Origin of the sequence: Blastomonas sp. CCH1-A6, from assembly GCF_001556365.1 — a bacterium.
GTDB lineage: Bacteria > Pseudomonadota > Alphaproteobacteria > Sphingomonadales > Sphingomonadaceae > Blastomonas > Blastomonas ursincola.
In genome coordinates this window covers 1-54,076 of sequence record NZ_LSIS01000175.1, presented here as the reverse complement: position 1 = coordinate 54,076, position 54,076 = coordinate 1, and the positions used below count along the sequence as shown (strand labels likewise).

Below are 54,076 nucleotides of genomic sequence, written 5' to 3'. Positions count from 1 at the left end.
CCACATGCTCGAAATCGAGATCGACCGGCGTGGCGCGGCCGAAGATCGAGACCGAGACCTTGACGCGGGCCTTGTCGAAATCGAGTTCCTCGACAATGCCGTTGAAGCTGGCGAACGGACCTTCGAGCACCTTGACCGAATCGCCGATTTCGTAATCGACATCGATACGGGCGCGCGGCGCGTTGGCGGCTTCTTCCTTGGTGTTCAGGATGCGCGCAGCCTCGGCATCGCTGATCGCCTGGGGCTTGCCATTGGGGCCGAGAAAACCGGTGACCTTGGGCGTGTTCTTGACGACGTGATAGACATCGTCGGTCATCTTGAGCTTGGCCAGCACATAGCCGGGGAAGAACTTGCGCTCGGTCTGCACCTTCTTGCCGCGGCGCACCTCGGTCACGGTTTCGGTCGGAACCTCGACCTGCTCGACCAGCGCCGACAGGCCCATGCGCTCGGCATCGGCGAGAATCGCGTCGCGGACCTTGTTCTCGAAGCCCGAATAAGCGTGAATGATGTACCAGCGCGACATTCAGTTCTCTTTCAAAAGACGTTTTGGCGCTCTTACGCGAGCGTGAGCAGCCACTTGACGATGGCACCGAAGATCGAATCGACGGTCAGGAAGAAGATCGCCAGGATGGTCATCAGGATGAACACCATGATCGAGGTGGTCACCGTTTCCTGGCGGCTCGGCCAGACGACCTTCGAGGCTTCAGTGCGCACCTGTCGCACGAACTCGCCGGGGCTGGTCTTCTTTCCTTCGCTGGCCATGGCCTTCACTTTCCTTGTTCCGATGGGCGGGCATATTCGCATTGGCAGACACATCGCCGCCAGCCTTGCCCGGCTGAAACGCGATATATGCACCCTGTCGGAGAAAGACAGCCCCATAGCCGCGCAAATCCGCAGAAGCAAGGGGATTCAATGGAAGGGGATGCCCCGCTTGGGGGAGACACTGATCGCCGCTGGCAGGAGTGGAGGGACTCGAACCCCCGGCATTCGGTTTTGGAGACCGACGCTCTACCAGCTGAGCTACACTCCTTCGCGGGCAGGCGACGCCCTTAGCGGGTGCAACCGCGCTGTGCAAGCGCTGCTGCACCGATCGGGCGGCCTGAAATGAAAATCGGGGCGATCGCTGGCCCGATGGAGACGCCCGAAGGCCCAATCCAAGGGGGGCGATCACCCCGTTTTTCATTCCGGCATCGCACGGAGTCCGAAGACCCCGGCGACGAGACGCATCAGCGCTTCGAGAACTGGAAGCTCTTGCGCGCCTTGGCCTTGCCGTACTTCTTGCGCTCGACGGTGCGGCTGTCGCGGGTCAGGAAGCCTGCCTGCTTAACCGTGCTGCGCAGAGCGGGTTCGTACTTGGTCAGCGCCTGGCTGATGCCGTGCTTGACCGCGCCGGCCTGGCCCGAGAGACCGCCGCCCTTGACGGTGCAGATCACGTCATACTGATCCTTGCGGTCGGTGATGTCGAACACCTGGTTGATCACCAGACGCAGAGTCGGGCGTGCGAAATACACGGCCTGGTCGCGCTTGTTGACGATGATCTTGCCAGTGCCGGGCTTCAGCCACACGCGGGCCACGGCGTCCTTGCGGCGACCGGTGGCATAGGCGCGGCCCTGCTTGTCGAGCTCCTGCTCGCGCAGCGGGGCGTTCGAAACCTTGGCGACGGGCGCGTCGGTGGTTTCGATGTCGGCAGCGATGTCCTTGATGTCGGACAGGGATTGCACGGTATCAGACATTATGCACCCACCTTGTTCTTGCGGTTGAGCGAGGCCACGTCGAGCACTTCGGGCTGCTGGCCGGCATGCGGATGTTCGGTTCCGGTGAAGAGGTGCAGGTTGCGCATCTGCTGGCGACCCAGCGGACCACGGGGAACCATGCGCTCCACCGCCTTTTCAAGCACGCGCTCGGGGAAGCGGCCGTCCAGCACCTTGGCGGCGGTCACTTCCTTGATGCCACCGATATAACCGGTGTGCTTGTAATAGACCTTGTCGCTGCGCTTGTTGCCGGTCAGCTGCACCTTGCCTGCGTTGATGACGATGACATGGTCACCGCAATCGACATGCGGGGTGTAGCTCGGCTTGTGCTTGCCGCGCAGGATGTTGGCGATGATCACCGCGACGCGGCCGACCACCAGTCCATCGGCATCGATAATATGCCATTTCTTTTCCACCTCAGCCGGCTTGATCGACTTGGTGGTCTTGAGCAAAGCCTTCATGGCCTTCAACCTTCCAAAACGTCCTCCGCTGCGGTTCCGGATCGGGTGGATCGGGAAGTGCGATCGGCTGACAGATTTCCGTGACACGACAGGCCGCTGGTCAGCAGGCCTGAACGAAGCGCGGCTAATGACGATCAGGTCCCGATTCGTCAAGCATTTTGGGGCTTTTGGCGTAGGGTATCATGATACCATCGGGTTTCCGGCCCTAGAGGAGGCTGGGAAAAGCCTCGATTCGCACCATCCGCAGGAACTGTCGCCCGGCGCGGCTCAGTCGATCGCCAGAGTCTGGCCGAGCACCCAGGCGCGAAAGCTGGGCGGGCAATATTCCACCGGCAGCACCAGCACTGCCGGCTCGTCATAGCTGTGCAGATGCACAATTCGGGCGACCAGCGCCTTGGACTGGGGCAGGGCGGTCTTGAACAGCACCGGCACCTCGGCCTGTTCGGTCAGCTCACCGTTCCAGTGATAGATCGACTGGACCGTCCCCAGCACATTGGCGCAGGCGGCGAGCTGTTCGCGCACCACGGTGCGTGCGATCGTCTGTGCCTCTTCCTTGTCGGCAAAGGGGCAATAGACCAGCCGGATCTCGCTGGTGTCGGTAAGCGAATCGCCGATCATGCCGGGTGCGTCGCACCCTGACGGCCCAGGCTGTGCGCACCCCAGGCGACGGTGCCGACCAGAATCGCGCCCACGGCCTGGTGCAGCACGGCGAGGTGCAGATCGACGCTGCTCATCACCGTGGCGATGCCGAGCAGCACCTGCACGCCGAACGCGCTGTGGATCGCGACCGAGGCAGGCCGGTCGGCCTTGCGCACCGCACGCGCCATCACGACCAGTGCGGCGACCGCGACAAAGGCCCACCAGCGATGCAGGAAATGCAGCAGGAACGGGTCGTGCGTCAGCGTGTGCACCACGCCATGCGACCAGTCGATATCTTGCGGAACGAAGCTGCCATTCATCAGCGGCCAGCTCTTGGCGGCATAGCCCGCGTTGAGCCCCGCGACCCAGGCGCCGAGCAGCAGCTGCACGAAGAGGATGAGGATCGTCGCCAGCGCCAGCCCGGTCATGCGCGCCGGCCGCGCTGCGGGATCGCGCGCGAGCACCTGCAGGTCGCGCGCGGTCCAGATCAGCCCTGCCATGATGAACAGCGCGTTGAGCAGGTGCACCGCGAGCCGGAAATGGCTGACATCGGTACGCTCGGTCAGGCCCGACGCGACCATCCACCATCCGATCGCACCCTGCAGCCCGCCCAGCGCGAACAGCGCGAACAGCCGCCAGCCATAGCCCTGCGGAATCGCGCGGCGGATGGCGAACCAGGCGAAGGGCAGGGCGAAGGCGACTCCGACGAGCCGCCCGAGCAGCCGGTGGACATATTCCCAGAAATAGATGGTCTTGAACTCGGCCAGCGACATGCCGGCATTGACCTCGATATATTCGGGGATGCGCTTGTATTTCTCGAACTCCGCCACCCAGGCGGCTTCGGACAGCGGCGGCAGGGTACCGGTGACCACATTCCATTCGGTGATCGACAGGCCCGATTCGGTCAACCGTGTAATCCCGCCCACGACCACCATGCAGAAGACCAGCAGCGCGACGCCGTAGAGCCAGATGGCGATGGCATTGGGCGTGCTGCGGTCGGGCGACAGCGGCGTGGCGATCCGGGGGTGCGACAGGCTGGTCATGATGCACGCATTTCGGACGGCGATGCCCTGCTTGCAAGGGGTTTTTCGGCACCGCTCATCGCGTCCTGGCGAGATTGTTGCTAAAGCCCGATTGCGCAATGATATCATATCACCTATGTGCGAGGCATGTTGTCTCGTATCACCCGGTCCGGCCAGCTCGATTCGGCCGCGATTGCGCTGTCTGCGCTATGCATGGTGCATTGCGCGGCGGGCCTGTGGCTGGTGGCGGGATTCGCCTCGATGGGCGGCATCTTCCTTTCTCCCTGGGTGCATGAGATCGGCTTCGTGCTTGCGGCGATCATGGCCGCACTCGCGCTGGGCCATGGCGTCCGATTGCACGGTGCCTGGACACCGCTCGCCATCGGCTCGATGGGCATTGCCGCGATGCTCGCCGCGATGACCGTGCCGCATGGCGGTTCCTGGGAATATGCGCTGACGCTGACCGGCGTCGCGCTGCTCAGCATCGCGCATCTGCTGAACTATCGCGCCGCGCGCCAGCACTGAACGCAATCCCGATTGCCAATATTGGGGCTTGCCCTTGCCCCTCGATCCGCGCCAAGAGTCGCGCCCTATGACCAGCACCTCCACCGAAACCGCCCAGATCAGCATTCATATCAATGGCGAGCCGCGCCGCGTTGCCGCGGGCCAGAGCATTGCTGCGCTCGTCGGCTCGCTCGGGCTCGACGCCGCCAAGGTGGCGGTCGAGCGCAATCTGGAGATCGTGCCGCGTTCGACGCTCGGCGATGTCACCGTGCACGATGGCGACCGGCTGGAGATCGTGCATTTCGTCGGCGGCGGCGATCATGCTCCGGCGGATGACAGCTGGACCGTCGCGGGTCACACGTTTCGCTCGCGGCTGATCGTCGGCACCGGCAAGTACAAGGATTTCGCGCAGAACGCCGCAGCGGTCGCCGCTTCGGGGGCAGAGATCGTCACCGTCGCGGTGCGCCGGGTCAACGTGTCGGACCCCAATGCGCCGATGCTCACCGACTTTATCGACCCGAAGAAGATCACCTATCTTCCCAACACCGCCGGCTGTTTCACCGGCGAGGAGGCAATCCGCACGCTGCGCCTGGCGCGCGAGGCAGGCGGCTGGGACCTGGTCAAGCTCGAGGTGCTGGGCGAGGCGAAGACGCTCTATCCCGACATGCACGAAACGCTGCGCGCGACCGAGATTCTCGCCAGGGAAGGTTTCAAGCCGATGGTCTATTGCGTCGACGATCCCATCGGCGCGAAACGCCTGGAAGACGCCGGTGCCGTGGCGATCATGCCGCTGGGCGCGCCGATCGGATCGGGGCTGGGCATCCAGAACCGCGTCACCATCCGGCTGATCGTCGAGAACGCCAAGGTGCCGGTGCTGGTCGATGCCGGGGTCGGCACGGCTTCTGATGCGGCGATCGCAATGGAGCTGGGCTGTGACGGCGTGCTGATGAACACTGCGATCGCCGAGGCGAAGGACCCGATCCGCATGGCGCGCGCGATGAAGCTGGCAGTCGAGGCCGGCCGCGAGGCCTATCTCGCCGGTCGCATGGGCACGCGCAAATATGCCGATCCCTCCAGCCCGCTCGCGGGACTGATCTGACAGGGTTCCACGTGGAACCCCGCGCGGCGCTTCTGGCGGAAGCGCTCGCGACATTCCCTATCGGCTGACGGCCCCAGCTTTCCGTAGCGGAAGCATGACCGTTTCTTGCCGATTCGGTGACGCTTTCTTTGCATATGTTACATTGGTCGATGCGGCTGTGTCGTTCGTCGACAGCTGTAGTCGTTGAGCGACATCTGCTGCGTCCTTGTCGAGCGCGGCGCGCGCATCGGCGCGCCTTGCCCTATCCAGATGATGTCGCCGATGCTCCATAGCTCCCCAGGCAGGACATCGGCGGCAAACGACAACAAGGCCGGTCCTGAAGGGACCCTTGCCGACAGGACCGGCCCCACCGTTCAGTTTGCCCCCAAGAAAGGACCCCACCCCATGTTCGCCCGTGCTCTCGCCCCCGTCGCCACCCGTGCCCTGGCCGCCGCTGCCGCCTCGGCCATCATCTTTTCCGCTTCCGTCCAGGCCAATCCCGTCAAGACCAGCGAGGCCGCTGGCGGCCGCGTCGTCCGCAGCGTCGAGGTTCCGTTCGTCGATCTCGATCTCACCACGCCGGCGGGCGCTGCAACGCTGCAGGCCCGGCTGAAAACCGCCTCGCGCCAGGTCTGCGGTACGCCCGAAACGCCCACCCTGCGCGAGCGCATCGATTACCGCAACTGCGTGAGCGAAACGATCGCCAGCGGCCAGCGCGCGATGGTGACGCTGATCGCCCGCGCCGAAGCCGGCGAGCGTTTCAAGCCCGGCGAGCGCATTGCCGTCGGCAGCTGACGCGCCAAGCCTTTACCACACCCTTGGTAGAAACCCGACTGGACCGGTAGCCCCCAAGCTGCCGGTCCTTTCTTCATGCGCTTTCCCTACGCGCAAAAAGGTCGAGGCGGACGCTAGAGGAGCGCCCGCCTCAGTCCTTTGCGACCCAAAGGACTAGCTCTCAAGCTGTCGTGGCTGGCCCTGAGGCCAGGCGATCAGCGATAGAAGACGTGATTGTCGACCGCGGCGAGGCGCTGCATGCGCCAGCCCGGCGAGACATGACGCGCGTGGAAGAACAGCGCGCCTTCGACCGGGCTGTCCCAGCTGTCTTTCATCGCGATCTGCGCGATGGCGACGGCTTCCTTCCAGTCCTGGCTGGCGGTGGGAATGGCGGGCATGCGGCCGCCGCGAACGAACGAGAACTGGCTGGGCTGATAGACCACGCCGCACAGGCTGCTGGCGAAGCGGCCCGAATCGCGGCGCGCGATCACCACCTTGGCGACGGCGAGCTGGCCGTTAAGGGTCTCGCCCTTGGATTCGAAATAGACGGCACCGGCGAGACAACGGGTTTCCTCGTCGATTTCGGCGGGCATGTCGGACATCGACACGAGCTGCGCCAGGCTTTCGGCCTTGAGCGGCGGCTTGGCGGTCTGGGTGTCGATCTGCTGGGGAGCGGTTTCGGCCGAGGCAGCACCGGCTACGACAGCGGCTTCATCAGCGCTGGAGGCGGTGGTTTCGCTCGTCTGGGCGGGAACCGGCTGGATCATGTCGGCAATCAGCGGCGATGCAAGGGCGGCTGACGCGTCGGTGAGAGAGAAGGTGACAATCGAATAAACTGTCATGGCGGCCATGCTGGCGACCTTGAGGATCTTACTCATTACAAGCTTTGACTGTGCGGTGGATCACCACGGCCGGAACTGGGATCGGGCATGAAAGCCCGGCCGGTTCCGGAAGGGAAACCCCCCGTCTGCGTGCTAGCCCTGTTTTTCTCTGGCCTTGAAAAGCCGGGGAACCATATGAGCCGCCTGCGCGTTGATCGGTGCAGCGGCCCCTCTAGCAGCCGGGATAATGAGTCAACTCGTCTGACCCATTATCGCGTTGAACTGTGCGCGGCTGGCGACATCCAGTTCGATAATCCACAAGTCGGCATCGCGAAGACGGCGTCGTTCGACATATTCGGCCATGCTGCCCTTGCGCGCCAGCGAGCCGGAATCGTCGCTCCACACCTCCTGCCACTCCGCCTGGCCATCGAGCCCGCGGAACAGTTCGAACAGCGCATTGTCCTGTCCGCGAACCGTCCGCGCGATAAGGATCGCGCCCGATACCGGGTCCCCTTTGGCGATGATCGTGGCAAAGCCGCCTGATGCAGCGGTGAGCCGCTTGAGCGCCTCGATCCGCACATGCGTCGCCAGCCGAGGCTCGATCACGGGCTGTCCGCGATCGGCGGCTTGTAGCCTTCCAGCCCCGACAGCGCGATGTGCGAGCGCATGAACGTGCCCGTGCCGCGCGCGATCTCCTCGCCATGGCTGTCCACCAGCCGGGATTCGCCCACCCAGACGCGCCGGCGGCCGCTTACCCAATGGCCCTCGGCATAGACCGGCCCCGCGCGCACCGGCGCGGTGAAATGCAGGTTGAACGCGGTGGTGAGCAGGAATCGGTCGGTGACCAGCGCGTTGCACGCATAGAAGGCGGCATCGTCGAGCATCTTGAAATACAAGGTGCCATGCGCCGCACCGGCCGCATGGAAATGTTCAGGTGTCACATCGAAATCGATCCGCGCCTTGCCCGCTGCCGTGATCGTCAGCCGGGAAGGGAACAGCCGATTGATCGCGGCAGCGGCATAAAGGCGTTCGAGCGCGCGGAAATGCGCCTCTTCACCCGGCCCTGTCGCCCGGTCAGGCAGCGTCACGATCCAGCTCGGCGGTGACCAGCGCATAGATCGCATCAGGGTCATCCGCGCCCTTGATCTTGGCGAGCGTCTTTTCGTCGCGCGTCAGCCGCGAGATATGCGCAAGCGCCTGAAGGTGCATCGCACCCGTGGCCACCGGCGAGAGCAGCGCAATCACCAGATCAACCGAAAGATTGTCGATCGAACCGAACTCGATCGGCTTGCCCAGCCGCAGCACCACCGCCACCGAATGGTCCAGCCCGTCCATCTTGCCATGCGGGATGGCGACGCGGCGCCCGAAGCCGGTCGAACCGAGCTGCTCGCGCTCGAGCAGGCAGCCGAGCACCTTGTCCGGATCCAGCCCGTAGCAATGACCGAACTGTTCGGCGGCCAGCTCAAGCGCCTGGTGCTTGTCCGCGACGCGTGCCGAGATCAGCACCGCCTGCTTATGGAGTTCGAACCATGCCATGACAGTCAAAATTCTCGATTCTGTCGCGCCGCCCCCGATCGTTGCCGAGGCGGCGCGCACGAATGTTCAAAGGATCACCGTCGGCCCTGCCGGGAGGGGGTTGCCTCATCCCGCCGACGCATTGCTGCCGCGCCCATGCACCATATCGCCCGAAAAACCAAGCCATGCGATGCACGGGCGCACAACGCGCCGAAAATATTCAGACGCGCGGTTCGACCCAGCCGATCGAACCATCGGGGCGGCGATAGACCATGTTGTGCCGCCCGGTGCCGGTATTCTTGAAGAACAGCGCATTGGTGTTGCGCAGGTCGAGCATCATCACCGCGTCGGATACGGTGGCGGTGGGCACGTCGACGCGGGTTTCGGCGATCACGACCGGGGCATCGCCCACGACCTCCTCTTCCTCATTGCCGCTGTCGAACACGACATAGGCGGCTTCTTCCTCGCGCGCGGCATGCTGGAACTGTTCATGGCGGCCCTTGAGGCGGCCCATATAGCGGCGCAGCTGCTTCTCGATCTTATCCGCAGCGCCGTCGAAGCCGACATGCGCATCCTGCGCCAGGCCATGGCCCTTGAGAATCAGGCCCTGCATCACATGCGTGACGATATCGCACTGGAACTGGTCGTGAGGCCCTCGGCTGAAGGTGACCTGGCTGGATATCGCCTTGGAAAAATACTTTTCGACAATCGCATTGAGTCGGTCCGCGACGTGCACCTTGAGCGCTTCGCCAGTATCGACCTGATGACCAGAAATACGAATGTCCATGATATTCTCCATTTTTTGGGGCCAGCCGCAGGATCACTGCCGCGACGGGCCGGATCGATATATCCTTGGCGTCCAACGCTAAGGATCGGGTGACGATTCGGGTAAAGACCTCCTTTCCGGAATGATTTTCAGTACAAAGGTTAGCGTGTCGACAGCCAGAGCGGCTGCTTGATCTTGCCCAGGAACTCGGCATGCGCGGCCAGCTCTTCCTCGCTGGCGGCAAACGGGCGCGGCAAGCGGTGCGGACGCTGGACACTGGGAATGAGGCGAGGCCGTGCACCGGGGACGATGGCGGTTTCCGCGCTGTCGTCGGCGAGACCGAGCCCGATCTGGCGACCCCCGGTCAGCTCGATATAGACCTGCGCCAGCAGCTCGGCATCGAGCAGCGCGCCGTGCAGCACGCGGTGGCTGCGGTCGACGCCGAAGCGCTTGCACAATGCATCGAGGCTGGCGGGCGATCCGGGAAACTTGGCGCGCGCCATCGCGACGGTGTCGATCACCCGGCTCATCGCAATGGCGGGCTTGCCGACCATGGCCAGTTCCGCATTCAGAAAGCGCATGTCGAACCCGGCATTGTGCGCGACCAGGGTCGCATCGCCGAGAAACTCGAGCAGATCCTCGACGCCTGCGCCGAACAGCGGCTTGTCGGCGAGAAACGCATCGCCCAGGCCATGCACCTTCTCGGCTTCGGGCGGCATCGGGATTTCGGGATTGAAATAGGCGTGAAAGGTGCGGCCCGTCAGGCTGCGGCCGACCATCTCGATACACCCGATTTCCACCATCCTGTGTCCTTCATCAGGGGACAGGCCGGTGGTTTCGGTATCGAAAATGATCTCTCTCATTTCCGATACTATTGGACCGATTTGCTCATCGTGCAAGGGCCGAACGTAAATTCTGAAGCAGCCTGCGCACCGCCTGTCGCGTCGCCAATTTGGTGCCGCCGGTGGGGATCACCCAATCGGCATGCGCGCGCTTGTGGTGATCAGCCATCTGCAGGTGACGGATGTGCCGCAGGCGTGCCGCGGTCATGCCCGGGCGGGCGAGCACGCGCTTGCGCTGCTGCCACAGCGCCGCGGAGACGACCACGATACCATCGACATTCTGGGTGCCGCCCTTCTCGAACAGCAGCGGGATATCGAACACGATGATCCGGCGCGACCGGTGGGCGCGGACGAATGCCGCGCGCGACCGCGCCACCGCCGGATGCACGATATGCTCCAGCCTCTTCAGCGCCGCTGGATTGCCGAACACCGCCGCACCCAGCTTCGCCCGGTCGACGCCTTGCGGCCCGGTGGTGCCGGGAAATGCCGCCTCGATCGCGGGCAGCAGCGCGCCGCCCGGTCCCTGCAGCACATGCACCTCGGCATCGGCATCGAACACCGGCACGCCCTCGGCGCGCAGCATCTTCGCCACCGCCGATTTGCCCATGCCGATCGATCCGGTCAGCCCCAGCACCATCGGACGGTGACGGTGGTGCGGCGGCAGGCGCTTGATCGGCGACATCATGCCAGCAGCAATGCCCGGAGCTCATCGTCGCGGTTCCGCGGAGGAGCGGCACCGAAGAAGATCTCGAAGGCGAGCGCCGCCTGGCCGATCAGCATCTCGAGCCCGTCAACCGTCTCGAGCCCGCGCGCGCGCGCCGCCTTGAGCAGCCCGGTTTCGAGCGGATTGTAGACGATGTCATAGACCAAGGCGCTTTCGGGCAGCGGCGACAGGTCGAGAACGAGCGGGTCGAAGCCCTTCATGCCCAAGGGACTCGTGTTGACCAGCAGATCGACCTCGCCCAGCGGATCGTCCATGCCGCGCACCTGGCCCTTGAGGGCGAAGCTCGCGAGCAATCCCATCGCCTTGAGCGGGTTGCGCGCATGGATGGTGACGCTGGCGACCTCCATCCGCGCAAGCGCGAACAGCACCGCGCGCGCGGCCCCGCCTGCGCCGATCACCGCGACGTCCGCGCCGGTAAAGTCGCTCTGCCCGAGCGGCGCGTAGAACCCGCCCGCATCGGTATTGGTGCCGAACAGCGCGCCCTGTTCATCGCGCGCGATCGTGTTCATCGCGCCGATGCTGCTGCGGACATCGCCCGGATCGGCGACATGCTCGATCACCGCGATCTTGTGCGGAATGGTGACATTGCACCCGCGCCAGAGCGGATCCGCACGGCGATTGGCGATATAATCCGCCAGCGCGTCGGGCGTGACATGACAGGCACGATAGTCCGCGTCCATGCCCAGCGCCTTGAGCCAGAAGCCATGGATCAGCGGCGATTTGCTGTGCGCGATCGGGTCGCCGATCACCTCGGCATAGGGCTTGCCAGATTGTGTCACCGGGTCTGCTCAGCTCGGCATCAATTCGCGCTGGCGCAGGAAGCCTAGCAGCGGCAGCAGCGGCATGCCCTGGACGGTGAACACATCGCCCTCGATATGGCTGAAAAGCTGGGCTCCCGCGCCTTCGATCTCGTAACAGCCCACCGTATATCCGATGGTTTCCCAGTGCTTTTCCACATAATCACGCACAAAGGCGGTGCCCAGCGGACGCACGTGCATCACCGCCTTGTCGACATGTCGCCAGATCGGGCGACCGCCCTCGACGATGACGGCGGCGCTCCACAATTTGTGCGGCTTGCCCGACAGCGATTCGAGCTGACGGATCGCATCGTCGGGCGTTTGCGGCTTGCTCAGCATCTCGCCTTCGCTGGTTTCCAGGATCTGGTCGGAGCCGAGCACCATCGCCTCGGGCCGCCGCGTGCCGACCCGCATCGCCTTCGCCTCGGCGAGCGCATCGGCAATATCGCGCGGGGATGTGCCCTCGGCATGGAGCGACGCGCGGATCGAGGATTCGTCGATATGCGCGGCCACAACCGAGAAGGGCACGTCGGCAGCATCGAGCATGGCCCGGCGTGCGGTGCTCTGCGATGCGAGTATCAGCATTTCCATCGTCCTTATGCCCGGTGCAATTAGGCTTTATCCACTGGCTCGTTCGTCTGCCGCCTGTTCTCGCGCGCGGCTTCGCGCTCGTTGAACAGGTTGATGATCGCCGCCGCCGATTCCTCGATCGACCGGCGCGTCACGTCGATCACCGGCCAACCATTATCCGCAAACATCCGCCTGGCAAAGGCCAGCTCGGCCTTCACCTTCTCGTCATTCACATAATCGGTTTCGGGGGCCTGGTTCAAGGACAACAGCCGGTTGCGGCGCACCGCGATCAGCCGTTCGGGATTGGTCGTCAGCCCCACCACGAGCGGATGCCTGAGCGTGAACAGCGCGGAAGGCGGCGGGGATTCGATCACGATCGGGATGTTCGCGGTCTTGTAGCCGCGATTGGCGAGATAGATCGAGGTCGGCGTCTTGGACGAGCGCGAGACGCCGGCAAGCACGATGTCCGCCGCTTCCCAATTCTCCCAGTTCTGCCCGTCGTCATGCGCGATGGTGAACTGGATTGCTTCCACCCGTGCGAAATAGGCCGCATCGAGCACATGCTGTCGGCCTGGCCGCGCCTTGGCCGCCTGGCCAAGCAGATTGGACAAGGCATCGCTCACCGCATCGAGCGCGGGCACCATCGGCAGCCCGAGCACGCGGCAGCGCCGCTCGAGCTTGGCGCGGATATCGGGATTGACCAAGGTGAACAGCACGAGCCCCGGATTGGCCGCGACCTCGTCCAGAATCCGGTCGAGATGCGTTTCGGAGCGCACCATCGGCCAGAAATGCTTGATGACCTCGACCGCATCGAACTGCGCCAGCGCCGCCTTGGCGATATTCTCCAGGGTCTCGCCCGTGGAATCCGACAGCAGATGCAGGTGAATGCGGCTCATGGCCATGGTCTGTGGGCAGCGCGGGGATAAATCAAGGCATGATATTGTGGGCAAAACCGGGGATGGTTTTGCTCCCCCCTGACCGGAGATTCCTCACAGGGCTTGTCCACAAGGGAAAGCTTTACCCACAGGCTGTTGATAGTGGGCACAAATTTGCCGACTCGTCAGGCAGCTGCGATTTGGCGACTGTCAATCTGTCGATACATAGGGCAAGAAAGCGTCATGCCGGTTTTCCAGCGGCCTTCTTCAACAGAATCCCTATATAAAGGATATAAGAATTAAGATGGGTGGGGACACAACTCTGACGACGGCGCGCAAGGCGCCCTTGCTCGATTGCCTGAACGGACATGTGGCCAAGGTGCCGCCGATGTGGATGATGCGCCAGGCCGGGCGCTACCTTCCGGAATATCGCGCGCTGCGTGCGGAAAAGGGCGGCTTTCTCGAGCTGGTCTATGACAGCCCTGCCGCTGCCGAGATCACGCTGCAGCCGCTGCGCCGGTTCGCGCTCGATGCCGCGATCCTGTTTTCCGACATCCTGATCGTGCCCTATGCGATGGGCCAGGATCTGAAATTCCTGGTGGGCGAGGGGCCGCATCTGTCGCCCCGGTTGCTCGATCATGCGCTGGAGAGCCTGCAGCCGGTCCCTGAGCGCCTTGAGGCGATCTACGAGACCGTGCGTCTGGTGAAGGCCGAGCTTGCGCCTGAAAAGACGTTTCTGGGCTTTGCAGGGTCGGCCTGGACCGTTGCGACCTATATGGTCAACGGCGAGGGCAGCAAGGACCAGCACGCAACACGCGAATATGCCTATCGCGATCCCGCCGGCTTCCAGGCGCTCATCGACGGAATCGTCGATCTCACCATTGAATATCTGATCGGCCAGATCGATGCCGGCGTCGATGCTGTCCAGATTTTCGACAGCTGGTCGGGTTCGCTTGCCCCGGCGCAGTTCGAACGCTGGGTGATCGCCCCCAATGCGCGTATCGCCGCCGCCATCCACGAGGCGCGGCCCGGCGTGCCGGTGATCGGTTTCCCCAAGGGCGCGGGCGAAAAGCTTGCCGCCTATGCACGCGAAACCGGCGTCGATGCGCTGGGGCTCGACGAGACGATCGATCCGGTCTGGGCTGCCGCCAACATCCCCGCGCATTTGCCCGTCCAGGGCAATCTCGATCCGCTGGCGCTGCTGGCGGGCGGCGAGCAGATGGAAAGTGCGGTCCGCCATATCCTGCGCACGTTCGAGGGGCGGCCGCATATTTTCAACCTCGGCCATGGCATATTGCAGCAGACCCCCATTGAACACGTGCATGCACTGCTTACACTGGTGAAGCAGGGCGTATGACCGCCCTGCCGGATCCACGGCAGAACCCATGAACGAGCTTCTTCTGACAACGGATTATGTTCTCTCCATGCTCTATCTCTGGCTGAAAGCGGCGCACCTCATCTTCGTCATCTTCTGGATGGCCGGCCTGTTCATGATGCCGCGCTTTCTGGTCTACCATCAGGAGGCCGAGCATGGCTCGGAAGAGGCGACGCGCTGGATCGACCGTGAGAACAAGCTGCGAAAGATCATCCTCAACCCTTCGCTGATCATCGTCTGGGTGCTGGGCCTCGTGCTGGCGAGCCAGGGCAACTGGTGGACCGCCGGCTGGTTGCACGCCAAGCTGCTCTTCGTGCTGCTCTTGAGCGGCTATCACGGCTGGATGATCGGCTATTCGAAGAAGCTGGCGCGCGGCGAGCGCAAGCTCACCGGTAAGCAGCTACGGCTGATCAACGAGGTTCCCGGCATCGCTGCGGCGGTGATCGTGATCCTGGTGATCGTGAAGCCGTTCTGAGGGCTGTCTGCGGCCAAACCTCGCGGTTGCGCGTGCGACGATAACCTGTCCCGCTCGGTCTGACCCCGTCGAAGGCTACGCGCCGAGAGCTGCCTCAATTCATCGTCATTCCCGCGAAAGCGGGAATCCCGCTATGCGATCTGCACTTTCGCTGCAAGCCGGACCCCCGCCTTAGCGGGGGTGACGAGTTTATGGTTTGGACCACGAGCGCCGGGCCTTCGACAGGCTCAGGCTGAGCGGAGGTGGCAGCAGCGGGATGCGGACTGGCCGTCATCGCCTCATCGCAGGCCGGATTGACTTTTGCGCAGTCCCCGCTTATCTCCGCTCCCGTCCCGTCCGGGACCTTCGACGACCCGCTTCACCAGTGACCGGATTACCGGTTGGGCGTCCCGCATCTCTTTCCAGACTGCCGCGTTTCCATTTTTGGCGGCACCCTTCCCACGGAATCCTGCACCTCATGCACCTTAAAGAACTCAAGCAGAAAACCCCCGCTGAACTCGTCACCATGGCCGAAGAGCTGGGCGTCGAGGGCGCATCGACGCTCCGCCGCCAGGACCTGATGTTCGCGATCCTCAAGGAACTTGCCGAAGACGGCGAGCAGATCATGGGTCTGGGCACCATCGAGGTGCTGTCCGACGGTTTCGGGTTCCTGCGCAGCCCCGAGGCGAACTATCTCGCCGGGCCCGACGACATCTACGTCTCGCCGAACCAGGTGCGCCGCTTCGGCCTGCGCACCGGTGACACGGTGGAAGGCGAAATCCGCGCACCGCGCGACGGCGAGCGCTATTTTGCCCTGACCAAGCTGACCGCGGTCAATTTCGACGATCCCGATGTCGTGCGCCACCGCGTCAATTTCGACAACCTGACCCCGCTCTATCCGAACGAGAAGCTGCGGCTCGACACGCTCGACCCGACGGTCAAGGACAAGTCGGCGCGGGTCATCGACATCGTCTCGCCGCAGGGCAAGGGCCAGCGCGCGCTGATCGTCGCGCCGCCGCGCGTCGGCAAGACCGTGCTGCTGCAGAACATCGCCAAGGCGATCACCGACAACCATCCCGAAGTCTTCCTGATCGTGCTGCTGATCGACGAGCGCCCGGAAGAAGTCACCGACATGCAGCGCAGCGTGAAGGGCGAGGTCATCAGCTCGACCTTCGACGAGCCTGCACAGCGCCACGTCCAGGTCGCCGAAATGGTGATCGAGAAGGCCAAGCGTCTGGTCGAGCACAAGAAGGATGTCGTCATCCTGCTCGACTCGATCACCCGCCTGGGCCGTGCCTACAACACCGTCGTCCCCTCGTCGGGCAAGGTGCTGACCGGCGGTGTCGATGCCAACGCCTTGCAGCGTCCCAAGCGCTTCTTCGGTGCCGCGCGCAACATCGAGGAAGGCGGTTCGCTCTCGATCATCGCCACCGCGCTGATCGATACCGGCAGCCGCATGGATGAGGTCATCTTCGAAGAGTTCAAGGGCACCGGCAACAGCGAAATCGTGCTGGATCGCAAGGTGGCCGACAAGCGTATCTTCCCCGCGCTCGATGTCGGAAAGTCCGGCACGCGCAAGGAGGAACTGCTGGTGGAGAAGGACATCCTTTCCAAGATGTGGGTGCTGCGCCGCATCCTCATGCAGATGGGCACCGTCGACGCGATGGAGTTCCTGCTCGACAAGATGAAGGATTCGAAGACCAACGAAGACTTCTTCGATTCCATGAACCAGTAATCCTTCAGGGCTGCGACACCCATCATGATGGAACTTTGGAACCATATCGTTGCCGATTTCTCGAATATCGGCTCCCCGTCCGCCCTGGCCGCCTTCGGCCAGGTGCTGATGATCGACGTGCTGCTGGCGGGTGACAATGCCATCGTCGTCGGTGCGCTGGCGGCGGGCCTGCCTGCCGATCAGCGCAAGAAGGTGATCCTGATCGGCATCATCGCCGCTCTGGTGCTTCGCATCGGCTTCGCGCTGGTCGTCACCCAGCTCATGCAGATCGTCGGGCTGATCTTCGCCGGCGGACTGTTGCTGCTCTGGGTTTCGTGGAAGATGTACCGCGAGCTGCAACCGGCGGGCGCGAACGGTGGCTCACCCGAGATCGAGGGCGACGAGCATAGCGGCGTCGCACCGGCCAAGAGCTTTGCCGCTGCCGCCTGGGCGGTTGCGGTGGCCGATGTCAGCATGAGCCTCGACAATGTGCTCGCGGTGGCAGGCGCGGCGCGCGAACATCCCGGCATCCTCATCGTCGGCCTGATCCTGTCGGTCGCGCTGATGGGCATCGCGGCCAATTTCATCGCCAAATATATCGAGCGCTATCGCTGGATCGCCTATATCGGCCTGGCCGTGATCCTCTATGTCGCGGGCAAGATGATCTATGACGGGTTCGTCGATCCCGGCGTCGGCGTGGTGACGCTGTTCAGCTGATCATTCGGTAACGCGAAAAATTTCCTCCCCGCCGGTGTTCGATCCCTGATAGGATCGCGCCATCGGTCGGGGAGGATTTTTCCATGAAGCGGGTATGGCTTTCAGGAATGGTGCTGGCCTGTCTCGCGAGCGGTCCGCTGATCGCCAGGGAGAAGGCGCAGATCGCCGCCTCGGCCGAAATCGGGCGAAACATCACTCTGTTCGAGCTTCCCAAGGGGTCGCGCCCGCACGATGTTGCCCCGGCCCCCGATGGCAAGATCTGGTACACCGCACAGAAACAGGGCGCGCTCGGCATTCTCGATCCTGCCACCGGGCAGGTCGTGCAGGTGCCGCTCGGCCAGGACTCGGCCCCCCATGGGGTCATCCAGGGGCCAGACGGCATGGCCTGGATCACCGATGGCGGGCAGAACGCGATCGTCCGCTACAACCCCGCAAGTGGCAAGCTCGATATATGGAAGCTCCCCGAGGACACGGGCTATACCAACCTCAATACCGGTGCCTTCGACCGGCAGGGCACGCACTGGTTCACCGGCCAGAATGGCATTTACGGGCGCGTGAGCGCCGCTGACGGCAAGGTGCAGGTCTGGAAGGACCCCAAGGGCCGCGGCCCCTATGGCATCGCCACCGCGCCCGATGGCAATGTCTGGTATGTCTCGCTCGCGGGCAGCCATCTGGCAAAGATCGACAGCGCCACCGGCGAGATCAGCGTGATCGAGCCGCCGACGAAAGATGCGGGGCTGCGCCGCGTCTGGGCGGACAGCAAGGGCGATCTGTGGATCACCGGGTGGAACAGCGGCGAGCTCTATCGTTACCGGCCTTCGGCCAAGAGCTGGAAGAGCTGGAAGCTGCCGGGAGCCGCCGCCAAGGCCTATGCGGTCTATGTCGACGAGCGCGACATGGTCTGGGTCAGCGATTTCGGCGACAATTCGACCCGGGTGTTCGATCCGCGCAGCCAGAAATTCGTCCAGCGCTATCCCGGCAGTGGCGAGGGGGCGAATGTCCGCCAGATCCTGGGCCGCAAGGGCGAGGTGTTCCTGCCTGAATCGGGCACCGAACGGCTGATGGTCATCCGGACCGAAAAATGAAGCTCTGGACGCTGTTGCTGGCCGTGCTGGCCGTATCGCCAGGTGTTGCACTGGCCCAGGCTGCGAACCAGGATGGTGAACGCGCTTTCCAGCGCTGCTATAGCTGCCATTCGGTCAAGAAGGGTGAGACTGGTCTAAGCGGGCCTAATCTCGATCAGTTGAGCAAACGCCCGATCGCCGGCGACAGGACCTTTGCCTATTCCAAGGCTTTCAAGACCTTTGCCGCCGCGAATCCACGCTGGACACCCGAGCTGCTCGACCGCTTTCTCACCGATCCCGAGGCACTGGTGCCCGGCAACCAGATGGGCTTTTTCGGCTTGCGCAAGGCCGAGGAGCGCGCAGCGATCATCGCCTATCTGATTGGAGAAAAATAACCGATAAGGTTAAGAAAATTCGTCACCCCCGCGAAGGCGGGGGGCTCGCTTGCCTGAAACCGAAGGCCCGAAGCGGAATTCCCGCGTTCGCGGGAATGACGAGCATGGGTGCCTGAATCAGCTCGCCTTGGCCAGCATCTCGCCCATCTTCTCCCAGACCTTGTTCACCGCCTTCAAGGGCCGCACCATGACCTTGAAGTCCTCGATCTTTCCTTCCGCATTCCAGCGGACCATGTCGACTCCGTTGACCTGGATACCATCGAGCACGAGCGCGAATTCGAGCACGGCGGTGTCGCCGTCGACGATCTGGCGGACATAATGGAAGCTGTCATTGCCCAGCACATGCGCGGCGGCGTGGAGATAGGCGAAGACCTTGGCCTTGCCTTCCTGCGGGGTGTGGACGACGGGCGAATGGAACACTGCGTCGTCCGCCAACATGGCTTTTAGCTTTTCGGGGTCCGAGCCGCCATGCATGTAATCGTGCCAGGCGGCGATTCCGGCTTGTGCGATGCTCATGCCAGATGCTCCGCGAAAAAGGCGGCGGTGCGGCCGTCGGCGAGCTGCGCGCCGGCCTCGTCGCGGCGGTTGCCCATCTCGGCGGCAAAGCCGTGATCGAGCCCTTCATAGTCGTGCAACGTCACCTTGGGGTGATCGTCCAGCCCGGCATGGATCGCCGCCTGCGCCTCGGGCCCGACAAGATGGTCGGCGGTAGGGATGTGCAGCATCAGGGGATTGGCGATCGCGTGCGCTTCCCCGAGCATCTGGTCGATCATCACGCCATAATAGCCGACGCTGGCGTCGATATCGGTGCGCGCGGCGACCATATAGGCGAGCTTTCCGCCGAGACAGTATCCGACCGCGCCGACCTTGGCGACGCCGTCCAGCCCGCCGATGCCGGAACGGATCGCGCGGATCGTCGCCTCGATATCCTTGACGCCGTCATTGGGATCATATTGGCCGAAATAGCCGAACGCTTCCTGCAGCTCGGCCTCGATATCGGGGTCGAGCTCGATACCCGGCTTGATCCGCCAGAACAGATCGGGCGCGACCGCGAGATAGCCCTGCGCGGCCCAGCCATCGCACTTCTGGCGAATGCCAGGGTTCACGCCGAAAATCTCCTGGATCACGATGATCGCGGCCTTTGGCGTGCCTTCGGGCGCGGCGACATAGGCGTCGAAGCTGGCGTCGTGGTCGAAAGTGGCGATGCTGTGCGTCGAACCCATTCTACTCTCCATCATCAATTCGATTGATTTGTGACCCGTTTATACCCACTTTGCCCGTGCTGATAAGCGTGAATCCGGGGCTTGGGGGCCTTTGCGCTGACAAGAGGGTAATGCCATGAAAGTGAATATCGAAGTCGATTGTTCCCCGGAAGAGATGCGCCGATTCATGGGGCTGCCCGATGTCTCCGACGTGAACAAGACCTATGTCGACGGTGTCGTGAGTGCGATGAAGGGCACGAGCAATGTCGACCAGCTGCAGACCATCGCCAAGAATATCGCGCCGATGGGCGAGATGGGCCTGCGCTTCTTCCAGCAGATCATGGATGCCGCTGCCGCCGGGGCTAGCGGCAAGAAGTCCTCGGACTGACACCGCCCCATATTGAACCATGACTGCGGGTGCGACGATCTATGCGCTGTCGAGCGGCGCACCACCCGCAGCCCTGGCGATCATCCGGATCAGCGGACCCGATGCGGGCGTAGCGCTGACGGCGCTGGCGGGCAAGTTGCCCGAACCGCGCCGTGCGTCTTTGCGGAACCTGGGCGATCCCGCGTCGACTGATATTCTCGACCGCGCGCTTGTCCTGTGGTTTCCGGGTCCGGACACGGCCACCGGCGAGGATCTCGCCGAACTGCATCTGCACGGGGGCAGGGCGGTGGTCCGTGCGGTCGAGGCGGCGCTTGCACGGATTGAAGGGCTGCGGCTCGCCGAGCCTGGGGAATTCACCCGCCGCGCCTTTCTCAACGGACGCATGGACCTGGCCGAGGCCGAGGGCCTGTCCGACCTGCTCTTCGCCGAAACCGAAGCACAGCGCGTCGCCGCGATCCGCATGGCAAGCGGGCATCTTTCGCGCCAGGTCGAGGCGTGGCGGCGCGAGGTGCTGCGGCTCTCCGCATTAATCGAGGCCGAACTCGACTTTTCCGATGAGGATGATGTGCCCGAGCATGCCGTCGATGCGGTGGGCGAGGGGATCGGCGCGCTCGCGGGCGAGATCGATCTTGCGCTGGCAAGACCGCGCTCGGAACGGTTGCGCGACGGCATCCGCGTGGTGCTCGCCGGGCCGCCCAATGCCGGCAAGTCGACATTGCTCAACGCGCTACTGCAACGCGAGGCGGCCATCGTATCCGACATCGCTGGCACCACGCGTGACGTGATCGAAGCACCGGTGGCCTTGGGCGGGATACCTTTCGTGCTGACCGATACGGCGGGGCTGCGCGACGAGGGGGCCGAGGAGATCGAGAGCATCGGGATCGCCCGGGCACAAGATGCGATAGCGGCGGCAGACATCGTCCTGTGGTTGGGTGCAGAAGGCGACGGGCCCTCTCATCCTGCCCTGTGGGAGATCGAGGCGCAGATTGATCGCACGGGTGTTCCACGTGAAACAAAGCAGGTGGCACGCCATCGGCTTTCGGCGAAGACGGGGCAGGGGCTCGATGTTCTGGTCGCCGATCTGGTCGCGACAGCGCAGACGTTACTGCCAGCGAGCAACGAGGTCGCGCTCAATGCGCGCCAGCACCGGCTGCTCGGCGAATGCGCCTTTGCTCTCCACGGAGCCGAGGCACAGACGGACCTGTTGCTCCGTGCCGAAGGTCTGCGTCTGGCGCGGCATGCGCTCGATCAGCTGCTCGGGCGCACGCATGTCGAGGACATGCTCGACGCGCTGTTTGGCGCGTTTTGTATTGGGAAATAGTATCTCCCCTCCCGCGTGCGGGAGGGGAGGCTGAGCCCCAGGCGAAGACGGGGTGGGGGAGTTCCGTTTTTCCGACGGACGTGCTGCCCCACCCCGGCTTTAAGGCACCCCTCCCCAAGGGGAGGGGAGAGCGGCAGTCACCCCCTCGACCGAATCCTGCATTTGCTGTATGCGGCGCTCCATGCAGCAATTTGATGTTCTGGTGGTCGGCGGCGGTCATGCCGGGTGCGAGGCGGCGGCCGTCGCCGCACGCATGGGCGCGCGTGTCGCACTGGTCAGCTTCACGCGCGAAGCGATCGGCGAGATGTCGTGCAATCCGGCGATCGGCGGGCTCGGCAAGGGCCATCTGGTGCGCGAGGTCGATGCCTTTGACGGACTGATCGCGCGGGCGGCGGACCAGGCCGCGATCCATTATCGCATGCTCAACAGCTCGAAGGGTAGCGCGGTGCAGGGCCCGCGCGTCCAGGCGGATCGCAAGCTGTACAAGGCCGCGATCCAGACCATGCTGGCCGCACAGCGCAACCTGTCGATCGTCGAGGGCGAGGTTGCGGCGCTGCGGCTTGAGCAGGGCCGGGTGGCGGGCGTCGATCTTGCCGATGGTAGCGCGATTGCCGCGCGCGCCGTGGTGCTGGCGACCGGGACCTTTCTGGGAGGCCGGCTGTTCCGCGGCGAAGAGCGGCTCGAGGGCGGCCGAATTGGCGAACCCGGCGCGAGCCTGCTGGCGCAACAGCTGCGCGATGCCGATCTGCCGATGGCGCGTCTCAAGACCGGTACGCCGCCGCGCATCGACGGGCGCACCATCAATTGGGCGCAGCTCGACGAGCAGCCGAGCGATGGCGAGGCTTGGACGATGTCGCCGCTGAGCCAGGGGCGCACGGTGCCGCAGGTGTTCTGCGCGATCACGCGGACGAACCAGCAGACGCACGATATCATCCGCGCGAATCTCGACCGCTCGCCGCTGTTCAGCGGCGCGATCGGGGCTCAGGGACCGCGCTACTGCCCCTCGATCGAGGACAAGATTCACCGCTTCGGCGATCGCGACGGGCACCAGGTGTTTCTCGAGCCCGAGGGGCTGGACACGCATCTGGTCTATCCCAACGGCATCTCGACCTCGCTGCCCACCGATGTGCAGCTCGCCTTTGTGCGCAGCATGGCGGGGCTCGAGCGCGCCGAAATCGTGGTGCCGGGCTATGCGGTCGAATATGACCATATCGATCCGCGCGCGCTCGACCATCGGCTCGAAGTGCGTGCGATCCCCGGCCTGTATTGCGCGGGCCAGATCAACGGCACCACGGGATACGAGGAAGCCGCGGCACAAGGCTTGGTCGCCGGCATGGCGGCTGCGGGCGCGGTGCTCGAACGCGACATCGCGCTGTCCGATCGCGCGAGCAGCTATCTCGCGGTCATGATCGACGACCTGGTGCTGCAGGGCGTCACCGAGCCCTATCGCATGCTCACCGCGCGCGCCGAATATCGGTTGAGGCTGCGCGCCAACAATGCCAGCGATCGGTTGACCGCCATGGCCATTGCGAACGGAGCGGTGGGGCAGGAGCGCCAGCGCTGGTTCGAGCAGCGCCAGTCGGACAAGGCCGCCGCGCTTTCGGCGCTCGAGCGCCAGGCGAGCTGCACCGAGCTCGCGGCGCTCGGTCTGCCGGTAAAAGCCGATGGCAGCCGCCAGAGCCTGTACGACTGGCTGCGTTTTCCCGCGATCGATCTGGCTTCGCTCACCCCGCTGCTGCCCGAATCTATGGCGCAGTTGCCGAAAGACCTCCGTGCCGAAATCGAGGAGGATGCGGTCTACGCGCCCTATCTCGCGCGGCAGGATGCCGAGCTGCGCGATCTTCGCGCGAACGAGAAGGTACTGCTGGGTGCGGATATCGATTATCGCGCGATCACCGGGCTTTCGAACGAGATGGTCGAGCGGCTCGATCTCGCCCGGCCCGAAACGCTGGCGGAGGCGGGGCGCGTTCGCGGTGTCACGCCTGCGGCTCTGGCTGCCATTCTCGTGCACGCCCGCAAGCGCGCCGCATGATCCTGCATAGCGAGGAAGATGCGCGCGCCTGGGTCGCCGCGCTGCCCGGTGTTTCACGTGAAACAATGGACCGACTCGAGGCGCTCGCCGCCTTCGTCGCGGACGAGGCACGGCACCAGAACCTTGTCTCTGCTGCCACGCTCGCTTCGATGTGGCAGCGGCACATCGCCGACAGCGCGCAGCTGCTGCGATTCGCGGAACCGCAGCCGGATGAGCATTGGGTCGATCTCGGGAGTGGGGCGGGATTTCCAGGACTGGTCATTGCACTACTCGCACCATGTCGGGTGACGCTGGTCGAATCGCGGGCCTTGCGTATCGCCTATCTCGACAGGGCCATCGATCGGTTCGGGTTGAGGGGCAGGGTCAAGGTCGCGGGCAGCGCGCTCGCCAAGGTCGATGGCTTCGCCGCTGATTACATTTCCGCGCGTGCGTTTGCACCGCTGCCGCGTCTGCTCGAGGGGGCGGGGCGCTTTTCCACAGAAAAGACGCGTTGGTTGCTGCCAAAGGGACGCAATGCGCGTGCAGAACTGGAAAGCATCGCCGCGCCGTGGCAGAAACTGTTCCACGTGGAACAGAGCCTCACCGATGCCGACGCCGCGATTCTTGTCGGAACCGGACGCGTGGCGCCGATCGAAAGCCAGAAGGCACCGCGTCGTCAGGCCGTCCGCAGACACAGGAGCAAGTCATGATCCGCATTGCGGTCGCGAATCAGAAGGGCGGGGTGGGCAAGACCACGACCGCGATCAACCTGGCGACGGCGCTGGCGGCGACGGGTCTGTCGGTGCTGCTGATCGATCTCGACCCGCAGGGCAATGCCTCGACCGGGCTGGGCATCGCGCGCAATGATCGCGAATATTCGAGCTATGATCTGCTCACCAACGAAAGCTCGCTGGTCCAATGCTGCGTCCCGACGCAGATTCCCGGGCTCGACGTGATTCCGGCAACGGTCGATCTGTCGGGAGCCGAGATCGAGATGGTCGATCTGGAAATGCGCACGCACCGGCTGAAGGCGGCGATGGACAACGCGCCAGAAGATCGCTGGCAGGTATGCCTGATCGATTGTCCGCCCTCGCTCGGTCTGCTGACGCTGAACGCGCTGGTCGCCACCGATCAGGTGCTGGTCCCGCTGCAGTGCGAGTTCTTCGCGCTCGAAGGACTGAGCCAGCTGCTGCAGACGGTCGAGCGGGTGCAGCAGCGGTTCAATCCCGGCCTGTCGATCATCGGCGTGGTGCTGACCATGTACGATCGCCGCAACCGGTTGACCGATCAGGTTTCCGACGACGTGCGCGCGGTGCTCGGGCGGCTGGTCTTCGATACCGTCATCCCGCGCAATGTGCGGCTGTCCGAAGCGCCGAGCCATGGCATGCCGGCGCTGATCTACGACCACCGCTGCGTCGGATCGGAAGCCTATATCGCGCTCGCACGCGAATTCATCACCCGCATGCCGCGCATGGAAGAGGAAGCAGCCTGATGGCCGAAGAGAATAGCGGTCTGCCCGATATCGCCAAGGCGCTGGGACGCAAGCGGCCGAGCGGGCTGGGGCGGGGCCTCAATGCGCTGCTCGGCGAAGTCGGGCGCGAGGAGCCGCTGGTGCGGCGCGACGAGGGCGGCGAGGGACAGCCCGGTTCTGCCACTGGCCTGCGCACGCTGCCGCTGGCCGAGATCCGCCCGCACCCCGGCCAGCCGCGCCGCTATTTCGACGAGGAAGCACTCGATGATCTCGCGCGCTCGATCGCGCAGCGCGGGGTGATCCAGCCGGTCATCGTCCGCCCGCGCAAGGGCGGGGGCTACGAGCTGGTCGCGGGCGAACGCCGCTGGCGCGCGGCGCAGCGCGCCCGGCTGCACGAGATCCCGGCGATCGTCCGCGAGCTCAGCGATCCCGATACCCTGGCACTGGCGCTGATCGAGAACATCCAGCGTGAGGACCTCAACCCGGTCGAGGAGGCCGAGGCCTATCAGCGGCTGGTCGGCGATCAGGGCTATACCCCGGTCGAGGTCGCGCGGATGGTCGACAAGTCGCGCAGCCATATCGCAAACCTGATGCGCCTGCTCGCGTTGCCGCAGCCGGTGCTCAAGATGGTCGCCGACAAGAGCCTGAGCATGGGCCATGCCCGCGCGCTGATCAACGTGCCCGATGCCGAGACCATCGCGGCGGAAGTGGTCGATCGCGGGCTTTCGGTGCGCGAGGTCGAGAAGCTGGTGCGCCGTGCGCGCAGCGATGCGGGCGGCAAGTCGGGCGGCAAGGTGCGTTCTGGCGGAGCGGGCGATCCGGCGAGCAATGCCGATATCGAGGCGGTCGAGCGGCATCTCGAAGACCTGCTCGGCCTCAAGGTCAAGATCAGCAGCGAGGCCAACCAGCGCAGCGGTAGCGTGACCATCCGCTATGGCAATCTCGACCAGCTCGACCTGATCTGTCAGCGGCTTTCTGGCGAGATTATTTAGTCTTTTCAGTTATTTAATATGTCATTCCCGCGAACGCGGGAATCCCGCTTCTTCTGGCGCCGGTAAGGAAAGCGGGACCCCCGCCTGCGCGGGGGTGACGATGAAGGGGGGCAGGGGCAGAACCTTCAGCCCCGCTCGACCACGTTGAGTTCGTTGATCGCCTTGTGCACCCGCGCCTCGATCTCCTCGCGTGAAAGCCCTGCGGGAATCATCTCGCCGAACTTGTAGATGATTACGCCGGGGCGTTTGATGAAGCCGCGCCGGGGATAGAGATGCCCGCTCGCCAGCGCGATCGGCACCACCGGCAGCTTGGCGAGCTTGTACAGCCCGGCAAAGCCCGCCTGGAGCGGCGGCTGCTCGCCTGGCGGGGTGCTGGTGCCTTCGGGATAGATCACGATCGATCGCCCTTCGGCGACGAAACGACGCACCTCTGCCATCATGTTGCGCAGCGCCACCGCGCCGCCCGCCCGATCGATGAAGATCATGCCATAGGTGCGCGCGATATGGCTCCATAGCGGAATGCGCGACAGCTCGATCTTGGCGACGACGGCCGGCCGGTTGAAGATGCGCAGCAGTTCGATCGTCTCGAAAAAGCTCTCGTGCTTGATGGCATAGAGCACCTGGCCCTGCGGTATCGGCCCTTCGATGCGCACGCGGATACCCAGAAACGTCCGGGCGCAGCAATAATGATACATGCCCCAGCCGCGCGCCATGCTCTGCAGCCGGTGGCGTGAGAAGGGCAGGATGATGAAGGCGATGATGACGATGAACACCGATCCGCCGTAAAAGGCGATGGTGAACAGGATCGACCGGAGGATCGCCAGCAGCGTGCGTGCCATGATCAAACCCCGAACAGCCCGGCGATGACGCGCAGCACCAGCTTGTTATATTCGCGCCACAGCGTCATCAGGCTGGGCTTGCTCGCGACCGCATCGGGATAGATGGCGATATCGTCGGGCAGCGCGCGGTGCAGCTCGTATTCGGCGCGGCGCATGTGCCAGTCGGTGGTGACCAGCCGGACCGACTTGACCTTGCGCTGCTTGGCCCAGCGCGCGGTTTCCAGCCCGTTCGAGCGCGTGTCATAGGCGCGAAAGCCGAGATCGACGCAGCAGTCGAATAGCGCCACCGATCCCGGAAAGCGCGCGCTGAGCTCTGCCGGACGAACATCGCGGTCGACGCCCGAAATCAGCATGCGCTCGGCCCATTTGTTGCGCAGCGCCTCCAGCCCGCGATCAATGCGCATCGGGCCGCCGGTGGGCACCACCACGGCGTCGGTCCGCTGGTCGCCCAATGGCTGGGGCAGCAGGATCGCGAACCAGGCAAAGCCCAGGATCCAGGCCAGCAGCACCGATGACAACAGGCGAACGATCACAGCTTCTTCCTGAGCGCGCCGAGCACCGTCACCCGCGCGGTGAACACAGCGAGCGCAATACCCGCTATCGGCACAGTTGCAAGCTGCAGCCAGTCGATCGGGCCGAACGATCCGGCAGAAATCAGCCCCGAATCGAGCCTGGCGGCGGCGCGCCCGAGCATCCAGAGCACCGGCGCGGCAAGCAGGCAGCCGATCAGCGCCCCCATGGCGGCATCGAGCGCGATGCGACGCTGGAACAGCCGCGCGATCTGCTGATGCGTGCTGCCGAGCAGGTGCATGATGTCGATCGTCTCGGAATGCGCGGCAAAGCTGCTGCGGGCCGAGAGCATGACCGAAGCGGTGGTGGCGAGCGCGAGCAGCGCGACCAGCGCGATCGCCAGCCAGCGCAGCGTCCCGATCAGATCGAACACCGGTTTCAGCCACTGGCCATGCGCATCGATCCGCGCATCGGGCGCGACGGACCTCATCGCGCGGCGCAGCCGGGTCAGCGTGGCACCATCGGCCTCGGCGCGAAAATCGACATCGATCAGCGCGGGCAGGGGGATGTCGCGGCTGACCGCGCCGCTGCCCAGCCATGGCGTCAGCAGCGCGCGAACCTCGGCCTCGCTCACCTGGGTGACGCCAGCAATCGCCCGGTCGGAGCGCAGCAGCGCCTCGGCCGCCAGCGCCTGTTTCTGCCGTGCCTCGGCATCGGCATTGACGATCTGCACCGTCGCGCGCCCGGCCAGATCGGCATTGATCTGCCGCGCCGCGCTGCCCAGCGCCAGCGCGGCGGCGGCCGCGAGCAGCGTCAGGAACAGCATCACCGCGATCACCCAGGGCATCGGCCCGGTCAGCCGCGCCTGCGGGATCAGCCGGCGGTCATGGCCGGTGGGGAAGAGCGCGCCGAGCATCAGCGTGTCTCGCCGGGCTTGCCGGGCATGTCGGCCCAGCCGGTCATGTCGGACGGGCGCGGCGGATAGCGCAGTGCGCCGGTGGGGTCGGACAGCCGCCCGCCTTCCAGCCGCATCATCTGCGCGCGCTTGATCCGCGTCATCAGGTGCACGTCGTGCGTCGCGACGATGATCGTGGTGCCCATGCGATTGAGCGCCTCGAACAGCCGCAGCAGCTTGACCGCCATATCGGGATCGACATTGCCCGTGGGTTCGTCGGCGACGAGAATATCGGGCCGGGTGATGACCGCGCGGGCGATCGCGACGCGCTGCTGCTCGCCGCCCGAAAGCGTCGCGGGCAGGGCATCGCCGCGTGCGCTCAATCCCACCCAGTCGAGGATTTCGCGCACGGGCGTCGCGATATCGGCATCGCGCATACCCGCGATGCGCAGCGGCAGTGCGATATTGTCGAACGCGGACAGGTGCGGCACCAGCCGGAAATCCTGGAAGACGACGCCGATGCGGCGGCGAAAGCCCGGCAACCGGTCGCGCGCCAGCGTCATGAGGTCGCTGCCGAACAGCCGGATCATCCCGCGGCTGGGTCGCTGCGCCAGATAGAGCAGCTTGAGCAGCGAGGACTTGCCCGCGCCCGACGGTCCGGTGAGGAAATAGAACTGGCCCGAGAACAGCGTGAACGAGAGGTCGATCAGCGCCTCGGGCCCGGTGCCATAGCGCAGCCCCACATTCTCGAACTGGACGATGCTTTCGACCGAAGGGGCCATCTGCGGGGCGCTCATGCAGCGGCGATAGCGCGGCGCGGCCCAAACAGGCAATGGGAATGCGCACCCTCACGTCACCCGCACTGCCAAATCCCGCTGCCATGGCGTCAAGCCGTTGAAAAACCGCCCTTGCGCGCAATCAGCAGTGGAAAACATGGGGTGACCACCTTTGCAGGCGGTCCAAGCCCCTTGCGGCGATTCGCCCATCATGGTTAGAAACGCCATGATTATTGCGTGCCCTGCGTGCAACACCCGCTATGCGGTTCCCGACAGCGCCATCGGTATCGATGGACGATCGGTGCGTTGCGCCAAGTGCGGGCACAGCTGGTTCCAGCATGGTCCCGACGTTCCCGCGCCGGAGTCGGTCGCCGACCCGGCAGTGCAGCCTGCGCCCACGCCCGCACCTGCGCCGGTCGCGGAACCGGCAGCACCTGCCGCTTCGGCAGTAGCGCCGGTCGAATCCGAGCCGGGACCGGCTGCCCCAGTGCCTGCGCCGCCGCCGGCAGCGAGCCCGGAGCCGCCGATGGTCGCGCCGGTGCCGGTCGAGCCCGAATCCACGCGCGAGCCGGAACCCGAGTTGCCGCCACTGCCCCGGCCGGTTCCTCCGGTCGACCGTCCGATCGTGGCGAGCTATGCCGACGACGCGCTGGCGGATCGGCCGAGCAGCTTCAGCCACGAACCGCCCTTCCGCCCGCGCCGCAACCCGGCCAAGCTGTGGATGATCGGCGCGGTCGCCTTTGCGCTGCTCGCATCGGGCGCGGCCGTCGCGATCCAGACCTTCGGCCTGCCAGGCTTCATCGCCGATTACAGCCTGCCCTTTGCCGAGGTGGAGCCCGATCTGGTGATCGATTTCCCGCCCAAGAAGCAGGAACGGCGCACGCTGCCCAACGGCACCGAATATTTCAGTGCGTCGGGCACGATCCGGAATCTGAGCCAGCGCGCGCAGGACGTGCCGCCGATGCTGGTGGTGCTGCGCGATGCGCAGGACCGGGTGGTGTTCAACTGGATCATCAACCCGCCGGTCGAGAAGCTCGAGCCCGGCCAGTCGGCCGATTTCCGCCAGGCGATGGTCGACGTTCCGCGCTCTGCCACCTCGGCCGAGATCGCCTGGGCCAAGCGCAACTGATCGCACGCGCTGCCTGACAGGCACACGAGATTCCCTTGTTGCTATGGGCGTTACGCTTTGCTAATGGCGCGGCCTGCCACGCGGGCAGGGCCGTCGAAACGGCCGCAATCCCCGCGAATTGCTGGACTGTGCGGTCATGGCGGAATTGGTAGACGCGCAACGTTGAGGTCGTTGTGGGCGAAAGCCCGTGGAAGTTCGAGTCTTCTTGACCGCACCAGTCATCCAGGGGCCCGCCGCCCGGGCGGCCCCTCAGATCCCCGACAACCGCTCCCCGATCGCCTGGCCCATGCGCAAGGGCGCGCCGGGCTGAAGCGCATCGTTCCAGGCGACGCGGCCCGGCTCGAACAGCAGCACCACGGTCGATCCCAGATAGAAGCGGCCCATCTCGTCGCCTGCTGCGAAGCTGTGGGTGCTGCCGGTGAACTCCTCGGCGACCGGTGCGGTTTCATGGTCGGCAAAGCGGTGCGGCCAGACCGTGTCGATCCCTGCGACGATTATCGCGCCGACCATCACGCTGGCGAACATCCCGTCGGGTCCGTCGAACAGGCACGCGAGCCGCTCGTTGCGCGCGAACAGCCGGTCGACCCCGGCAGCGGTACCCGGATTGACCGAGAACAGCTTGCCGGGAAGGTACACGGTCGATTGCAGCGTGCCGGCGGCGGGCATGTGCACGCGGTGGTAGTCGCGCGGGCTGAGATAGATGGTGACGAACTGCCCGCCATCGAACCGGTGCGCGTCGCCGCCCTGGCCGCCGAGCAGCTCCTCGACGCTGTAGTCGCGCCCCTTGGCCTGAATGATGCGCCCGTCGCGGATCGGGCCCGCCTGGCTGACCGCGCCGTCGGCGGGGCTGAGGATGAAACGCTCGGCATCGGCCAGCGGACGCGCTCCGGGCTTGAGCTCGCGGGTGAAGAAGTCGTTGAAGCTGGCAAACTGTCCGAAGCGGCGCGCCGCCTCGCCCATGTCGACATCATAGGCGGCGGCGAAGCGGCGGATCATCCGGTCGCGCAGCCAGGGGCTCTCGCTCGCCGCCAGCCGTCCGGCGAGCCGGGTCAGGGCGTGCTGTGGCACCAGATGCTGTAACGCAATGAAGGCAGAGGACATGGCACGGCTCTATCGCACGCATCGCTGCCCGGCCACCTTTATCGCAACGATCAGGCGGCCACCCAGCTGCCATGGAAGCTGACCGGCAGCGCGACGTCGCTGCGCCAGCTCGTCACCGGGCCATCGGCGATGCGGCGCGCGTCAAACAGGTGCAGTTCGGTGGCTTTTGCATCGAGGTTGAGCGTGGTGCCGATCAGGTGATGCGGTCCGGCGGGCACGAATTCCTCGACCAGATGGCGCGCGCCGAAATCGAAGCTGTCATGCCGCCCGCTGATCCAGTCCCAGCTGCCGACGCTGCGCGCGAACGGCCGCGTGCCGGTATAGCCACCGACATGCACCGTCGCCGATCGGGGCAGTCCGGCGCGCTCGGGCGCGCTCCGCGGGAATTCGGCGGTGATCCCGGCGGGCGTCAGCGTGGCGCGGCCATCGGGGTGCAGCGCGACCAGGTTGAGCTCGGGACGTTCGACATGGACATAGCGGCCCTCGACTAGCCCCGGCGCGCCTTCGACCGCAAAGGTCACGTCCTTGTGGAAGCAGCCGTCGAAGCGGATCGTCCCGTCCGTCTCTTCCCAGGCATCGCCGAGATGGAAGAAGGAGAGCGGCGGCAGATCGTAAACGCGGCGCTTCGACAGGTCGTCCTTGTCGAGCACCAGCACCTTCGATCCCAACTCGGGCTGCCAGGTCAGGCTCTTCGAGAAGGGCAGCTTCATCGCGCCTGCGATCCAGGGCTGGCACAGGATCACCAGATGGCGCGCGGTCGCGGTGAAATCGTGGATATAGCTCGCCATCGGCAGCTTGACCGCCTCGCCCGCCTCGAACATGCCGTCCTTAGACAGCCGCCAGACATAGACCGCCGCCCCGCCCGATCCGATGTTCCAGATGCGGCCATCGGGCTCGATGCGCGGATGCGCGAGGAACGGCATGTGCTTCAGGTCGTCGCGAAAGGTGACCTGGCCCTGCGTCTCGAGGCTGGCCGGATCGAGCGCGGTGGCAGAGCCTGCCTCCCAGAGCGCCAGCAGGCGGTTGCCAGCCTTGATGACATGCGTGTTGGCGGCATTGGTCTCATCCGAGTTGCCGACGATCGCGCCGGGCTGCTCGAGCGTGCCGAAGCCCGGCTGGACGATGCGGCCGAGCTTTTCCTCGAGCCGCCGCTTGGGCGTGTCGACGAAGCGCGCCGCCAGCCGTGCCTCGTTGCTGCGCACCTGCCAGGCGCGGATCAGCCCGTCGCCGTCGAACCAGTGGCCCGAGGCGCTGTCGCCGCGGCGGAAGCGCGCCGGGCCGTTGCGGTAGAGCGTGCCGATGAGATCGGGCGCGCGGCCGTGGATGCGGCGAAGGCTGCGCGGGGCGATGTCTTCCAGGATGTCGGTGACGCCCAAAGTCCAGTCGGGCTTGGCGACGGCAGCGGCGGCGGCGGCGGCGCGGGCGGTGGCGGGGACCAGGGTGCCGAGCGCGGCCAGGCCCCCACCGATCAGCAGATCACGACGGTTCATGAGATCGTGTCCTTACTGGATCGCGATGCGGGTTTCGGAGGCGCCGACGGGCACATCGAAGCTTGCCGCTTCCCAGCGCGCAGGTCCGCCCACGGGCTTGGCGTTGTTCGAAAAGGCAAAGGGTTCAAGCGGCATGCCGAAGGGGTTGGTCTTCATCTTGCCGTCGCCATCGACATCGTGAAACGCCTTGATCGCATAACGGCCGGGGGCCAGGCCCTCGAAAACGACCGAGACGGTCTTGCCTTCGACCCTGGCCATCGCGGCGCGCACCGGCTTGCCGCCCGCATCGTGCGCGGCCTCATTGTCATACAGGCTGAGCAGGATCTGGCCCTCGGGCATCTCGATCTGCTCGAAGGTGACGGTCAGCGAGGCATCGGGTGCGGGGGTGGTCGCGGCGGCGGCGTTCTGCGCCCAGGCAATGCCGTTTCCGGCAGTGGCAAGCGCGAGCGTGGCGGCGAGATACAGGGCTTTCATGGGTCTGGTTCTCCTTGCGGGTTGCGATGGCGACGGGGCCATGCTTGACCCCCTCACCCTGGCGCAGGTAGACCCGGCTGTCCTGTCCGGTTACGCGAGTTGCCCGCCCTGATGCGTGAGTTGCCACCCCCTGCCGTTCACGCTTCGCGAAATGCAGAGGCCATGAAAAGCCAGGCATTGCGGGGACTTGTCATCGGGATGATCGCGGCGGCGGTGCTCGCCTATCTGGGCGCGATGGGCACCCAGGCAGCACCCTTTTTCCAGCGTTTCGCCTATTGGGCGGCGGTGATTTTGCCCGGATCGCTGCTCGGCCTGGGGGTGAATGCGCTGGTGCGCGGCTGGGGCGGCCTCGCGGCGCACCGCTGGGCAGAGGCCGGGCTGGTCGCGCTGCTCGTCTCGCTGCCGCACAGCTTCGTGGTCATCGTGGTCAGCGCGTTGTTCTTCGGCATCGGTCTGATCACACCGATGGTGGTGCTCGAATTCTGGCTGGCGGTGCTGCTCATCTCGGTGGTGCTCACCGCGATCAACTATCTCGCCACCAACGGGCAGGTCGCCGAGGCGGCGGTCGTGCCCATGCCGCAGCCTCTGCCCGAGCCTGCACCCGCACCGACCTCTGCCGAAGCACCCGTGACCGATCGCTCCGCGCTTCCTCCCCTGCTCGCCGAGAAGCTGCCGCACCGGTTGCGCGCCGGGCGGCTGCTCGCGATCGAGGCGGAGGACCATTATCTGCGCGTGCACACCGATCTGGGCAGCGATCTGGTGCTGATGCGCATGGCCGATGCCTGTGCGCTGCTCGACGATTCGGCGGGCGCGCGCGTGCATCGCAGCTGGTGGGTCGCGCGCGATGCGGTGCAGGCGGTCCGCCAGCAATCGGGCCGGATGGAGCTTGCGCTGCCCGGCGATATCAGCGCGCCGGTGTCGAGGGCGATGCAGCCGGTGCTGCGCAGCCAGGGCTGGCTATAGCCGGGCAAACCAGTCCGATATCGCTGCGGCGATCCGGGCTGAGCTCTTGCCGTCGCCGAAAGGATTGTGCGCCTGCGCCATCGCGGCATACGCGGCCGGATCGTCGAGCAGTCGGGTCGCTTCGGAGATGATCGTCGCGCGGTCGGTGCCGACCAGCTTCGCCGTGCCCGCTGCGACGCCTTCGGGCCGCTCGGTGGTGTCGCGCATGACGAGCACGGGCTTGCCGAGCGCTGGCGCCTCTTCCTGCACGCCGCCGCTATCGGTCAGCATCAGCTCGGCAATCTGCAGCAGCCGGGTGAAGTTGAGATAGTCGAGCGGTTCGAGCAGCGCGACATTGTCCAGCCCGCCCAGGATCGGCAACATCGCGGCACGCACCTGCGGATTGAGATGCACCGGGAAGATGATCGCGACATCGTCGCGCGCGGCCAGATCGCGGATAGCGTGCGCGATGTCGTCCATGCCGCTGCCGAAATTCTCGCGCCGGTGCGTCGTGACGCCGATGATCCGCTTGCCCGCGAAGCGCGCCTCTACGGGTGCGAGCAGGCCCGCCTGGCCGGGATCGGCGGCGAGCTTGTGCGTGACCCAGTGCAGCGCATCGATCACCGTGTTGCCGGTGACCAGGATCTTCGCCTCGTCGACGGCCTCGCGGCGCAGCGCATCGGCCGCGGTCCCGGTCGGCGCGAAGTGCAGGTCGGCGAAGGTTCCGATGATCTTGCGGTTCACCTCTTCGGGCCAGGGGTGATAGATATTGCCGCTGCGCAAGCCGGCCTCGACATGCGCGACCGGGATCTTGCGATAATAGGCGGCGAGCGCGCCGCACATCGCGGTCGCGGTATCGCCCTGCACGATCACCATATCGGGCTTTTCGGCATCGAGCACCTGACCGATGCCGGTGAGCAGCCGCGCGCTGATCTCGTCGAGGCTTTGGCCCGGCTGCATCAGCGCGAGGTCATGATCGGGCACCAGCCCTGCGATTTCCAGCACCTGGTCGAGCATCTCGCGATGCTGGCCGGTGACCAGCACCACCGGCTCCAGATCGGGCGCAGCCTGGAGCGCGGCCACTACCGGGAACAGCTTGATCGCCTCGGGCCGCGTGCCGAAGATTACCGCAATCCGCCGTGCCATGCCCTTGTCTCCCCCCGCCTGTCAGCTCAGCGGCCGACGCTCACATAATGGAAGCCCGCCGCCTTCATCTGCTCGGGCTTGTAGATATTGCGCAGGTCGACCAGCGTGTTGCCGCGCATCGTCGCGAGCACGCGCGGCAGCGCGAGCGCGCGGAACACGTCCCATTCGGTGACGATCACCGCGCAATCGGCGTCCTGCAATGCCTGATAGGCGCCTTCGGCCATCGTCACGCCGGGCATCAGCGCGGCGGCTGCCTCCATGCCCTCGGGATCATAGGCGATGACTTCGGCGCCCGCGTCGATCAGCCCCTGGGCGATGACGATCGCGGGGGCATCGCGCATGTCGTCGGTATTGGGCTTGAAGGTCAGGCCCAGCATCGCGATGCGCTTGCCCTCGACATCGCCGCCCATCGCCGCGATCACCTTGCGCGCCATCGCGCGCTTGCGCAGGTCGTTGACGCGCACCACGGCCTCGACGATCTGCAGCGGCGCCTCATGGTCCTGCGCGGTCTTCATCAGCGCGAGCGTGTCCTTGGGGAAGCAGCTGCCGCCATAGCCGGGGCCAGCGTGCAGGAACTTCGATCCGATCCGTCCGTCGAGGCCGATGCCGCGCGAGACGTCCTGCACGTTCGCGCCGACCTTCTCGCACAGATCCGCCATCTCGTTGATGAAGGTGATCTTGGTCGCGAGGAACGCATTGGCGGCGTACTTGATCACCTCGGAGGTGCGGCGCGAGACGAACAGGATCGGCGATTCGTTGAGGAACAGCGGTTGGTAGATCTCGCGCATATATTCGCGCGCCCATTCGACCTCGGTGCCGACGACAATGCGGTCGGGCCGCTTGAAATCGCCGATCGCCGCGCCCTCGCGCAGGAATTCGGGGTTGGAGACGACCTCGAAATCGGCGTCCGGCGCGGTCTGGCGGATGATCTTCTCGACCTCGTCGCCGGTGCCCACCGGAACGGTCGACTTGGTGACGACGACGCAGCGCTTGCGGATCGATTCGCCGATCTCGCGTGCGGCATCGCGCACATAGCTGAGGTCCGCAAAACCGTCGCCGCGGCGCGAGGGCGTGCCCACCGCGATGAACACCGCATCGGCATCGGCGACGCTCGAGGGCAGATCGGTCGAAAAGGACAGGCGGCCAGCGCGCACATTGGCGGCCACCAGCCCTTCCAGCCCCGGCTCGTAGATCGGCATCTTGCCGGCGAGCAGCGATTCGATCTTGGCCGGATCCTTGTCGACACAGACCACGTCATGGCCGAAATCGGCGAAACAGGCGCCCGACACCAGGCCGACATAGCCCGAACCAATCATCGCGATCTTCATAGGGGGATAAGCTCCACAGCGTTTGCGTGTCGTCTAGTGGGCGGAAAACGGGGCGTCAAATCCCCGCCGCACCGGGCCGGTCGAGCGCCATAACGCGCGAATGTTGCAATGGTCTGAACGCCCGGCAGCGCGGCCAGGCGATCAGAGCGGCTTTTCGTAGATCAGATACTCGCGGTTGACCTTGCTCTCGATCGCATCGGCGATCGCGTTCATGCCCTGATTGTCTTCGAGCACCCAGCCGATCTCGCCGCGCACCGTGCCGTAATTCTTCACCGCCTCGACGCGGATCGTCTCGATCAGCATGAAGGCAAGCTGTGCGGCCATGCGCGTGTTCTGCAGGTCCTTGACCACGCCCATCAGCGGCACGCGCACGCTGGGCGAACGGCAGGTGCGCAGCCACCAGAGCAGCTTGGCCCAGCCGAACGGGAAGAGCGATCCGTTAAGCGGTGCGGTGACGGTATTGATATCGGGCAGCGTCATCAGGAACGCGACAGGACGGCCGTCATATTCGGCGATCATGATCAGGTCCTCGCGCACCAGCGGGCGCAGCTTCTTGCCGATATAGGCGACCTCTTCGTCTGTGATCGGCACGAAGCCCCAGTTCTCGCCCCAGGCATCGTTGAGGATCGCCAGGATCGTCGCGGCATCCTCGTCGAACCGGCTCTTGTCGACCTTGCGCAGCCGGATGCGCTCGTTCTTGCGCCCGGCGGCGACGATGCGCTGGACCAGCGGCGAAAAGCCCTCGACGATCGGCAATTCATAGCTCAGCAGCTTCTTGGCGACCGTATAGCCGGCGCGCTCGATCCAGCCCTGATAGGCGGCATTGTGATGCCCCATCATGATGATCGGCGGGCGGTCATGGCCGAAGGTGAGCAGCCCCGGCTCGTCCCAGATCGACAGGCTCAGCGGGCCGAGCGCGCGCGTCATGCCCTGGTCGCGCAGCCATTGCTCGGCGGCGTTCAGCAGCGCGCGGGCCACGGCCTCGTCCGCCGCCTCGAACATGCCGAAATTGCCGGTGCCCGGGCCCATGCCCTGATCGACCGGCTGGGTCAGCGCGAGATGATCGATATGCGCCGAAATGCGACCCACCACCTTGCCGCCGCGACGTGCGATCATCGGCTGAACGGTGGCATGGCCATAAAACGGGTTCTTGGCCGGATTGAACATCTCGTAGACTTCGGCGCGCAGGGGCGGCACCCAGGCCGGGTCGGAGGCATTCAGATCATAGGCGATATCGACGAACGCCTTGAGGGCGGCCTTGTCGTTCACCGGGCTGACGCTTATCTGCTGCTGGTCCGCCAAAACTCATCCTTCATCGTCATGGAAGCCCCAAAGGGCCGTGCCCTTTGTCGCTCTGCCATGATCTGTGTCAAGGAATTGCGGGCCAGATATTGCCATCATGCTGCCACGTTGCCGTGGCTTAAGCGGGCGATCAGTACAGGAACATCATGGCTAGCAGTTTCCCCCTTTCCGATTCCGGTCGCAGCGCCACCCAGGGCGCGACGCTTGCGCGCGCCAGCGGCCAGGTGCCCGACGACATGGCGATGATCCGCGCTGCGGCTTCGCTGACGCGCGATCTCAATGCCGCGAAGCCGGGTGTCTATTGGGCGGACATGCTCGCCTCGGTCACGGTCGGCTATGGCGCGCTTGCCGGTGCGATCCTGGTCGATGGCGTTGGCCTGGCGCTGCTGTGCGCGCTGGTCGCGATCCTGGCGCTCTACCGCGCGGGCAGCTTCATTCACGAACTGACGCATCTTCGCCCCGATGCCGTTCCCGGATTCAATGCCGGCTGGAACGCGCTGGTCGGCATTCCGCTGCTCATTCCCAGCTTCATGTACGAGGGCGTGCACAACCTGCACCACCAGCGGCTGCGCTATGGCACGGTCAAGGACCCAGAATATCTGCCACTCGCGCTGATGAAGCCGTGGACGGTGCCGCTGTTTGTGCTGGTCGCGGCGCTGGGCCCGATCGGGCTGATCGTACGCTATGGCGTGCTGTCGCCGCTTTCGCTGATCATCCCGCCGCTGCGCCGCATCGTGGTCGAGCGCTATTCGGGGCTGGTCATCAATCCCGCCTTTCGCCGCGTCATGCCCGAAGGTCAGGCGCGCCGGCACTGGCTGGTACTCGAAACGCTCGCCAGCGCCTGGGCGATGACGCTGATCGCGCTGGTCGCGACCGGCACCCTGCCGCTGCGCGCCTTTCTGATCGGTCTCGCCATCGTCTCGGGCACGATGGTGCTCAACCAGGTGCGCACGCTGGTCGCGCATCTGTGGGAGAACGAGGACGAGCCGATGAGCGTGACCGCGCAATATCTCGACAGCGTCAACGTGCCGCCGCCGGGCCTTCTGCCCGAACTCTGGGCGCCGGTGGGACTGCGCTATCACGCGCTGCACCATCTGCTGCCCGGCGTGCCCTATCACGCGCTGCCCGAGGCGCACCGCCGCCTGTCGCGCGAACTTGGCGTGGAATCGACCTACCAGCTGGCGAATTATCGCAGCCTTGCAGGGCTGGTGACGCGGCTGGTGAAGAGCACGTTCGGAAGCAGGGCGCCCGGCTGAACTTCGTCATTCCCGCGAAAGCGGGAATCCCGCTTCTGCGCAGACGATGAAGGGTGAAGCGGGACCCCCGCCTCCGCGGGGGTGACGGTTGAGGGGTTGCAGGATTACTCCCCGCCCTTGGCTACCGCACGCTCGACATCGAGCAGCTCGAGCCCCTGGCCGAGGGCAACGCGCTCATCGAAGACGAAGCATCCCCCCTCGAACAGCGATTGCTCGGCGGGCACCTCTTCCAGATATTTCAGGATGCCGCCCCTGAGGTGATAGACTTCGTCAAAGCCCTGCGCGCGGACATAGGCGGTCGCCTTTTCGCAGCGGATGCCGCCGGTGCAGAACATCGCGATCTTCTTGCCCGATTGCCGCAATTCCTCCGCTTGCGCGTCGAACCAGGCGGGAAACTGGGTGAACCGCTCGGTGCCCGGATCGACCGAGCCCGTGAAGGTGCCTTGCGCGAATTCGAAGCTGTTGCGGGTATCGATCAGCACCGTATCGGGATCGGCGATCAGCGCGTTCCAGTCCTTGGGTTCGACATAGGCGCCCTGGCCGTGCACCGGATCGATATCGGGCACGCCCATCGTCACGATCTCGCGCTTCACCTTGACCTTGAGCCGCTTGAACGGGGGCATGTGCGCGCCCGAATATTTGACCTCGATGGCGGCAAAGCCCGGCATCGCGCGGATGGCATCGACCAAAGCTGCGATCCCGGCTCCAGGCCCCGCCAGCGTGCCGTTGACGCCTTCGTGCGCGATCAGCAGCGTGCCGCACAGCGCATCGCCCTCGCACAGCGCGTGCAGCGCATCGCGCACGGCCTGAGGCTCCGCGATCGGCGCGAAATGATAGAGCGCCGCGACGGTGAGCGGATAGTCGGTGGGCAAGGTCATGCGTTGCCCCATAATCGGCGTGCGACGGTCTGCCAAGCACCGGGCTTGCAACACCCCGAGGTCTGCGGCATGGCGGGATCATGGTTCCCCTTTCGTTCGCCGGGCAGGATTTCGTCATCGTCGATCGCGCCGCGCTCTACTGGCCGCGCGAAAAGGCGCTGTTCGTCGCCGACCTGCATTTCGAAAAGGCAAGCTGGTATGCGCGCTCGGGGCAGATGCTCCCGCCTTATGACAGCGCGGCGACGCTCGACCGGCTCGAGCGCGCGCTCGAGGCCTCGGGCGCGACCAGCCTGTGGTGCCTGGGCGACAATTTTCACGACAGCGACGGCGCCTCGCGGCTCGACCCGGCGCTCGCTGCGCGGATCGAAAGCCTGTCGTGCCGGATCGCGCTGCACTGGATCACCGGCAACCATGACAGCGCGCTCGAAACCGGTTTTGGCGGCAGCGTGGTCGAGGAGGCCGAACTCGCCGGGCTGGCGCTGCGCCACAAGGCCGAATCGCGCAGGAGCGTGCCCGAACTTTCGGGCCATTTCCATCCGCGCCTCAGGGTGCGGCTGCGAGGGCGGACGGTCTCGCGTCCCTGTTTCGTCGCCTCTTCCGACCGGCTGATCCTGCCCGCCTTCGGGGCATTGACCGGGGGGCTCGATGCCGACGACCCGGCCATTCTTTCCGTGCTGGGCGTAGGACCTCATGCCTTTGTCGCTACGGAAAGCGCGGCGTTGCGCTTCGACTTGCAAAAAACGGCAGAATTTCGGCGATAAAGTCACTTGCATAACTGGTGTTGCGTTTTCGCGACAACGCTCTGCATTTTTGCGGGAAGTCCGCGCAACCGCTTGAATCCCGCCGATTTTGGTCTAACGTTCACGTCAAGGCGGCGCATGACCGCCAGAGAGACCACAATCAGGAGAGAGATATGCCCATGCGTTTCGGCAAAGCCAGCCGTGTGTCCCTCATGCTTTCAGCCGGCCTGGTGGCCATGGCGAACCCCGCCCTGGCGCAGGAGGCTGAACAGGAAGGCGTCAACGACAGCAACACCATCGTCGTCGTGGCCCAGGGCCGCGAGCAGCTGCTCTCCGACGTTCCGGTCGCGGTGTCGGCCGTCAACGCCGAAACGCTCGAGAATACCGGCGCCAACGACATCCGCCAGCTAAACCAGGTCGTCCCGTCGCTGCTCGTGTCGTCGACCGGCAACGAGGCGAACGGATCGGCGCGTATCCGCGGTATCGGTACCGTCGGTGACAATCCGGGCCTCGAAAGCTCGGTCGCGGTGTTCATCGACGGCGTCTATCGCTCGCGCTCGGGCATCGGTCTCAACGAACTCGGCGAGCTCGACCGGGTGGAAGTGCTGCGCGGTCCGCAGGGCACCTTGTTCGGCCGCAACGCCTCCGCCGGGATCCTGTCGATCTATTCCAAAAAGCCCGAGTTCGAATTCGGCGGCTTTGGCGAGGCGACCTATGGCAATTTCGACAATATCCGCCTGCAGGCCGGTCTCACCGGCCCGTTGAGCGAAACGCTCGCGGCACGCTTCGACGGCGTGTACGAAAAGCGCGACGGCTTCCTGCGCGACGTGAACAACAATATCGACCTGAACAATCGCGACCGCTATTTCGTCAAGGGTCAGCTGCTGTGGGAGCCGGTCGACACCGTCTCGTTCCGCTTCATCGCCGACTATACCAATCGCGACGAGCGCTGCTGCGGTGCGGTCTATCTGGGCCGCGATTTCAACCCGCTGATCGGCGACCTCAACAACCCGTCGACCCCGCTCGCGCCGCTCCAGGCGACGGGCAACAACATCATCAACGTGCTGCGCGACCTGGGTCAGCCGATCGGTTCGTTCAACGATCCGTTCAGCCGCAACACCTTCGTCACCCGTGGCCGCACCTATAACGGCAAGACCAAGGATGGCGGTCTCTCGCTCGAAGTGAACTGGGACATGGGTGGCGCGACGCTGACCTCGATCACCGGCTATCGCTATTACAAGAACAGCCAGGCATCGGACACCGATTACAGCGCGGTCGACATTCTGTATCGCGCCGACAATACCGACGCCCAGTTCCGCCAGTTCAAGACCTTCACCCAGGAACTGCGCCTGCAGGGCGAGGCGTTCGACGGCAAGCTCGACTGGCTCGTCGGCGGCTATTTCGCCGACGAAGACCTGACCGTGCGCGACAATCTGCGCTTCGGCAACCAGTATGGCCGCTTCGCCACCTGCCGCATCATCTCGGGCGGTGGTCTGGCCGGCCTGTATTCGCCGACCTCGCCGGGCTGCGTCGCACCCGGTGTTGGCCCGGCCACGCTGGCTGCAGCCACCGGCGGCGGCCAGACCGGCGCGGATATCGCCAACGGCTTCGCGCTGCTCGATACGCTCAACAATCTGGGCTCGATCAGTGATCGCTATTTCCAGAACAGCCGCAACTATGCGTTCTTCACGCACAATATCTTCCACATCACCGACAATCTCGATCTGACGGTCGGCCTGCGCTACACCAACGAGCGCAAGCGCTTCAACGCGACCTTCAGCAACGACAACACGGTCTGTACCCGCCTGCAGGCATCGCTCACCGACGATCTGATCAGCCCCAATGCCACCGCACGCGCGCTGGCTGGCGCTCTGGTCGGCCTGGGCTGCCAGGGCAACTCGACCGCAGAGCTCAACGGGGTGTCGATCCGTGATCGTCGCAGCGAGAACGAGTTCACCGGCACCGCGGTGCTGTCGTGGAAGCCCACCGACGATTTGCTGCTCTACGGCAGCTATTCGCGCGGCTACAAGGCAGGCGGCTTCAACCTCGACCGTTCGGCGCTCAAGGGACCGGTCGTCGCTCCGCTGGGCGGCGCTCCGGTGACCACCTTCGCGGCGGTCGGCGGCGCCCAGGCGCTGGTGCGCAACCTGCAGTTCGACCAGGAAATCGTCGATGCGTTCGAACTGGGCGCGAAATATTCGCGCGGTCCGCTGACCATCAACCTCGCGCTGTTCCGCCAGCAGTTCGAGAATTTCCAGCTCAACACCTTCAACGGCACCGTCTTCCTGGTTCAGACGGTCAACGGCTGCTCGACCGATCTCGCCGGCGCCGACCGCGATCTCAGCGCCACGACCGGCGGCTGTGCCCGCGGCGACGTGACCTATGGCGTGGTCGCCCAGGGTGTCGAACTCGAAGCCTCGATCCGTCCGTCGCGCACCTTCACGGTCAATGGCGGTCTGACCTATGCCGATACCAGCTATCGCAACAACCTGATCGGCAACCGCAACGGCGCGCCGCTCGATCCGGCGCTGCGCAAGCTGCCCGGCGACAACCTGTCGAACGCGCCCGAGCTGACGCTGACCGGATCGATGGCCTGGACGCCGGATATCGGCAATAACGGCCTTTCGGGTCTGCTCTATCTCGACACCCGCGTGACCGATGCCTTCAACACCGGATCGGACCTGTTCCCGCAAAAGGAACAGCCGAGCTTCGTGGTGGTCAACGCACGCGTCGGCCTGCGCGGTCCGGAACAGGCCTGGGCGATCGAGCTCTGGGCGCAGAACCTTTTCAACGAGGACTTCACCCAGGTCGCGATCAACAGCCCGTTCCAGGCCGGTACGACTGCAGCGCCGTTCGTCGATCCGCAGTTCCCCGGCGGACGCCAGATCTTCTCGGCCTTCCTGGGCGAACCGCGCACCTATGGCATCACCCTGCGCGGCCGCTTCTGATCGCTTTGCTAGGGTAACGCGAAAAAGCCCCGTCCGCATCGCGCGGGCGGGGCTTTTTGCTGCGCTCAGGCGGCGGAGGGTTGCCCGGCATGGCGCAGGAGCGTGACTGTCAGCACCGTCACCGCGCCCGCCATCAGCCCTGCTGCAACGACAAAGGGTGCGCCGGGGAAGAAGATGCCCCGGGCATCGGCATACGCGGCGAACACCCCGGTCATCAGCAGCGGTCCGATGATCGCGGTCAGGCTGATCGTGCTGGCGATCGCACCCTGCAACTCGCCCTGCGCGTCCTCGGCCACGCAGGGGCTCATCAGCTGCTGCATCGCCGGGAAGCACATGCCCGGGATGGCGCCGATGATCACCCCCAGGATCACCACGGGCGTGCTCGGCGCAAAGGCGAGCGTCAGAAACGAGGGGATCGAGAACAGCAGGCTGATCGTCGCGGTGCGCACCGCGCCGAAGCGGGCGATGGCCTTGCCCGACAGCACGCCCTGGGTGAGCACGATCATCACGCCGAACAAAGCGATCGTCATTCCGGTCATCGCCGGGGTCCACTGGAACTTCGCCGTGCCATAATAGGCCCAGACCGATAGCTGCGCCTGGCTGGCGAGCTGCATCAGGAAGATCGCAGCCAGGCAGCCGATGACCAGCGGAATGCGCGCCATGCGCACGATCATGCCCAGCGGGTTGGAGCGGAACGGATCGAAGCGCCGCCGCTTGTCGGGATCGAGCGTTTCGGCAAAACGCAGCCAGCCGAAGACCGTGCCCGCCGCACACAGCAGCGCCGCCGCCACGAACGGCAGCCGGTTGCCGAACTGGCCGATCAGCCCGCCGATCGCCGGGCCGAGCACGAAGCCCGTTGCGCCCGCGCCGCCGAGCATGCCGAACGCCGCCCCGCGCCGCTCTGCCGGAATGCTGTCGGCGATGCAGCTGTTCGCGGCGGCATAGCTTGCGCCCATCACGCCCGAGATGGCGCGGCCTGCGAACAGCCAGGCCAGGCTCGGGGCAAAAGCCATCAGCGCATAGTCGACCCCCAGCAGCGCCAGTGTCGCCAGCAGCACCGGACGCCGCCCGAACCGGTCGCTCAGCCCGCCGATGACGGGCGCGAACAGGAACTGCATCAGGGCATAGGTGAACAGCAGCCAGCCGCCCCAGGTCGCGGCGTGATCGAGACCTTGCCCTGTCAGCGACTGGATCAGCGACGGCATGACCGGCACGATCAGGCCGATACCGGCCATGTCGATGAACACGATCGACGCCAGAACCAGCAAATTGCGACTGATCATGCCGCCCCCGCGTCCATGGCAGCGCATCGTTCAGGCTGCATCAGCCCCCAGCATCGCCATTCCGCCCCGCGGGGCAAGGCGAATCACCCCCAGTTTCAGGCCAGTTCGTCGCCGCCCGCAGACGCTGCTCGCGGTTTGCGACCTTGCGCCACGACATACCATTCGTTGCTGCCCTTGCGGCTGGCAGGCGGCTTGGCGTGCTTCACGGTCTTGAAATGCTGCTTGAGCAGGGTGAGCAGATCGTTGTCGGTGCCGCCAGCGAGCACCTTGGCGACGAAGGTCCCACCCTCGACCAGCTGATCGACCGCGAAATGCGCTGCCGCCTCGACCAGCCCCATGGTGCGCAGATGATCGGTCTGCTTGTGGCCGACGGTGTTCGCCGCCATGTCGGACAGCACCAGATCGGGCCTGCCGCCGAGCGCATCGATGAGCTTGTCCGGCGCCTCATCGGCCATGAAGTCCATCTGGAAGATGGTGACACCCTCGATCGGGTCGACCGGCAGCAGATCGATGCCGACCACCGCCGCCTTGGGATTGACCCGGCGCACCAGCTGCGACCAGCCGCCCGGCGCGATGCCAAGATCGACCACATGCCGCGCCTTGCGCACGATGGCGAATTTCTCGTCGAGCTCGACCAGCTTGTACACCGCGCGGCTGCGATAGCCTTCGGCCTTGGCCTTGCGGACATAGGGATCGTTGAGCTGGCGCTCGAGCCAGCGGTTGGACGAGGCGGTGCGCCCGCGCGCGGTCTTGACCCGCTGCTTGAGGCCATCGCCATATTTTCCGGTCGCCTTGCGCCGGCTGTCGCCGGGGATCCTGCCCCCGCCCGATCCGCCTTTGCCGCCAGAGCCTCCGGAACCGCTACCCTGCTTGCCGTCGCCGCTCATGCGCGTTGCTCGTGCGCGGAGCGCGGCTGCGGCGCATCCTTGCCCATCAATGCGCGCAAGATGCCCTCGCGAATGCCGCGATCGGCGACGCCCAGCCGCATGGCGGGCCAGATGTCGAGGATCGATTCGAGAATGGCGCAGCCCGCCACCACCAGATCGGCGCGCTCCTTGCCGATGCAGGGCAGTTCGCGCCGCTGGTTCAGGCTCATGCCTGCCAGCCGCGCGCTGATGGCGCGCATCGATTCGGACGGCACGATCAGCCCGTCGATCGCGTCGCGATTGTAGCAGGGCAGGTCGAGATGCAGACTGGCGAGCGTCGTCACCGTGCCGCTGGTGCCAAGCAGCCGCCGCTCTGCATCGGGCAGCTCCGGCAACCGGCGGGCAAAGGGGGCAAAGCCGTCCATCACCCGCGCTCGCATGCGCGCATAGGCGGCCGCGCGCGATTCGGGATCGTCATGATCGAAGCGCTCGCTCTCGGTCAGCGTCACCACACCCCAGGGCACGCTCATCCAGTCGAGAATGTCGGGCACCGGGCCGGAGCTGTCGACCAGCACAAGCTCAGTCGATCCGCCGCCGATATCGAAGATCAGCGCCGGCCCATCGCCGGGTTCGAGCAGGATATGACAGCCGAGGACCGCGAGCCGCGCCTCTTCCTCGGCGGTGATGATGTCGAGCACGATGCCCGTCTCGCGGCGCACGCGCTCGATAAAGGCCGGGCCGTTGCTCGCCTTGCGGCACGCCTCGGTCGCCACCGACCGCGCCAGCGCGACATGGCGGCGGCGCAGCTTGTCGGCGCAGATCGACAATGCGGCGACCGCGCGGTCCATTGCCGCGTCGCTCAGCCGTCCGCTCTGGCCCAGGCCCTCGCCCAGCCGCACGACGCGCGAAAACGCATCGACGACAACGAACCCGTCGGCCGCCGGTTTGGCGATCAGCAACCGGCAGTTGTTGGTGCCCAGGTCGATCGCGGCATAGGCGCGCCGGGCGTTCCAGCCGCCACGATCGCCCTGCCCATTCCTTGCCGGCCTCGATTCGGTGATTCGCGTCGGTGCGGGCCCCGGGCCGCGCTGGCCCTGCTGGACGGCAGTCTTGGATCTGCCTCGCTGTCGTGCCGCATTCCGGCCATTTCTGGCGGGATTGGCCAGTTCCTTGGCAACCTTGCCACCATCAGGCGGCGTGATTGCGGGGGATTCGGCCTGCGGCATGGATGTGGGTCGCTCCACCATGCCAAAATCGCTCTTTTTCTCATCCGGGCATGCCCGCGCGGCCAATATGTCCACGCTTCGCCGGTACTTGGGGCAAAGGCTAGCCAATATGCGACGAATGCGCAAGCTTGGCACAAATTCGTCGCGATTTGGGTCTTGACCGCGTTCGCCGACGCGCCTAATTGCGACCGCCTATTGCCCCTTCGTCTAATGGTAAGACCACGGACTCTGACTCCGTTAATCAAGGTTCGAATCCTTGGGGGGCATCCATTCTCCACCATCGCCGCACCCGGATCGCTCCGTTGTAACTGACTCCGTGTCGGGCAATGCCGTCTGTCGAATAATCGTGGCGCGGCCGCGGGCGGCCCAGCACCTTCGGGCTTTGCCCCTGGCCTGGAGGATCGCGCATGACCCGTTTTCCCGATCAGTTTGCTCCGCTCGCCGCGCAGCCCAGCATTACCTCGTGCACCCGTCGCTCCGCGCTGGGGCTTGCCGCCCTGCTGGCCTTGCCCGCGCGCCTCAGCGCCGAGTCGGCAGCATCGGGCTGGAAGACGCTCGCGACCGAGGTGTACAAGGGCAAGCAGGATGATCTCTCGGCGCTGCCCGGGGGCGAGCTGGCGTGGTACGGCAACGGCGCGGGCAAGCTCTTTGCAACGCGCGATGGCGGCGAGAGCTGGGAGAAGCTCTGGGACCGGCCGGGCACGTTCATCCGCGCGCTTGGCTTTGTCGATGCCGAGAACGGCTTTCTGGGCAATGTCGGCACCGGCTATTATCCCGGCGTCACCGATCAGACCCCGCTCTATCGCACGCGCGACGGAGGCATCAGCTGGACGCCGGTGCCCGTCAGCGGCTTTCCGGCCAATGGCGGCATCTGTGCCATCCATATCCTGCCGCAGCGCCGCATCTTCCAGGGGGAGACGCGCAACGTCCCGGTGATCCACGCCGCAGGGCGCGTCGGAGGTCCCGCCTTCGTGCTGCGCTCCGAAGATGGCGGCGAAAGCTGGCGGACGATCGATCTGAGCGCGCAGGCGGGGATGATCCTCGACGTGCATTTCCACGATGCGCAGCATGGGCTGATCGCCGCGAGCACATCGGCGGAAGTGGAGAAGGGCCAGGCGCTGATCCTGCGCACCCGCGACGGCGGCAATAGCTGGCAGACCGCCTATCGCGGCGCGCGCGCTTTCGAGAACATCTGGAAGATGAGCTTCCCGACGCCGCTGGTCGGCTATGCCACCGTCCAGTCCTATGACGAGAGCAATCCGGTGCGGCTGGTCATCAAGACGACCGATGGCGGTGCGAGCTGGCAGGAGATCGCGCTGACCCAGGTGCCCGGCACCCGCACCTTCGGTATCGGCTTTGCCGATGCCGAGCATGGCTGGGTGGGGACGCGCGCCTGCGGCTTCGAGACGCGCGACGGCGGGCAGAGCTGGACGCGCGTCGATGCGATGGGCCCGGCGGTCAACAAGATCCGCATCGTCGAGCATGGCGGCGGAAAGCGCGTGTTCGCCATCGGACAGCAGGTCAGCCGGCTCGACCTGACATGACCGGGCCCGAGCGGCTGATCGGCCTGCCGCCGGTTATCCCGGATGTTTGCACATTGCTGGTGCTGGGCAGCCTGCCGGGGCGCGCCTCGCTGGCGGCGTCGCGCTATTACGGGCATCCGCGCAACCATTTCTGGACGCTGATGGAAGGGGTGATCGGCGAATCGCTGGTTGCGCTCGATTATCCGGAGCGGCTCGCGCGGCTCGGCGCGCGCGGGGTCGGGCTTTGGGATGTGATCGGATCGGCGCGGCGCGGATCGAGCCTGGATGGCGATATCCGGGATGCCGTGGCCAATCCGCTCCGCCCGCTGGTCGAGAGCCTGCCGCATCTGCGCGCGATTGGCTGCAACGGTGCGCTGGCGGCGAAGGGCGCGATGCGCGCGCTGGCCGGGCTGGATCTGCCGATCCTGGCGCTGCCGTCAAGCAGCCCGGCCTATACGCTGCCCCTCGCCGCCAAGTCCGAAGCCTGGCGTGCGCTGGGAGCGTTCATTCTGCCGCCCCGCTAGGCGGGCTCCAGGTCAGACCCGCCCGCGCTTGGGGCCGAGGAAGAACCAGGCGATCAGGCCGATCACCGGAAGGATGACGATGAGCAGCGTCCAGAGCAATTTGGTCGTGGTGGTGGCACCGCTGCCCCAGACGCTGACCACCGCAATCACATCCAGGATCAGGATGACGATGCCAAAAATGCTGTATTCCATGGCTTGGGTTCCTTGCGTGGGGATCAGGGGTGCATGACCACCTTGATCCATTCGTCCTGATGGTCCCGGAAATTGCGATAACCGGTCGCTGCCTCGTCGAGCGGCAGGCGGTGGCTGATCAGGAAACTGGGATCGATGACATCACGCTCGATCAGGTCGAGCAGTTCCGCCGTAAAACGCCGGACATGCGTCTGGCCGGTGCGCAGCTGCAGCCCCTTCTGCATCATCGCGCCCAGCGGAAACAGATCGGCCTTGCCGCCATAGACGCCGGGCACCGAGACGCGCCCGCCCTTGCGGCAGGCCATGATCGCCTGGCGCAGCACATGCGCACGGTCCTGACCGATGCCGACGGTCTGCTTGATCCGGTCAGCGATATTGTCGATCGCAAAGCCGTGCGCTTCCATGCCGACCGCGTCGATCACCGCATCGGGGCCGATGCCGCCAGTCATCTGCTTCAAGGCATCGAGAATGTCGGTCTCGTGGAAATTGACCGGCTCGGCGCCCAGCTGTTCGGCCATGTCGAGCCGGCCCTGGACACCGTCGATCGCGATCACGCGTCCGGCCTTTTGCTGGAAGGCGCTGAGGATCGTGAACAGCCCCACCGGGCCGCAGCCCCAGACCGCGATGGTGTCCCCCGGCGCGATCTCGGCATTGAGCGCGGCCATCCAGCCGGTGGGCAGGATGTCCGAGAGGAACAGCAGCCGCTCGTCGGGAATGTCCTCGGGGACCACCAGCGGCACGACGTCCGAATAGGGAATGCGGACATATTCGGCCTGGCCCCCGGCAAAGCCGCCGGTCAGGTGCGAATAGCCGAACATGCCGGCCATCGGGTGGCCAAAGGCCTTTTCGGCAACCTCCTGGTCCTCGACCGGGCAGCTGTTGTCACAGTTGCTGTAGCGCTGCTCCGAACAATGGAAGCACTGGCCGCAGAAGATGGTGAAGGGCACGACGACGCGCTGGCCGACTTCGAGCGTGCTTTCCTTGCCGGTCGCGACGACGCGGCCCATGAACTCATGGCCCAGAATGTCGTCCTTCTCGACGCCGGGAATGACGCCGTCATACAGGTGCAAGTCCGACCCGCAGATCGCGGTGGAGGTGACCTCGATGATGCAATCGCGCGGATTGACTATGGCGGGATCGGGCATCTGGCGGACGTCGATATCGCCCTTGCCCTGGAAGGTGGCAGCTCGCATGGCTTGGATTCCTCTGTCTTGCTGGGTCGGCGATACGCCGCGGCTCAGGCCGCGTCGGGGCGCATCCGGGCGGTGGCGATCTCGCCCGTCTCGATCAGCATCCGCATCCGGCGCAGATCGCGCAGCAGGCCCAGCTCGAGCGCTTCGGCCATCATCGCCTCGGTCTTCCAGGCGGAGGCGAAATGGTGCGGGCGCACCGCCATGATCACCTCGACCGCCGTGCCCTTCGCCCCATTGTCACGAAAGCGCAGCCGGCCGTGCATGTCGGCATGGCCCTCGCCTTCGGACCGCCAGGCGATCAGCTCGTCCTCGCGTTCGGCGACGATGCGGGTCAGCAACGGGCGCGAGGCCATGTCGCGCAGCTCGGACGGCGGCAGCAACAGATCGGGCTGGTTGCCTTCGGGAAAGGGGAGATATTCGAGCGCGGGCCAGAGCTGCGCATTGCCCTGCCAGCAGGCGCGGATCTGCTCGGGGGTGGCGCGGATGGTGACGGTGGCACCGGTGACGCGATAATCGCCGAAGCGTCTGCGATGCCGGGCGCTGCGCGCGGGGGCGGCATCATGGTTGATGCCCGGCTTGCGGCGATAGATCAGGACCCCGCCTGCCGCAGTGGCAAGCGTGGCGGCGAGCCCGTATCGGGCCCAGTTGGCGATGGTCATAGCCTGTGTCCCTGGTTGCGAGCAATGGTGACACGGTGCCCCTCAAGGCTCGTCGGGGGGTGGGTAAAGGCACCGTGTCGGGGTCAGGATTAGGCGCCGAGGCCACCCGCGATCATCACATGGGTTGGTAAGTGCCGATAAAATCGGCCCATTGTGCCATCAGCTGTCGCGATCCTGCGCCCGGGCGAGCGGCAGGCGCACATCGAACACCAGCCCGCCGGGCAATGTCTGGATCGCGGTTTCGGCGTCCATCTCGTAATGCAGCGCGCGTTCGACAAAGTCGCGGGCCAAGGCGCCCAGCGCCTGGTCGGGATCGGCCAGATTGCGGCCCTCCTCCTTCCACACCAGGGTGAGCAGCGGTTTGGCGGCGCTGTCGTCGATGCCCCAGCGCACCCGGAGCCGGGGCGGCGGATCGCCCGGATCGCCAAAGGTCACCGCATGGCTCGCCAGCTCGTGGATGGCCAGGCCCAGCATGTTCGCGGCCTTCACCCCCAGCATGATGTCCGGCCCTTCGGCGCGGACCTGATCCTCGTCGCTCAGGTGGTGGCTCAGCAGCTCGTCATGGACCAGATCGGCCAGATTGACCTGTCCGCTCGCCGATCGGGTGGACAGCGACTGGGTGCGCGCGAAGGTGTTGATGCGCCCGTCGAACTTGGCGACGAATTCCTCAATGGTATCGCAATGATCTGCCGTGCGCCGCGACAGCGCCCGCACCACGCCCAGCGTGTTGCGGACGCGATGCTGCAACTCCCCCAGCAGCGACCGCTCCTGGTCGCGCAGTCGCTTGAGGTCGTCGATATCGGTCGATGTGCCCAGCCATTCGATGATCGTTCCGTCATCGCCATGGACCGGACCGGCGCGGGTCTTGTGCCAGTAATAGCGATCCTCCTCCGCGTTGCGGATGCGGAATTCGACCTCGAAGCTCTGCCGGTCGGAGGCCAGGCTCCACGCGGTCTGCGCCGCTTCGCGATCGTCGGGATGGACGACACGGAGCCAGCCATCGCCGACATAATCGGCCTCGCTCTGGCCAGTGAACGCCTCCCATTGCGGGCTTGCCCACAACCATGCGCCATCGCGGTCCGCGCGCCAGACGAGCAGCGGCAGCGTGGCGATGAAATGGTTGAGCGTCTGGACCGGGCCGGACCAGCTAGAAGGCATGGGCATTCTCCTTGCGCGCACCTGCCCCGCCATCGGCATCGCAGATCTTGAGATAATCGCCATCGAACAGCGCGGTTGCTTCGAGACGCGTCAAATCGAGTATCGTCAGGCACTTCTGTTCGAGCTGGATCAGGCCGTCGCGGCGCAGATCCTGCAGGGTGCGGTTGACATAGACCGGGGTCATGCCCAGCGCCTCGGCCAGTTCCGTCTGTGTCAGATGGAAGGCACAGCTTCCTCCTTCCGCCAATCGTACGGACCTTTGCCGCATGAATAACTCACACAGGATATGAGCCATGCGTTCGCGCGCGGTGCGCTGTCCGAGCGAGGTCGACCGTTCGCGCTGGATCGCCGACGACACGTGCATGTCGCACCAGAGGAGCTTTTCGAGATCGGGATGAAGCTTGCGGGCGGTATCGAGAAAATCGTCTGCGAGCAGTGCCACCCGCGCCGGGGTCAGCGTGGCGATGCTGTGGTCCATGGACCTGGCGAGGTGGCCGTTGATGTCGAACATGTCGCCGGGGATCAGCACCGACAGAATCTGGCGGCGACCGTCTTCGAGCGTCTTGTAGCGGATCGCCCAGCCTTCGATCAGTACGTGCAAGGGGCCGGTGCCTCCGCCCTGGCACAGCAAGTCGACACGGGGCGGCAGGCTGCGCACATTCCGCTGCACCTGGTCGGCCAGCCAGGTCTGCGAGGCGTCGTTCAGATCGCCGAAGCCACGCAGCTTCAGGGTGACGTGCGGCGTCAACTTTTCCTAGCCTCCCATGACATCGTTCGGGGGAACCTACGCACCGTTGGCGAGTATGTTGCATGAGCGTTTCTCGCACCTGTTCCGGTCCGATAACCTAGAGAGTTCAATGACATCTCCGCCTGCCGACCAAGCCCTGCTGTGCGGTTGCCGCGTGCTCGTGGTGGAAGACGATTTCCTGATAGCGGATGACTTCTCCCGGCGCCTGGCCGCGCAAGGGGCCGAGATCGTCGGACCGGCGGCGACGCTGGAGGGCGCGCGCGATCTGGTCGATGTCGCTGGCCAGCGCATCGACATTGCGGTGCTCGACGTCAACCTGCGCGGAACGCTGGTCTTCCCGCTGGCCCGGCATCTCTATGCGGCGGGCATCCCCTTTCTCTTCTGTACCGGCTATGGCGAAGACCCGATTGCCGATTGCTTTCGCGAGGTCACCCGCTTCGAAAAGCCGCTGTCGCATCAGGGCTTTGCCGAGATGGTGCAGATGATCGCGCGGCTGATGCAGGGCCCGCGCGGCGGACCGCTGCGCTGAAAGCCCGTCAGGGCGCTGTGCGGACCCTCCTATGTAAGTTCACCGCCGCTCCGCCCGACCTATGCCTGCCGCACCAATCTTCGAAAGGATGGGGTTATGCGGAATATGGCAATCTTGACGGCGGCGCTGCTGGTGGCGGCCTGCAATGCACCCGATGGCGCACGGTCGGATACGGCGG

The 54,076-nt window shown here is 65.3% G+C and carries 60 protein-coding genes and 3 tRNA genes (1 of these 63 cut by a window edge); 25 read left to right on the top strand and 38 right to left on the bottom strand.

The window, feature by feature from the left end; all coding sequences use genetic code 11:
* From nusG to AX735_RS07325, 7 genes are all read right to left on the bottom strand, one after another.
* Positions 1–523, bottom strand: the 5' portion of a protein-coding gene (nusG, locus tag AX735_RS07355) for a transcription termination/antitermination protein NusG (RefSeq protein WP_023839461.1). 14 nt of this gene lie to the left of the window's left edge; only the first 523 of its 537 coding nucleotides appear in the window; its start codon is at positions 521–523; the stop codon falls past the left edge of the window.
* Between the two features lie 32 nt (positions 524–555).
* The gene (gene secE / locus AX735_RS07350) at positions 556–762 is read right to left on the bottom strand and encodes a preprotein translocase subunit SecE (protein WP_060977436.1); all 207 of its coding nucleotides are present in this window, start codon (positions 760–762) and stop codon (positions 556–558) included.
* 192 nt (positions 763–954) lie between these two features.
* Positions 955–1,030: transfer RNA gene (locus AX735_RS07345), tRNA-Trp, on the bottom strand.
* A 196-nt stretch (positions 1,031–1,226) separates the two neighbouring features.
* Positions 1,227–1,733 carry a 30S ribosomal protein S9 gene (rpsI, locus tag AX735_RS07340; RefSeq protein WP_066043943.1) on the bottom strand — a complete coding sequence of 169 codons (507 nt, stop codon included), beginning with the start codon at positions 1,731–1,733 and terminating at the stop codon, positions 1,227–1,229.
* Entirely contained in the window at positions 1,733–2,212 is a 480-nt protein-coding gene (gene rplM, locus AX735_RS07335) for a 50S ribosomal protein L13 (protein WP_060977437.1), read from the bottom strand. The genes rpsI and rplM overlap by 1 nt, the downstream gene beginning before the upstream one ends.
* A 267-nt stretch (positions 2,213–2,479) precedes the next feature.
* A complete protein-coding gene (cutA, locus tag AX735_RS07330) occupies positions 2,480–2,830 on the bottom strand; it encodes a divalent-cation tolerance protein CutA (protein ID WP_060977438.1) in 351 nt (116 codons plus the stop codon).
* A complete protein-coding gene (locus AX735_RS07325) occupies positions 2,827–3,894 on the bottom strand; it encodes a COX15/CtaA family protein (RefSeq protein ID WP_060977439.1) in 1,068 nt (355 codons plus the stop codon). Before AX735_RS07325 ends, cutA begins: the two co-directional genes overlap by 4 nt.
* A 126-nt stretch (positions 3,895–4,020) precedes the next feature.
* On the opposite strand from AX735_RS07325, the gene AX735_RS07320 reads away from it, so the two are divergent.
* The 3 genes from AX735_RS07320 to AX735_RS07310 all read left to right on the top strand — a co-directional run bounded on the left by AX735_RS07320 (position 4,021) and on the right by AX735_RS07310 (position 6,250).
* The gene (locus tag AX735_RS07320; RefSeq protein ID WP_060977440.1) at positions 4,021–4,398 is read left to right on the top strand and encodes a MerC domain-containing protein; all 378 of its coding nucleotides are present in this window, start codon (positions 4,021–4,023) and stop codon (positions 4,396–4,398) included.
* Between the two features lie 67 nt (positions 4,399–4,465).
* Positions 4,466–5,476 carry a sulfur carrier protein ThiS gene (gene thiS / locus AX735_RS07315; RefSeq protein WP_081097130.1) on the top strand — a complete coding sequence of 337 codons (1,011 nt, stop codon included), beginning with the start codon at positions 4,466–4,468 and terminating at the stop codon, positions 5,474–5,476.
* A gap of 384 nt (positions 5,477–5,860) precedes the next feature.
* Entirely contained in the window at positions 5,861–6,250 is a 390-nt protein-coding gene (locus tag AX735_RS07310; protein ID WP_023839452.1) for a UrcA family protein, read from the top strand.
* Positions 6,251–6,444: 194 nt separating this feature from the next.
* Here AX735_RS07310 and AX735_RS07305 read toward each other — a convergent pair whose 3' ends face one another.
* From AX735_RS07305 to AX735_RS07260, 10 genes are all read right to left on the bottom strand, one after another.
* The gene (locus tag AX735_RS07305) at positions 6,445–7,107 is read right to left on the bottom strand and encodes a cell wall hydrolase (RefSeq protein WP_060977958.1); all 663 of its coding nucleotides are present in this window, start codon (positions 7,105–7,107) and stop codon (positions 6,445–6,447) included.
* Positions 7,108–7,302: 195 nt separating this feature from the next.
* Positions 7,303–7,656, bottom strand: coding sequence for a DUF1491 family protein (locus tag AX735_RS07300; protein ID WP_066277906.1), 354 nt, complete (start codon positions 7,654–7,656; stop codon positions 7,303–7,305).
* Positions 7,653–8,165: a PaaI family thioesterase gene (locus AX735_RS07295; protein ID WP_066277904.1), complete on the bottom strand. Its 513-nt coding sequence runs from the start codon at positions 8,163–8,165 to the stop codon at positions 7,653–7,655. Before AX735_RS07295 ends, AX735_RS07300 begins: the two co-directional genes overlap by 4 nt.
* Complete coding sequence (locus AX735_RS07290) at positions 8,125–8,586, bottom strand: PTS sugar transporter subunit IIA (RefSeq protein WP_066277903.1); 462 nt, start codon at positions 8,584–8,586, stop codon at positions 8,125–8,127. The genes AX735_RS07295 and AX735_RS07290 overlap by 41 nt, the downstream gene beginning before the upstream one ends.
* A gap of 199 nt (positions 8,587–8,785) precedes the next feature.
* Positions 8,786–9,352: a ribosome hibernation-promoting factor, HPF/YfiA family gene (gene hpf, locus AX735_RS07285; RefSeq protein ID WP_066278034.1), complete on the bottom strand. Its 567-nt coding sequence runs from the start codon at positions 9,350–9,352 to the stop codon at positions 8,786–8,788.
* Positions 9,353–9,492: 140 nt separating this feature from the next.
* Positions 9,493–10,194 (bottom strand): DNA polymerase III subunit epsilon, encoded by a 702-nt coding sequence (gene dnaQ / locus AX735_RS07280; protein WP_066277899.1) that lies wholly within the window; start codon positions 10,192–10,194, stop codon positions 9,493–9,495.
* Positions 10,195–10,219: 25 nt separating this feature from the next.
* The gene (gene coaE, locus AX735_RS07275; RefSeq protein WP_171007768.1) at positions 10,220–10,858 is read right to left on the bottom strand and encodes a dephospho-CoA kinase; all 639 of its coding nucleotides are present in this window, start codon (positions 10,856–10,858) and stop codon (positions 10,220–10,222) included.
* Positions 10,855–11,676 (bottom strand): shikimate dehydrogenase, encoded by an 822-nt coding sequence (gene aroE / locus AX735_RS07270; RefSeq protein ID WP_066277896.1) that lies wholly within the window; start codon positions 11,674–11,676, stop codon positions 10,855–10,857. Before aroE ends, coaE begins: the two co-directional genes overlap by 4 nt.
* A 9-nt stretch (positions 11,677–11,685) precedes the next feature.
* Positions 11,686–12,279, bottom strand: a complete 594-nt coding sequence (locus AX735_RS07265) for a Maf family protein (protein ID WP_082750993.1) — start codon at positions 12,277–12,279, stop codon at positions 11,686–11,688.
* A 26-nt stretch (positions 12,280–12,305) separates the two neighbouring features.
* The gene (locus tag AX735_RS07260; RefSeq protein WP_066278028.1) at positions 12,306–13,160 is read right to left on the bottom strand and encodes a pyruvate, water dikinase regulatory protein; all 855 of its coding nucleotides are present in this window, start codon (positions 13,158–13,160) and stop codon (positions 12,306–12,308) included.
* A gap of 283 nt (positions 13,161–13,443) precedes the next feature.
* Between AX735_RS07260 and hemE the strand changes: the two genes are divergently transcribed.
* The 6 genes from hemE to AX735_RS07230 all read left to right on the top strand — a co-directional run bounded on the left by hemE (position 13,444) and on the right by AX735_RS07230 (position 18,858).
* Positions 13,444–14,496 (top strand): uroporphyrinogen decarboxylase, encoded by a 1,053-nt coding sequence (hemE, locus tag AX735_RS07255; RefSeq protein ID WP_066277890.1) that lies wholly within the window; start codon positions 13,444–13,446, stop codon positions 14,494–14,496.
* A gap of 28 nt (positions 14,497–14,524) precedes the next feature.
* Positions 14,525–14,989, top strand: a complete 465-nt coding sequence (locus AX735_RS07250; RefSeq protein ID WP_082750989.1) for a CopD family protein — start codon at positions 14,525–14,527, stop codon at positions 14,987–14,989.
* A 457-nt stretch (positions 14,990–15,446) separates the two neighbouring features.
* A complete protein-coding gene (gene rho / locus AX735_RS07245) occupies positions 15,447–16,703 on the top strand; it encodes a transcription termination factor Rho (protein WP_060977948.1) in 1,257 nt (418 codons plus the stop codon).
* Between the two features lie 24 nt (positions 16,704–16,727).
* Positions 16,728–17,399, top strand: coding sequence for a TerC family protein (locus AX735_RS07240; RefSeq protein WP_066277887.1), 672 nt, complete (start codon positions 16,728–16,730; stop codon positions 17,397–17,399).
* Positions 17,400–17,482: 83 nt separating this feature from the next.
* The gene (locus tag AX735_RS07235) at positions 17,483–18,484 is read left to right on the top strand and encodes a virginiamycin B lyase family protein (protein WP_082750988.1); all 1,002 of its coding nucleotides are present in this window, start codon (positions 17,483–17,485) and stop codon (positions 18,482–18,484) included.
* A gap of 23 nt (positions 18,485–18,507) precedes the next feature.
* Positions 18,508–18,858 carry a c-type cytochrome gene (locus tag AX735_RS07230; RefSeq protein ID WP_231750052.1) on the top strand — a complete coding sequence of 117 codons (351 nt, stop codon included), beginning with the start codon at positions 18,508–18,510 and terminating at the stop codon, positions 18,856–18,858.
* Between the two features lie 117 nt (positions 18,859–18,975).
* Here the strand turns inward: AX735_RS07230 and AX735_RS07225 are convergent, their stop codons facing one another.
* Together AX735_RS07225 and AX735_RS07220 are read right to left on the bottom strand one after the other, a co-directional pair.
* Complete coding sequence (locus AX735_RS07225) at positions 18,976–19,374, bottom strand: nuclear transport factor 2 family protein (RefSeq protein ID WP_066277878.1); 399 nt, start codon at positions 19,372–19,374, stop codon at positions 18,976–18,978.
* Positions 19,371–20,081, bottom strand: coding sequence for a dienelactone hydrolase family protein (locus AX735_RS07220; protein ID WP_066277875.1), 711 nt, complete (start codon positions 20,079–20,081; stop codon positions 19,371–19,373). The genes AX735_RS07225 and AX735_RS07220 overlap by 4 nt, the downstream gene beginning before the upstream one ends.
* Before the next feature lie 115 nt (positions 20,082–20,196).
* Here AX735_RS07220 and AX735_RS07215 point away from each other — a divergent pair, with 115 nt between their 5' ends.
* The 6 genes from AX735_RS07215 to AX735_RS07190 all read left to right on the top strand — a co-directional run bounded on the left by AX735_RS07215 (position 20,197) and on the right by AX735_RS07190 (position 26,243).
* Positions 20,197–20,448 (top strand): DUF6489 family protein, encoded by a 252-nt coding sequence (locus AX735_RS07215; RefSeq protein ID WP_060977942.1) that lies wholly within the window; start codon positions 20,197–20,199, stop codon positions 20,446–20,448.
* A gap of 19 nt (positions 20,449–20,467) precedes the next feature.
* Entirely contained in the window at positions 20,468–21,769 is a 1,302-nt protein-coding gene (mnmE, locus tag AX735_RS07210; RefSeq protein ID WP_066277872.1) for a tRNA uridine-5-carboxymethylaminomethyl(34) synthesis GTPase MnmE, read from the top strand.
* A gap of 181 nt (positions 21,770–21,950) precedes the next feature.
* Positions 21,951–23,801 (top strand): tRNA uridine-5-carboxymethylaminomethyl(34) synthesis enzyme MnmG, encoded by a 1,851-nt coding sequence (gene mnmG / locus AX735_RS07205; RefSeq protein ID WP_066277869.1) that lies wholly within the window; start codon positions 21,951–21,953, stop codon positions 23,799–23,801.
* Positions 23,798–24,490, top strand: a complete 693-nt coding sequence (locus tag AX735_RS07200) for a 16S rRNA (guanine(527)-N(7))-methyltransferase RsmG (protein WP_066277866.1) — start codon at positions 23,798–23,800, stop codon at positions 24,488–24,490. Before mnmG ends, AX735_RS07200 begins: the two co-directional genes overlap by 4 nt.
* Complete coding sequence (locus AX735_RS07195) at positions 24,487–25,272, top strand: ParA family protein (protein WP_066277863.1); 786 nt, start codon at positions 24,487–24,489, stop codon at positions 25,270–25,272. Before AX735_RS07200 ends, AX735_RS07195 begins: the two co-directional genes overlap by 4 nt.
* Positions 25,272–26,243 (top strand): ParB/RepB/Spo0J family partition protein, encoded by a 972-nt coding sequence (locus AX735_RS07190; protein ID WP_066277858.1) that lies wholly within the window; start codon positions 25,272–25,274, stop codon positions 26,241–26,243. Before AX735_RS07195 ends, AX735_RS07190 begins: the two co-directional genes overlap by 1 nt.
* Before the next feature lie 125 nt (positions 26,244–26,368).
* Here the strand turns inward: AX735_RS07190 and AX735_RS07185 are convergent, their stop codons facing one another.
* From AX735_RS07185 to ftsE, 4 genes are read right to left on the bottom strand one after another with little or no spacing between them, the layout of a single operon-like run.
* Entirely contained in the window at positions 26,369–27,082 is a 714-nt protein-coding gene (locus tag AX735_RS07185; protein ID WP_066277856.1) for a lysophospholipid acyltransferase family protein, read from the bottom strand.
* Between the two features lie 2 nt (positions 27,083–27,084).
* Positions 27,085–27,615, bottom strand: a complete 531-nt coding sequence (locus tag AX735_RS07180) for a YdcF family protein (RefSeq protein ID WP_066277853.1) — start codon at positions 27,613–27,615, stop codon at positions 27,085–27,087.
* Entirely contained in the window at positions 27,612–28,508 is an 897-nt protein-coding gene (locus AX735_RS07175; RefSeq protein ID WP_066277846.1) for a cell division protein FtsX, read from the bottom strand. The genes AX735_RS07180 and AX735_RS07175 overlap by 4 nt, the downstream gene beginning before the upstream one ends.
* Positions 28,508–29,269: a cell division ATP-binding protein FtsE gene (gene ftsE, locus AX735_RS07170; protein ID WP_066278017.1), complete on the bottom strand. Its 762-nt coding sequence runs from the start codon at positions 29,267–29,269 to the stop codon at positions 28,508–28,510. Before ftsE ends, AX735_RS07175 begins: the two co-directional genes overlap by 1 nt.
* Positions 29,270–29,489: 220 nt before the next feature.
* Between ftsE and AX735_RS07165 the strand changes: the two genes are divergently transcribed.
* A complete protein-coding gene (locus AX735_RS07165; RefSeq protein ID WP_066277842.1) occupies positions 29,490–30,392 on the top strand; it encodes an MJ0042-type zinc finger domain-containing protein in 903 nt (300 codons plus the stop codon).
* Between the two features lie 130 nt (positions 30,393–30,522).
* Positions 30,523–30,609, top strand: a tRNA-Leu gene (locus AX735_RS07160).
* A gap of 32 nt (positions 30,610–30,641) precedes the next feature.
* Here AX735_RS07160 and asd read toward each other — a convergent pair.
* The 3 genes from asd to AX735_RS07145 are packed head-to-tail and all read right to left on the bottom strand — an operon-like array spanning position 30,642 to position 33,457.
* On the bottom strand, positions 30,642–31,493 hold the full coding sequence (asd, locus tag AX735_RS07155; RefSeq protein WP_066277838.1) for an archaetidylserine decarboxylase: 852 nt from the start codon (positions 31,491–31,493) through the stop codon (positions 30,642–30,644).
* Positions 31,494–31,543: 50 nt separating this feature from the next.
* Positions 31,544–32,983, bottom strand: a complete 1,440-nt coding sequence (locus AX735_RS07150) for a carotenoid oxygenase family protein (protein ID WP_066277836.1) — start codon at positions 32,981–32,983, stop codon at positions 31,544–31,546.
* 12 nt (positions 32,984–32,995) lie between these two features.
* Positions 32,996–33,457 carry a DUF2141 domain-containing protein gene (locus tag AX735_RS07145; RefSeq protein WP_066277834.1) on the bottom strand — a complete coding sequence of 154 codons (462 nt, stop codon included), beginning with the start codon at positions 33,455–33,457 and terminating at the stop codon, positions 32,996–32,998.
* Between the two features lie 162 nt (positions 33,458–33,619).
* Between AX735_RS07145 and AX735_RS07140 the strand changes: the two genes are divergently transcribed.
* Complete coding sequence (locus AX735_RS07140) at positions 33,620–34,420, top strand: LytTR family DNA-binding domain-containing protein (protein WP_137775637.1); 801 nt, start codon at positions 33,620–33,622, stop codon at positions 34,418–34,420.
* On the opposite strand, the gene wecB is transcribed toward AX735_RS07140, so the two are convergent.
* From wecB to AX735_RS07125, 3 genes are all read right to left on the bottom strand, one after another.
* Complete coding sequence (gene wecB, locus AX735_RS07135) at positions 34,415–35,545, bottom strand: non-hydrolyzing UDP-N-acetylglucosamine 2-epimerase (RefSeq protein ID WP_066277826.1); 1,131 nt, start codon at positions 35,543–35,545, stop codon at positions 34,415–34,417. The two genes, AX735_RS07140 and wecB, sit on opposite strands and share 6 nt — an antisense overlap.
* Before the next feature lie 26 nt (positions 35,546–35,571).
* Entirely contained in the window at positions 35,572–36,873 is a 1,302-nt protein-coding gene (locus AX735_RS07130; RefSeq protein ID WP_066277824.1) for a UDP-glucose dehydrogenase family protein, read from the bottom strand.
* A gap of 141 nt (positions 36,874–37,014) precedes the next feature.
* The gene (locus AX735_RS07125; protein WP_231750049.1) at positions 37,015–38,142 is read right to left on the bottom strand and encodes an N-acetyltransferase; all 1,128 of its coding nucleotides are present in this window, start codon (positions 38,140–38,142) and stop codon (positions 37,015–37,017) included.
* A 179-nt stretch (positions 38,143–38,321) separates the two neighbouring features.
* Here AX735_RS07125 and AX735_RS07120 point away from each other — a divergent pair, with 179 nt between their 5' ends.
* Complete coding sequence (locus AX735_RS07120) at positions 38,322–39,431, top strand: fatty acid desaturase (protein ID WP_066277819.1); 1,110 nt, start codon at positions 38,322–38,324, stop codon at positions 39,429–39,431.
* 104 nt (positions 39,432–39,535) lie between these two features.
* Here AX735_RS07120 and trhO read toward each other — a convergent pair whose 3' ends face one another.
* Positions 39,536–40,309 (bottom strand): oxygen-dependent tRNA uridine(34) hydroxylase TrhO, encoded by a 774-nt coding sequence (gene trhO / locus AX735_RS07115; RefSeq protein WP_066277817.1) that lies wholly within the window; start codon positions 40,307–40,309, stop codon positions 39,536–39,538.
* Between the two features lie 80 nt (positions 40,310–40,389).
* Between trhO and pdeM the strand changes: the two genes are divergently transcribed.
* Positions 40,390–41,070, top strand: a complete 681-nt coding sequence (gene pdeM, locus AX735_RS07110) for a ligase-associated DNA damage response endonuclease PdeM (protein ID WP_066277810.1) — start codon at positions 40,390–40,392, stop codon at positions 41,068–41,070.
* A gap of 152 nt (positions 41,071–41,222) precedes the next feature.
* The gene (locus tag AX735_RS07105; protein WP_066277805.1) at positions 41,223–43,997 is read left to right on the top strand and encodes a TonB-dependent receptor domain-containing protein; all 2,775 of its coding nucleotides are present in this window, start codon (positions 41,223–41,225) and stop codon (positions 43,995–43,997) included.
* A gap of 65 nt (positions 43,998–44,062) precedes the next feature.
* On the opposite strand, the gene AX735_RS07100 is transcribed toward AX735_RS07105, so the two are convergent.
* The 3 genes from AX735_RS07100 to AX735_RS07090 form a co-directional block, all read right to left on the bottom strand.
* A complete protein-coding gene (locus tag AX735_RS07100; protein ID WP_066277804.1) occupies positions 44,063–45,280 on the bottom strand; it encodes a TCR/Tet family MFS transporter in 1,218 nt (405 codons plus the stop codon).
* A gap of 95 nt (positions 45,281–45,375) precedes the next feature.
* Entirely contained in the window at positions 45,376–46,167 is a 792-nt protein-coding gene (locus AX735_RS07095; protein ID WP_082750984.1) for an RlmE family RNA methyltransferase, read from the bottom strand.
* Positions 46,164–47,393 (bottom strand): Ppx/GppA phosphatase family protein, encoded by a 1,230-nt coding sequence (locus tag AX735_RS07090; RefSeq protein ID WP_231750048.1) that lies wholly within the window; start codon positions 47,391–47,393, stop codon positions 46,164–46,166. Before AX735_RS07090 ends, AX735_RS07095 begins: the two co-directional genes overlap by 4 nt.
* Before the next feature lie 175 nt (positions 47,394–47,568).
* Between AX735_RS07090 and AX735_RS07085 the strand changes: the two genes are divergently transcribed.
* From AX735_RS07085 to AX735_RS07075, 3 genes are all read left to right on the top strand, one after another.
* Positions 47,569–47,642, top strand: a tRNA-Gln gene (locus AX735_RS07085).
* Between the two features lie 137 nt (positions 47,643–47,779).
* Positions 47,780–48,916 carry a WD40/YVTN/BNR-like repeat-containing protein gene (locus tag AX735_RS07080; RefSeq protein ID WP_066277803.1) on the top strand — a complete coding sequence of 379 codons (1,137 nt, stop codon included), beginning with the start codon at positions 47,780–47,782 and terminating at the stop codon, positions 48,914–48,916.
* Positions 48,913–49,419, top strand: coding sequence for a DNA-deoxyinosine glycosylase (locus AX735_RS07075; protein WP_066277797.1), 507 nt, complete (start codon positions 48,913–48,915; stop codon positions 49,417–49,419). The genes AX735_RS07080 and AX735_RS07075 overlap by 4 nt, the downstream gene beginning before the upstream one ends.
* A gap of 12 nt (positions 49,420–49,431) precedes the next feature.
* On the opposite strand, the gene AX735_RS07070 is transcribed toward AX735_RS07075, so the two are convergent.
* From AX735_RS07070 to AX735_RS07050, 5 genes are all read right to left on the bottom strand, one after another.
* Positions 49,432–49,611, bottom strand: coding sequence for a PLDc N-terminal domain-containing protein (locus AX735_RS07070; protein WP_066277792.1), 180 nt, complete (start codon positions 49,609–49,611; stop codon positions 49,432–49,434).
* 23 nt (positions 49,612–49,634) lie between these two features.
* The gene (locus AX735_RS07065; protein ID WP_066277791.1) at positions 49,635–50,804 is read right to left on the bottom strand and encodes a zinc-dependent alcohol dehydrogenase; all 1,170 of its coding nucleotides are present in this window, start codon (positions 50,802–50,804) and stop codon (positions 49,635–49,637) included.
* 44 nt (positions 50,805–50,848) lie between these two features.
* Positions 50,849–51,463 (bottom strand): hypothetical protein, encoded by a 615-nt coding sequence (locus tag AX735_RS07060; protein WP_066277788.1) that lies wholly within the window; start codon positions 51,461–51,463, stop codon positions 50,849–50,851.
* Between the two features lie 159 nt (positions 51,464–51,622).
* On the bottom strand, positions 51,623–52,621 hold the full coding sequence (locus tag AX735_RS07055; RefSeq protein ID WP_181266999.1) for a sensor histidine kinase: 999 nt from the start codon (positions 52,619–52,621) through the stop codon (positions 51,623–51,625).
* Positions 52,611–53,369, bottom strand: coding sequence for a Crp/Fnr family transcriptional regulator (locus tag AX735_RS07050; RefSeq protein ID WP_066277781.1), 759 nt, complete (start codon positions 53,367–53,369; stop codon positions 52,611–52,613). The genes AX735_RS07055 and AX735_RS07050 overlap by 11 nt, the downstream gene beginning before the upstream one ends.
* A 109-nt stretch (positions 53,370–53,478) precedes the next feature.
* Here AX735_RS07050 and AX735_RS07045 point away from each other — a divergent pair, with 109 nt between their 5' ends.
* Entirely contained in the window at positions 53,479–53,898 is a 420-nt protein-coding gene (locus tag AX735_RS07045; RefSeq protein ID WP_171007765.1) for a response regulator, read from the top strand.
* The last annotated feature ends 178 nt before the right edge of the window (positions 53,899–54,076 follow it).

Bases quoted from the DNA above. Each gene is read 5' to 3' on its own strand.
- secE (WP_060977436.1), bottom strand. From the start codon at position 762: ATGGCCAGCGAAGGAAAGAAGACCAGCCCCGGCGAGTTCGTGCGACAG.
- rpsI (WP_066043943.1), bottom strand. From the start codon at position 1,733: ATGTCTGATACCGTGCAATCCCTGTCCGACATCAAGGACATCGCTGCC.
- rplM (WP_060977437.1), bottom strand. From the start codon at position 2,212: ATGAAGGCTTTGCTCAAGACCACCAAGTCGATCAAGCCGGCTGAGGTG.
- cutA (WP_060977438.1), bottom strand. From the start codon at position 2,830: ATGATCGGCGATTCGCTTACCGACACCAGCGAGATCCGGCTGGTCTAT.
- AX735_RS07325 (WP_060977439.1), bottom strand. From the start codon at position 3,894: ATGACCAGCCTGTCGCACCCCCGGATCGCCACGCCGCTGTCGCCCGAC.
- AX735_RS07320 (WP_060977440.1), top strand. From the start codon at position 4,021: ATGTTGTCTCGTATCACCCGGTCCGGCCAGCTCGATTCGGCCGCGATT.
- thiS (WP_081097130.1), top strand. From the start codon at position 4,466: ATGACCAGCACCTCCACCGAAACCGCCCAGATCAGCATTCATATCAAT.
- AX735_RS07310 (WP_023839452.1), top strand. From the start codon at position 5,861: ATGTTCGCCCGTGCTCTCGCCCCCGTCGCCACCCGTGCCCTGGCCGCC.
- AX735_RS07305 (WP_060977958.1), bottom strand. From the start codon at position 7,107: ATGAGTAAGATCCTCAAGGTCGCCAGCATGGCCGCCATGACAGTTTAT.
- AX735_RS07295 (WP_066277904.1), bottom strand. From the start codon at position 8,165: ATGCGCTGGTCACCGCCGAGCTGGATCGTGACGCTGCCTGACCGGGCG.
- AX735_RS07290 (WP_066277903.1), bottom strand. From the start codon at position 8,586: ATGGCATGGTTCGAACTCCATAAGCAGGCGGTGCTGATCTCGGCACGC.
- hpf (WP_066278034.1), bottom strand. From the start codon at position 9,352: ATGGACATTCGTATTTCTGGTCATCAGGTCGATACTGGCGAAGCGCTC.
- dnaQ (WP_066277899.1), bottom strand. From the start codon at position 10,194: ATGAGAGAGATCATTTTCGATACCGAAACCACCGGCCTGTCCCCTGAT.
- coaE (WP_171007768.1), bottom strand. From the start codon at position 10,858: ATGATGTCGCCGATCAAGCGCCTGCCGCCGCACCACCGTCACCGTCCG.
- AX735_RS07265 (WP_082750993.1), bottom strand. From the start codon at position 12,279: ATGCTGATACTCGCATCGCAGAGCACCGCACGCCGGGCCATGCTCGAT.
- AX735_RS07260 (WP_066278028.1), bottom strand. From the start codon at position 13,160: ATGAGCCGCATTCACCTGCATCTGCTGTCGGATTCCACGGGCGAGACC.
- hemE (WP_066277890.1), top strand. From the start codon at position 13,444: ATGGGTGGGGACACAACTCTGACGACGGCGCGCAAGGCGCCCTTGCTC.
- AX735_RS07250 (WP_082750989.1), top strand. From the start codon at position 14,525: ATGAACGAGCTTCTTCTGACAACGGATTATGTTCTCTCCATGCTCTAT.
- rho (WP_060977948.1), top strand. From the start codon at position 15,447: ATGCACCTTAAAGAACTCAAGCAGAAAACCCCCGCTGAACTCGTCACC.
- AX735_RS07240 (WP_066277887.1), top strand. From the start codon at position 16,728: ATGATGGAACTTTGGAACCATATCGTTGCCGATTTCTCGAATATCGGC.
- AX735_RS07235 (WP_082750988.1), top strand. From the start codon at position 17,483: ATGAAGCGGGTATGGCTTTCAGGAATGGTGCTGGCCTGTCTCGCGAGC.
- AX735_RS07225 (WP_066277878.1), bottom strand. From the start codon at position 19,374: ATGAGCATCGCACAAGCCGGAATCGCCGCCTGGCACGATTACATGCAT.
- AX735_RS07220 (WP_066277875.1), bottom strand. From the start codon at position 20,081: ATGGGTTCGACGCACAGCATCGCCACTTTCGACCACGACGCCAGCTTC.
- AX735_RS07215 (WP_060977942.1), top strand. From the start codon at position 20,197: ATGAAAGTGAATATCGAAGTCGATTGTTCCCCGGAAGAGATGCGCCGA.
- mnmE (WP_066277872.1), top strand. From the start codon at position 20,468: ATGACTGCGGGTGCGACGATCTATGCGCTGTCGAGCGGCGCACCACCC.
- mnmG (WP_066277869.1), top strand. From the start codon at position 21,951: ATGCAGCAATTTGATGTTCTGGTGGTCGGCGGCGGTCATGCCGGGTGC.
- AX735_RS07200 (WP_066277866.1), top strand. From the start codon at position 23,798: ATGATCCTGCATAGCGAGGAAGATGCGCGCGCCTGGGTCGCCGCGCTG.
- AX735_RS07195 (WP_066277863.1), top strand. From the start codon at position 24,487: ATGATCCGCATTGCGGTCGCGAATCAGAAGGGCGGGGTGGGCAAGACC.
- AX735_RS07190 (WP_066277858.1), top strand. From the start codon at position 25,272: ATGGCCGAAGAGAATAGCGGTCTGCCCGATATCGCCAAGGCGCTGGGA.
- AX735_RS07185 (WP_066277856.1), bottom strand. From the start codon at position 27,082: ATGGCACGCACGCTGCTGGCGATCCTCCGGTCGATCCTGTTCACCATC.
- AX735_RS07175 (WP_066277846.1), bottom strand. From the start codon at position 28,508: ATGCTCGGCGCGCTCTTCCCCACCGGCCATGACCGCCGGCTGATCCCG.
- ftsE (WP_066278017.1), bottom strand. From the start codon at position 29,269: ATGGCCCCTTCGGTCGAAAGCATCGTCCAGTTCGAGAATGTGGGGCTG.
- AX735_RS07165 (WP_066277842.1), top strand. From the start codon at position 29,490: ATGATTATTGCGTGCCCTGCGTGCAACACCCGCTATGCGGTTCCCGAC.
- asd (WP_066277838.1), bottom strand. From the start codon at position 31,493: ATGTCCTCTGCCTTCATTGCGTTACAGCATCTGGTGCCACAGCACGCC.
- AX735_RS07150 (WP_066277836.1), bottom strand. From the start codon at position 32,983: ATGAACCGTCGTGATCTGCTGATCGGTGGGGGCCTGGCCGCGCTCGGC.
- AX735_RS07145 (WP_066277834.1), bottom strand. From the start codon at position 33,457: ATGAAAGCCCTGTATCTCGCCGCCACGCTCGCGCTTGCCACTGCCGGA.
- AX735_RS07140 (WP_137775637.1), top strand. From the start codon at position 33,620: ATGAAAAGCCAGGCATTGCGGGGACTTGTCATCGGGATGATCGCGGCG.
- wecB (WP_066277826.1), bottom strand. From the start codon at position 35,545: ATGGCACGGCGGATTGCGGTAATCTTCGGCACGCGGCCCGAGGCGATC.
- AX735_RS07130 (WP_066277824.1), bottom strand. From the start codon at position 36,873: ATGAAGATCGCGATGATTGGTTCGGGCTATGTCGGCCTGGTGTCGGGC.
- AX735_RS07120 (WP_066277819.1), top strand. From the start codon at position 38,322: ATGGCTAGCAGTTTCCCCCTTTCCGATTCCGGTCGCAGCGCCACCCAG.
- trhO (WP_066277817.1), bottom strand. From the start codon at position 40,309: ATGACCTTGCCCACCGACTATCCGCTCACCGTCGCGGCGCTCTATCAT.
- pdeM (WP_066277810.1), top strand. From the start codon at position 40,390: ATGGTTCCCCTTTCGTTCGCCGGGCAGGATTTCGTCATCGTCGATCGC.
- AX735_RS07105 (WP_066277805.1), top strand. From the start codon at position 41,223: ATGCCCATGCGTTTCGGCAAAGCCAGCCGTGTGTCCCTCATGCTTTCA.
- AX735_RS07100 (WP_066277804.1), bottom strand. From the start codon at position 45,280: ATGATCAGTCGCAATTTGCTGGTTCTGGCGTCGATCGTGTTCATCGAC.
- AX735_RS07095 (WP_082750984.1), bottom strand. From the start codon at position 46,167: ATGAGCGGCGACGGCAAGCAGGGTAGCGGTTCCGGAGGCTCTGGCGGC.
- AX735_RS07090 (WP_231750048.1), bottom strand. From the start codon at position 47,393: ATGGTGGAGCGACCCACATCCATGCCGCAGGCCGAATCCCCCGCAATC.
- AX735_RS07080 (WP_066277803.1), top strand. From the start codon at position 47,780: ATGACCCGTTTTCCCGATCAGTTTGCTCCGCTCGCCGCGCAGCCCAGC.
- AX735_RS07075 (WP_066277797.1), top strand. From the start codon at position 48,913: ATGACCGGGCCCGAGCGGCTGATCGGCCTGCCGCCGGTTATCCCGGAT.
- AX735_RS07070 (WP_066277792.1), bottom strand. From the start codon at position 49,611: ATGGAATACAGCATTTTTGGCATCGTCATCCTGATCCTGGATGTGATT.
- AX735_RS07065 (WP_066277791.1), bottom strand. From the start codon at position 50,804: ATGCGAGCTGCCACCTTCCAGGGCAAGGGCGATATCGACGTCCGCCAG.
- AX735_RS07060 (WP_066277788.1), bottom strand. From the start codon at position 51,463: ATGACCATCGCCAACTGGGCCCGATACGGGCTCGCCGCCACGCTTGCC.
- AX735_RS07055 (WP_181266999.1), bottom strand. From the start codon at position 52,621: ATGCCTTCTAGCTGGTCCGGCCCGGTCCAGACGCTCAACCATTTCATC.
- AX735_RS07045 (WP_171007765.1), top strand. From the start codon at position 53,479: ATGACATCTCCGCCTGCCGACCAAGCCCTGCTGTGCGGTTGCCGCGTG.